48 protein-coding genes (2 of these 48 only partly in view) are annotated in these 57,671 nt (G+C 56.5%); 20 read left to right on the forward strand and 28 right to left on the reverse strand.

Annotated features, from left to right (window positions below; all coding sequences use genetic code 11):
- The 3 genes from ACR8BF_RS17070 to ACR8BF_RS17080 all read right to left on the reverse strand — a co-directional run.
- Nucleotides 1-639, reverse strand: partial view of a Gfo/Idh/MocA family protein gene (locus tag ACR8BF_RS17070; RefSeq protein ID WP_434745317.1) — the 5' portion only. Its footprint begins 531 nt before the window's first position; only the first 639 of its 1,170 coding nucleotides appear in the window; it begins with the start codon at nucleotides 637-639; its stop codon lies off the left edge, out of view.
- Nucleotides 640-649: 10 nt separating this feature from the next.
- Nucleotides 650-1,567, reverse strand: a complete 918-nt coding sequence (locus ACR8BF_RS17075) for a TIM barrel protein (RefSeq protein WP_434745318.1) — start codon at nucleotides 1,565-1,567, stop codon at nucleotides 650-652.
- 150 nt (nucleotides 1,568-1,717) lie between these two features.
- Nucleotides 1,718-2,743: a LacI family DNA-binding transcriptional regulator gene (locus ACR8BF_RS17080; protein WP_434745953.1), complete on the reverse strand. Its 1,026-nt coding sequence runs from the start codon at nucleotides 2,741-2,743 to the stop codon at nucleotides 1,718-1,720.
- A 328-nt stretch (nucleotides 2,744-3,071) separates the two neighbouring features.
- Here ACR8BF_RS17080 and ACR8BF_RS17085 point away from each other — a divergent pair, with 328 nt between their 5' ends.
- From ACR8BF_RS17085 to ACR8BF_RS17100, 4 genes are all read left to right on the forward strand, one after another.
- Nucleotides 3,072-4,115 (forward strand): Gfo/Idh/MocA family protein, encoded by a 1,044-nt coding sequence (locus tag ACR8BF_RS17085; protein ID WP_434745319.1) that lies wholly within the window; start codon nucleotides 3,072-3,074, stop codon nucleotides 4,113-4,115.
- An 18-nt stretch (nucleotides 4,116-4,133) separates the two neighbouring features.
- On the forward strand, nucleotides 4,134-5,012 hold the full coding sequence (locus ACR8BF_RS17090) for a sugar phosphate isomerase/epimerase family protein (RefSeq protein WP_003855643.1): 879 nt from the start codon (nucleotides 4,134-4,136) through the stop codon (nucleotides 5,010-5,012).
- A 218-nt stretch (nucleotides 5,013-5,230) separates the two neighbouring features.
- A complete protein-coding gene (gene yghU / locus ACR8BF_RS17095; protein WP_136196127.1) occupies nucleotides 5,231-6,094 on the forward strand; it encodes a glutathione-dependent disulfide-bond oxidoreductase in 864 nt (287 codons plus the stop codon).
- A gap of 10 nt (nucleotides 6,095-6,104) precedes the next feature.
- A complete protein-coding gene (locus ACR8BF_RS17100) occupies nucleotides 6,105-6,398 on the forward strand; it encodes a DUF1330 domain-containing protein (RefSeq protein ID WP_033734972.1) in 294 nt (97 codons plus the stop codon).
- A 30-nt stretch (nucleotides 6,399-6,428) separates the two neighbouring features.
- On the opposite strand, the gene ACR8BF_RS17105 is transcribed toward ACR8BF_RS17100, so the two are convergent.
- Nucleotides 6,429-7,523, reverse strand: coding sequence for a cytochrome D1 domain-containing protein (locus ACR8BF_RS17105; RefSeq protein ID WP_434745320.1), 1,095 nt, complete (start codon nucleotides 7,521-7,523; stop codon nucleotides 6,429-6,431).
- A 199-nt stretch (nucleotides 7,524-7,722) separates the two neighbouring features.
- Entirely contained in the window at nucleotides 7,723-8,661 is a 939-nt protein-coding gene (locus tag ACR8BF_RS17110) for a LysR family transcriptional regulator (RefSeq protein WP_179897308.1), read from the reverse strand.
- Nucleotides 8,662-8,725: 64 nt separating this feature from the next.
- On the opposite strand from ACR8BF_RS17110, the gene ACR8BF_RS17115 reads away from it, so the two are divergent.
- Complete coding sequence (locus tag ACR8BF_RS17115) at nucleotides 8,726-9,796, forward strand: tartrate dehydrogenase (protein ID WP_434745321.1); 1,071 nt, start codon at nucleotides 8,726-8,728, stop codon at nucleotides 9,794-9,796.
- 1 nt (nucleotide 9,797) lies between these two features.
- Here the strand turns inward: ACR8BF_RS17115 and ACR8BF_RS17120 are convergent, their stop codons facing one another.
- The 4 genes from ACR8BF_RS17120 to ACR8BF_RS17135 all read right to left on the reverse strand — a co-directional run bounded on the left by ACR8BF_RS17120 (nucleotide 9,798) and on the right by ACR8BF_RS17135 (nucleotide 14,309).
- Nucleotides 9,798-11,129 (reverse strand): glycoside hydrolase family 28 protein, encoded by a 1,332-nt coding sequence (locus ACR8BF_RS17120; protein WP_434745954.1) that lies wholly within the window; start codon nucleotides 11,127-11,129, stop codon nucleotides 9,798-9,800.
- A gap of 103 nt (nucleotides 11,130-11,232) precedes the next feature.
- On the reverse strand, nucleotides 11,233-12,048 hold the full coding sequence (locus ACR8BF_RS17125) for a carbohydrate ABC transporter permease (RefSeq protein WP_136196132.1): 816 nt from the start codon (nucleotides 12,046-12,048) through the stop codon (nucleotides 11,233-11,235).
- Complete coding sequence (locus tag ACR8BF_RS17130) at nucleotides 12,048-12,920, reverse strand: carbohydrate ABC transporter permease (RefSeq protein ID WP_003855659.1); 873 nt, start codon at nucleotides 12,918-12,920, stop codon at nucleotides 12,048-12,050. Before ACR8BF_RS17130 ends, ACR8BF_RS17125 begins: the two co-directional genes overlap by 1 nt.
- A 57-nt stretch (nucleotides 12,921-12,977) precedes the next feature.
- Nucleotides 12,978-14,309, reverse strand: coding sequence for an extracellular solute-binding protein (locus tag ACR8BF_RS17135; protein ID WP_136196133.1), 1,332 nt, complete (start codon nucleotides 14,307-14,309; stop codon nucleotides 12,978-12,980).
- Nucleotides 14,310-14,859: 550 nt separating this feature from the next.
- On the opposite strand from ACR8BF_RS17135, the gene ACR8BF_RS17140 reads away from it, so the two are divergent.
- Both ACR8BF_RS17140 and ACR8BF_RS17145 read left to right on the forward strand, forming a co-directional pair.
- Complete coding sequence (locus ACR8BF_RS17140; protein ID WP_179897304.1) at nucleotides 14,860-15,459, forward strand: GNAT family N-acetyltransferase; 600 nt, start codon at nucleotides 14,860-14,862, stop codon at nucleotides 15,457-15,459.
- 12 nt (nucleotides 15,460-15,471) lie between these two features.
- A complete protein-coding gene (locus tag ACR8BF_RS17145) occupies nucleotides 15,472-16,563 on the forward strand; it encodes an ABC transporter ATP-binding protein (RefSeq protein ID WP_292986538.1) in 1,092 nt (363 codons plus the stop codon).
- A gap of 58 nt (nucleotides 16,564-16,621) precedes the next feature.
- Here the strand turns inward: ACR8BF_RS17145 and ACR8BF_RS17150 are convergent, their stop codons facing one another.
- On the reverse strand, nucleotides 16,622-17,740 hold the full coding sequence (locus tag ACR8BF_RS17150) for an ROK family transcriptional regulator (protein WP_179897300.1): 1,119 nt from the start codon (nucleotides 17,738-17,740) through the stop codon (nucleotides 16,622-16,624).
- A gap of 40 nt (nucleotides 17,741-17,780) precedes the next feature.
- A complete protein-coding gene (locus ACR8BF_RS17155; protein WP_314984893.1) occupies nucleotides 17,781-18,665 on the reverse strand; it encodes a BadF/BadG/BcrA/BcrD ATPase family protein in 885 nt (294 codons plus the stop codon).
- A gap of 270 nt (nucleotides 18,666-18,935) precedes the next feature.
- Here ACR8BF_RS17155 and ACR8BF_RS17160 point away from each other — a divergent pair, with 270 nt between their 5' ends.
- Nucleotides 18,936-20,093 (forward strand): Gfo/Idh/MocA family protein, encoded by a 1,158-nt coding sequence (locus ACR8BF_RS17160; protein ID WP_105099493.1) that lies wholly within the window; start codon nucleotides 18,936-18,938, stop codon nucleotides 20,091-20,093.
- A gap of 126 nt (nucleotides 20,094-20,219) precedes the next feature.
- On the opposite strand, the gene ACR8BF_RS17165 is transcribed toward ACR8BF_RS17160, so the two are convergent.
- Nucleotides 20,220-21,461 carry an MFS transporter gene (locus ACR8BF_RS17165; protein WP_313697781.1) on the reverse strand — a complete coding sequence of 414 codons (1,242 nt, stop codon included), beginning with the start codon at nucleotides 21,459-21,461 and terminating at the stop codon, nucleotides 20,220-20,222.
- 399 nt (nucleotides 21,462-21,860) lie between these two features.
- Between ACR8BF_RS17165 and ACR8BF_RS17170 the strand changes: the two genes are divergently transcribed.
- Together ACR8BF_RS17170 and ACR8BF_RS17175 are read left to right on the forward strand one after the other, a co-directional pair.
- On the forward strand, nucleotides 21,861-22,460 hold the full coding sequence (locus ACR8BF_RS17170) for a hypothetical protein (RefSeq protein WP_255434204.1): 600 nt from the start codon (nucleotides 21,861-21,863) through the stop codon (nucleotides 22,458-22,460).
- A 275-nt stretch (nucleotides 22,461-22,735) separates the two neighbouring features.
- On the forward strand, nucleotides 22,736-25,126 hold the full coding sequence (locus tag ACR8BF_RS17175) for a glucose/quinate/shikimate family membrane-bound PQQ-dependent dehydrogenase (RefSeq protein ID WP_179897287.1): 2,391 nt from the start codon (nucleotides 22,736-22,738) through the stop codon (nucleotides 25,124-25,126).
- Nucleotides 25,127-25,181: 55 nt separating this feature from the next.
- On the opposite strand, the gene ACR8BF_RS17180 is transcribed toward ACR8BF_RS17175, so the two are convergent.
- From ACR8BF_RS17180 to ACR8BF_RS17190, 3 genes are all read right to left on the reverse strand, one after another.
- The gene (locus ACR8BF_RS17180; protein ID WP_434745322.1) at nucleotides 25,182-26,387 is read right to left on the reverse strand and encodes an MFS transporter; all 1,206 of its coding nucleotides are present in this window, start codon (nucleotides 26,385-26,387) and stop codon (nucleotides 25,182-25,184) included.
- Between the two features lie 110 nt (nucleotides 26,388-26,497).
- The gene (locus ACR8BF_RS17185) at nucleotides 26,498-27,394 is read right to left on the reverse strand and encodes a LysR family transcriptional regulator (protein WP_434745323.1); all 897 of its coding nucleotides are present in this window, start codon (nucleotides 27,392-27,394) and stop codon (nucleotides 26,498-26,500) included.
- 128 nt (nucleotides 27,395-27,522) lie between these two features.
- Nucleotides 27,523-27,891: a helix-turn-helix domain-containing protein gene (locus ACR8BF_RS17190; RefSeq protein ID WP_009092546.1), complete on the reverse strand. Its 369-nt coding sequence runs from the start codon at nucleotides 27,889-27,891 to the stop codon at nucleotides 27,523-27,525.
- A gap of 343 nt (nucleotides 27,892-28,234) precedes the next feature.
- Between ACR8BF_RS17190 and ACR8BF_RS17195 the strand changes: the two genes are divergently transcribed.
- From ACR8BF_RS17195 to ACR8BF_RS17205, 3 genes are all read left to right on the forward strand, one after another.
- Entirely contained in the window at nucleotides 28,235-28,894 is a 660-nt protein-coding gene (locus ACR8BF_RS17195; RefSeq protein ID WP_003855687.1) for a response regulator, read from the forward strand.
- Complete coding sequence (locus tag ACR8BF_RS17200) at nucleotides 28,891-30,246, forward strand: sensor histidine kinase (RefSeq protein ID WP_179897279.1); 1,356 nt, start codon at nucleotides 28,891-28,893, stop codon at nucleotides 30,244-30,246. The genes ACR8BF_RS17195 and ACR8BF_RS17200 overlap by 4 nt, the downstream gene beginning before the upstream one ends.
- A 279-nt stretch (nucleotides 30,247-30,525) precedes the next feature.
- Nucleotides 30,526-31,392 (forward strand): nucleoside-specific channel-forming protein Tsx, encoded by an 867-nt coding sequence (locus ACR8BF_RS17205; RefSeq protein ID WP_179897277.1) that lies wholly within the window; start codon nucleotides 30,526-30,528, stop codon nucleotides 31,390-31,392.
- 84 nt (nucleotides 31,393-31,476) lie between these two features.
- On the opposite strand, the gene yjdN is transcribed toward ACR8BF_RS17205, so the two are convergent.
- Together yjdN and ACR8BF_RS17215 are read right to left on the reverse strand one after the other, a co-directional pair.
- Nucleotides 31,477-31,914 (reverse strand): VOC family metalloprotein YjdN, encoded by a 438-nt coding sequence (gene yjdN, locus ACR8BF_RS17210; RefSeq protein ID WP_179897275.1) that lies wholly within the window; start codon nucleotides 31,912-31,914, stop codon nucleotides 31,477-31,479.
- Between the two features lie 73 nt (nucleotides 31,915-31,987).
- Nucleotides 31,988-32,884 carry a LysR family transcriptional regulator gene (locus ACR8BF_RS17215; protein WP_434745324.1) on the reverse strand — a complete coding sequence of 299 codons (897 nt, stop codon included), beginning with the start codon at nucleotides 32,882-32,884 and terminating at the stop codon, nucleotides 31,988-31,990.
- Nucleotides 32,885-32,998: 114 nt separating this feature from the next.
- Here ACR8BF_RS17215 and ACR8BF_RS17220 point away from each other — a divergent pair, with 114 nt between their 5' ends.
- From ACR8BF_RS17220 to abgT, 3 genes are all read left to right on the forward strand, one after another.
- On the forward strand, nucleotides 32,999-34,312 hold the full coding sequence (locus ACR8BF_RS17220; RefSeq protein ID WP_179897272.1) for an amidohydrolase: 1,314 nt from the start codon (nucleotides 32,999-33,001) through the stop codon (nucleotides 34,310-34,312).
- The gene (locus ACR8BF_RS17225) at nucleotides 34,309-35,751 is read left to right on the forward strand and encodes a M20 family metallopeptidase (protein ID WP_434745325.1); all 1,443 of its coding nucleotides are present in this window, start codon (nucleotides 34,309-34,311) and stop codon (nucleotides 35,749-35,751) included. The genes ACR8BF_RS17220 and ACR8BF_RS17225 overlap by 4 nt, the downstream gene beginning before the upstream one ends.
- 162 nt (nucleotides 35,752-35,913) lie before the next feature.
- Nucleotides 35,914-37,431 carry a p-aminobenzoyl-glutamate transporter gene (gene abgT, locus ACR8BF_RS17230; RefSeq protein ID WP_434745326.1) on the forward strand — a complete coding sequence of 506 codons (1,518 nt, stop codon included), beginning with the start codon at nucleotides 35,914-35,916 and terminating at the stop codon, nucleotides 37,429-37,431.
- Nucleotides 37,432-37,606: 175 nt separating this feature from the next.
- Here the strand turns inward: abgT and ACR8BF_RS17235 are convergent, their stop codons facing one another.
- Nucleotides 37,607-38,275: a hypothetical protein gene (locus ACR8BF_RS17235; RefSeq protein ID WP_314984906.1), complete on the reverse strand. Its 669-nt coding sequence runs from the start codon at nucleotides 38,273-38,275 to the stop codon at nucleotides 37,607-37,609.
- Nucleotides 38,272-40,530: a M23 family peptidase gene (locus tag ACR8BF_RS17240; RefSeq protein WP_434745327.1), complete on the reverse strand. Its 2,259-nt coding sequence runs from the start codon at nucleotides 40,528-40,530 to the stop codon at nucleotides 38,272-38,274. Before ACR8BF_RS17240 ends, ACR8BF_RS17235 begins: the two co-directional genes overlap by 4 nt.
- Nucleotides 40,531-41,222: 692 nt before the next feature.
- Here ACR8BF_RS17240 and ACR8BF_RS17245 point away from each other — a divergent pair.
- On the forward strand, nucleotides 41,223-42,632 hold the full coding sequence (locus ACR8BF_RS17245; RefSeq protein ID WP_313697798.1) for an MFS transporter: 1,410 nt from the start codon (nucleotides 41,223-41,225) through the stop codon (nucleotides 42,630-42,632).
- 48 nt (nucleotides 42,633-42,680) lie between these two features.
- Here ACR8BF_RS17245 and ACR8BF_RS17250 read toward each other — a convergent pair whose 3' ends face one another.
- From ACR8BF_RS17250 to ACR8BF_RS17260, 3 genes are read right to left on the reverse strand one after another with little or no spacing between them, the layout of a single operon-like run.
- Nucleotides 42,681-43,991, reverse strand: coding sequence for a cytochrome c (locus tag ACR8BF_RS17250; RefSeq protein ID WP_314984908.1), 1,311 nt, complete (start codon nucleotides 43,989-43,991; stop codon nucleotides 42,681-42,683).
- Between the two features lie 10 nt (nucleotides 43,992-44,001).
- Nucleotides 44,002-45,786: a GMC family oxidoreductase gene (locus tag ACR8BF_RS17255; protein ID WP_136198245.1), complete on the reverse strand. Its 1,785-nt coding sequence runs from the start codon at nucleotides 45,784-45,786 to the stop codon at nucleotides 44,002-44,004.
- Nucleotides 45,787-45,788: 2 nt separating this feature from the next.
- On the reverse strand, nucleotides 45,789-46,523 hold the full coding sequence (locus ACR8BF_RS17260; protein ID WP_179897260.1) for a gluconate 2-dehydrogenase subunit 3 family protein: 735 nt from the start codon (nucleotides 46,521-46,523) through the stop codon (nucleotides 45,789-45,791).
- A 275-nt stretch (nucleotides 46,524-46,798) separates the two neighbouring features.
- Here ACR8BF_RS17260 and sbmA point away from each other — a divergent pair, with 275 nt between their 5' ends.
- Nucleotides 46,799-48,040 carry a peptide antibiotic transporter SbmA gene (gene sbmA / locus ACR8BF_RS17265; protein ID WP_179897258.1) on the forward strand — a complete coding sequence of 414 codons (1,242 nt, stop codon included), beginning with the start codon at nucleotides 46,799-46,801 and terminating at the stop codon, nucleotides 48,038-48,040.
- Between the two features lie 153 nt (nucleotides 48,041-48,193).
- Here sbmA and ACR8BF_RS17270 read toward each other — a convergent pair whose 3' ends face one another.
- Together ACR8BF_RS17270 and ACR8BF_RS17275 are read right to left on the reverse strand one after the other, a co-directional pair.
- Entirely contained in the window at nucleotides 48,194-48,403 is a 210-nt protein-coding gene (locus ACR8BF_RS17270) for a DUF1471 domain-containing protein (RefSeq protein WP_434149934.1), read from the reverse strand.
- 212 nt (nucleotides 48,404-48,615) lie between these two features.
- Nucleotides 48,616-49,803: an MFS transporter gene (locus ACR8BF_RS17275; protein WP_434745328.1), complete on the reverse strand. Its 1,188-nt coding sequence runs from the start codon at nucleotides 49,801-49,803 to the stop codon at nucleotides 48,616-48,618.
- A gap of 104 nt (nucleotides 49,804-49,907) precedes the next feature.
- Here ACR8BF_RS17275 and ACR8BF_RS17280 point away from each other — a divergent pair, with 104 nt between their 5' ends.
- Nucleotides 49,908-50,873: an AraC family transcriptional regulator gene (locus tag ACR8BF_RS17280; RefSeq protein ID WP_179897255.1), complete on the forward strand. Its 966-nt coding sequence runs from the start codon at nucleotides 49,908-49,910 to the stop codon at nucleotides 50,871-50,873.
- Here ACR8BF_RS17280 and ACR8BF_RS17285 read toward each other — a convergent pair.
- The 4 genes from ACR8BF_RS17285 to gltP form a co-directional block, all read right to left on the reverse strand.
- Nucleotides 50,870-52,414: a methyl-accepting chemotaxis protein gene (locus ACR8BF_RS17285; protein WP_434745329.1), complete on the reverse strand. Its 1,545-nt coding sequence runs from the start codon at nucleotides 52,412-52,414 to the stop codon at nucleotides 50,870-50,872. The two genes, ACR8BF_RS17280 and ACR8BF_RS17285, sit on opposite strands and share 4 nt — an antisense overlap.
- 228 nt (nucleotides 52,415-52,642) lie before the next feature.
- Nucleotides 52,643-54,097, reverse strand: coding sequence for a PTS N-acetylmuramic acid transporter subunit IIBC (gene murP, locus ACR8BF_RS17290; RefSeq protein ID WP_434745330.1), 1,455 nt, complete (start codon nucleotides 54,095-54,097; stop codon nucleotides 52,643-52,645).
- Nucleotides 54,097-55,008 carry an N-acetylmuramic acid 6-phosphate etherase gene (gene murQ / locus ACR8BF_RS17295; RefSeq protein ID WP_434745331.1) on the reverse strand — a complete coding sequence of 304 codons (912 nt, stop codon included), beginning with the start codon at nucleotides 55,006-55,008 and terminating at the stop codon, nucleotides 54,097-54,099. Before murQ ends, murP begins: the two co-directional genes overlap by 1 nt.
- 419 nt (nucleotides 55,009-55,427) lie before the next feature.
- Nucleotides 55,428-56,729, reverse strand: coding sequence for a glutamate/aspartate:proton symporter GltP (gltP, locus tag ACR8BF_RS17300; RefSeq protein WP_179897247.1), 1,302 nt, complete (start codon nucleotides 56,727-56,729; stop codon nucleotides 55,428-55,430).
- Nucleotides 56,730-57,314: 585 nt separating this feature from the next.
- Here gltP and acs point away from each other — a divergent pair.
- Nucleotides 57,315-57,671: the 5' end (the start) of an acetate--CoA ligase gene (acs, locus tag ACR8BF_RS17305; RefSeq protein WP_313697811.1), read on the forward strand. 1,599 nt of this gene lie beyond the right edge of the window; the window shows 357 of its 1,956 coding nt (coding positions 1-357); the start codon lies at nucleotides 57,315-57,317; its stop codon lies beyond the right edge, outside the window.

The following is a 57,671-nucleotide window of genomic DNA, read 5'->3' on the forward strand; positions in this document are numbered from 1 at the left end:
AATAAACAGTGGATGCGTCGCCAGATCGCCTAACACGTAACTCGGGCCGACAAAGCGCGGATCGACCCGCCAGCGGGTGCTCTCACTCTGCAACTCTACCGCCTCATTATGGAAGCCGTGGGCAAACTGCATATTCACGATGCGGATCTCACCCAGGGCCCCTTCAGCAATCATCTCTCTGGCCTGATGAACCAGCTGATGCCCGGCATAGCCATACGTGACGCCAACAATCTTCTGCTTCTCCCGGCTCAGCTGCTCCAGCTCATCGGCCTCTTCGACCGTAAAACAGAGCGGCTTCTCGCACACCACATGCAGCCCGGCACTCAGGGCCGCCCGACAAATAGAGAAATGCGTATTATTAGGCGTCGCGATCGACACCGCTTCAATGCCATCTTCACGCGCGGCTTCTCCGGCGAACAGGCTGGCATAATCGGTGTAACAGCGCTCAGGAGCCACACCCAGCGCCTGACCAAACTCGCGCCCGCGTGCGGCATCAAGATCAAACGCGCCCGCCAGCAGCACAAAGTTGCCGTCACGCTGTGCCGCCGAGCGATGGATATATCCAATCTGGCTGGTGCCGCCGCCGCCGATCATGCCCCAGCGCAGTGAGCGATTAGCCGCTTTTTTACCGTTAATCATGCTGTTGTCCTCAGAATCCTGTTGATCGGAGATAGTCCAGGCTGGCTTTTACGTCCCGCAGACTGGTGTCGGCATGGCGCGGATCACGCTCCTGTTCGATGGTGATCCAGCCCTGATAATTACGCTCAGTCAGAAGCGTGCGCACCGCCGGATAGTCGATTGCGCCCTGCCCGAGCGGACACATTAAGCCCTGCGCGCAGGCGGTGAAAAAGTCGAGTCCATGAGAGAGTGCGTCACGCCAGACCGGCTGGTTAACGTCTTTGAAATGGAGGTAATCAATGCGCGACCAGTACTGTTCCAGCGACGCCACCGGATCCATGCCGGCGTAATAGAGATGGCCCGTATCCAGGCATAAACCGGCGACCTCATGCGGAATGTCAGAGACCAGCTGCGCCAGCTCATCGGCAAACTCTATGCAGCCCCCCGCATGCGGATGGATCACCGGCCGCACGCCGTACTTCTGCCAGGCGATCTCACTCAGAATGGTGATGTGCTGCATCATGCGCTGCCAGTCATCCGCAGAAAGCCGTGGTGCCTGTTTTGACTGACCCGCATATTTCGCCCGCTCCGGATTGCCGAAGTCGATGATCACCAGATAAGGCGCGCTGGCTCCAGGTGTTCTGGCGGCGGTCGGCACGCTGGCCAGTGTGCGACACAGATTGTGGGTCAGCGTCACCAGCGCCGGAAAATGCGCCTCACTGACTAAATCATCAAAAATCGTCCCCGCCACCAGCGAAAGCTGGTGGGCATTAAGCTGCCGGGTCAGTTCATCGGCATCCGTTGGCAGATAATTCCAGGGGCCGAGTTCGATGCTGGGATAGCCAGCCTGTGCGGCCTCGGTCAGAACTTTGTGAAACGGCGGCAGCCAGGGATTCGCGGGATCATCCACGCCCCAGCTACAGGGCGCATTAGCAATATGAAAGGTCATGATATCTGCCTGTGCAGTAAGAACTGCTGGCAGTATCAAATAAAAATTTCACCTCAGACAACAATGAAAGTTTCATTTTTTGATAGAGATCGCGTTTAAAAATTGCGATAAATGATAGTTTTTTATCAAATAAAGGCTAACCTGCTCTTTTTATAGGTTTTCACGTGTCACGATTTCAAAGGGTACCGTTACCTGCGCAAAATGGTCAGGCTGTTCCGAACGGGTGTTAAGACAGGTATTGATAACCGCCTTAGCCATAGCATCAAGGCGATGGCGCAGCATCAGCGTAATAGTGCCGTCAATCAGCGCCAGTTCATCACCCGGCAGCGGACCGTGGCACAGCAGATCGATTTGCCTGCGTCCGCTCTCACGCAGCGCCTGAACCACACCCTCTATGCCGCCGCAGGGCGCATAAATCATCACCAGATCGTTATGGGCCTCCAGCAATTGCCGGGTCGCCTGATAGCCCCCTTCGCCCGACTCGTAAGTCTTTAACGGTTCAAGTACCCGCTGGCTGATGCCCGACTCGCGCAGGTAAGAACGAAAACTGATCTCGCTGCTCTCCTGACAGGTGAAACGATGGTCGCCCAGCAGCACTCCGACGCATCCCGGCTCACGCAGCAAATGCTGTGCCATCCAGGCGGCAGTGCGCCCCGCTTTCTGATTATCAATGCCGATAAAACCCGCATGTTCACAGGGCGAGAAATCCGAGAACAGCGCGAAAACCCGTACGCCCAGTCGTGACACATCCTGAATGGCGTGACGGATCAGCGGGTGATCCAGCGCCACCAGCGCAATCACATCACTGCGTTGTGCCAGCTGACGCAGCGAGTGCGCCACCGCCTCAACCTCATGAATATCATGCCAGCAGAATTCCGGTTCACGGCCCTGTGGCTGCTGCACCTTAAGCTGCTGTTTCAGCGCCTCGCCCAGTTGGTGATAAAACGAATAGCGGGCAGGCAGCAGGATAAAGCTCACACGCAGGGTTGCCGCAGCGAGGGTCGGTGTGGTCTGGCTGTGTGCCTGCGTCAGTCGATAGCCAAGCTCACGGGCCGCCGCCAGCACCTTCTGCTCGGTTATACTGCGAACCGGCGCACGGCGGTTCAGCACCCTATCCACCGTCGCTACACCCACACCCGCCGCCTGCGCGATGGCGGTCATCGTCACTTTAGACATCATTCTTCTCCCTGCTTCGGCTTTCTCTGGTGCCAGCTGAAGGCTGACCTCTGGATTCTGTTTCTATAACATCAGCACTCTATCGCGACGAAGAAATTTCCTCTCATTTTTTTGATAGAAAATCAGTGCTAACCTTGATCGTCCTCGCAAAATGAAACATTCATTTCTTTCTGCATTCTCTTCAAAACATCTATTTGCTAAAACGGGTAAAAATCCCACACCGATTCGGTTGATGGGATCACATCATTAAAAGGTTAGAGCGACGACGGCGGGCTTTCTATAGTGGAGTCCTGAGCACCACCTGCCCGTACGTAAAAAAGGAAAAGCCATGTTCCCTTCAACGCTTCCGGCTCCACGCATAACGGATGCCAGCCAGGTTCCGCGACTGCGCTGGGGCATTATCGGGCCGGGCTGGATCGCTGACCATTTTGCCCATGCGCTGCACCAGCACACACGACAACAGATCACCGCTGTTGCCGCCCGCGATCCGGCAAAAGCGCAGACCTTTGCTGACAAATGGGCAATCGGCCATGCCACAGGCAGTCTCGATGAATTGCTGGCGCGGGAGGATGTTGATGCGGTCTATATCGCTACGCCTCACAACCACCATTTTCCCGACGGTTTGCGTGCGATTGCCGCCGGAAAGCATCTGCTGATTGAAAAGCCGCTGGCGCTGAATGCGCCGCAGGCAACGCAACTTAAACAGGCCGCCGCTGCCGCAAACCTGCTCTGTATGGAGGCGATGTGGTGTAACTTTGCGCCGAAGTATGACGTCATCCGTCAGTTGCTGGAGGATGGCGTACCCGGTGAGGTCCATACCCTGATTGCCGATCATGGTGAGTTTTTCACGCCGGATCATCGCATTTTCAATGCCGATCTGGCGGGCGGCCCAATGCTTGATCTCGGCAGTTATCTGGTCGCGCTGAGTGTGTTTGTGGGCGGCGGTGCGCCTGAAACGATCGTCGCCCGTGGTCAGCCCGTCCTGAATGGCCGCGTTAATGGTCAGACGTCGATGCTGTTTACCCATCGGCACGGCATGCAGTCGGTACTGAATACCACCCTGTTCAGCAACACGCCAGGCGGTGCGGTGATCGCCGGTCGCGACGCGACGCTGGAGCTGACGGGCCAGTTCTATGCGCCTGGTAACTTCACCCTGACCTCCAGCGACCGGCGTCACCGCCTGCAATGGCAGGAACCTACTAACCGCTATGAACAGCTCAGCCATGAAATTAACCACTTCGCCTGGTGTATCGGCCAGAGTCTGATCGATTCGCCTGTCCATCCACTTGACCAGGCGATTATCACCCTGGCTGCGATGGACAACGTCAGGCAGCAGATTGGCGTGACCTTCAATGAAGAACAGCAACCTTAATGTGCCCGGAGCAGAAAGATGAAAATCGCTTTTGATGTGGATGTGATTAAAGATTTAGGCATCACCCGTATGGTTCATCAGGTGGCTGACTGGGGATACAAATATATCGAACAGTCGCCGCATCCGCAGATCAACCCATTTTATAAACATCCTAAAGCCAGCCGTGAAATTATCACCGAGTACAAAAATGCGTTAAGCGCCACCGGGCTGGAGATCTCCTCGTTTATTGTGGTTTATCGCTGGTCCGGTCCGGATGAGTTGCGCCGTCAGGCAGCGGTGAAGAACTGGAAGCGGATGATTGAGATTGCGGTTGAGATGGGTGTGCAGGTGATTAACACCGAACTCTCCGGCACACCTAATGAACCGGAAATCTGTGAAGAGATGTTCTATCGCTCAATGGAAGAGTTGTTGCCGATCATCGAACGTGAAGGCATCCGCGTCGAAATTCAGGCGCATCCGTGGGATTTCTGCGAAGAGAACAACGAAACCGTGGATATCGTGAAGTCGTTCCGCAGCGATAACGTAAAGTATATCTACAGCGCGCCACACACCTTCTTCTATGACAAAGGCAAAGGGGATGTGAAACCGATGCTGGAATATGCCGGTGACGATCTGTCGCACATGCTGATCGCCGACACCATGAACCATACAAAACATTGTCGCTACATCGTTAACCCGCCAGGCGTGGATGCCACCATCCACCAGCATGTTGGCGTGGGCGAAGGCGAAGTGGACTTCGATACCCTGTTCAAAACGCTACGCGACACCGGTTTTGCTACCCGCACCCATAAAGTTGGTGGTGAGCCGATTATTGCAGCATCCCTGTTTGGCTATCCGGAAAAAATGAAGGTTCAGGCAATTGAAACCCGCGAACTGATTGAGCGCGAACTGCTGTAAACCGACCTGCCGTGCAGTCATGGCTGGCTGCACGGGAATTTCTGCTCAGGACAACAAACACGCCGCCTGACACACTTTTATTCACTTTTCTCCGATGCCGCAGCCCGCCTGACATTAGCGCGCTACAGCACGCCCCTGCGCAGCCAGCAGAGTTAAACCGCCTTCGCAGCACCTGCTACACTCCAGACCAATATCACACCATAAGGCGAACTTTCATTATGTCGGAAAATGCATATCAGCCCGCAAAAGTCTGGACCTGGGACCCTGAAGCCAAAGGTAACGGCGCTAAAACTAATCGTCCGTTCGCTGGTCCCACCCATGAAAAAGCGTTGCCGGTCGGCAAACACCCTTTACAGCTCTATTCACTCGGCACGCCTAACGGCCAGAAAGTCACTATCCTGCTGGAAGAGCTGCTGGCGCTTAACGTCAACGATGCTGAATATGATGCCTGGCTGATACGCATCGGCGAAGGCGATCAGTTCTCCAGCGGTTTTGTGGATGTGAACCCGAATTCAAAAATTCCGGCGCTGAGTGACCACTCCGCAACGCCACCTATTCGGGTATTCGAATCGGGCAATATTCTGCTCTATCTGGCGGAAAAGTATGGCTACTTCCTGCCGAAAGATATCGCTGGCCGCACTGAAACGCTGAACTGGCTGTTCTGGCTGCAGGGTTCTGCGCCATACCTCGGCGGCGGCTTTGGTCATTTCTATCACTATGCGCCAGAAAAAATTGAGTACGCCATCAACCGCTTCACGCTGGAAGCGAAGCGTCAGCTCGACGTGCTGGATCGTCGGCTGGCCGATAACCGCTATCTGGCCGGCGATGACTACACCATCGCTGACATCGCCACCTGGCCGTGGTACGGCAACATGGTGCTGAATGATCAGTATGGCAGTGCCGAATTCCTGGATGTGCAGTCCTATAAAAATGTAGTGCGCTGGGCGAAAGAGATCGCACAGCGTCCTGCCGTTATTCGTGGCCGCAAGGTCAACCGCGTCATGGGCGACCCGGCCGATCAGCTGCATGAGCGTCATGATGCTGCTGACTTCGATACCGAAACCCAGGATAAAAAAGCGTAAGGAGAGTGCTGTGAGTGCATACGTTGTATTTATTCGTGATAACACCCTGAACCAGGACGAAATGGCGATCTACGCCGAGAAAGCGGGCCAGGCACGTGGCGATCATCAGATCAATCCTCTCGCCTTTTATGGTGAACTGGAAACACTGGAAGGTCAGGAAGCGGAAGGTGTGGTGATTCTGGAATTCGCGAGTCGCGAAGCCGCACACGCCTGGTATGACAGCCCGGAATATCAGGCTGCCAAAGCGCACCGCCTGAAAGGTGCGAACTATCGCGTGGTGCTGGTAGAGGGCGTGGCTAAGTAAGCATTCAGGCGGCAGCGATGCCGCCTGTTTTTATTGCAGCGTGATACGCGCCACGCCATCCAGAAGCTGATGGCTGTGGTCATCATTGAAGCCCTGCTTCAGCGTAACGTACAGTGTCTGCCCGTCCGGTGCGACCAGCAGGCTCTCTGGACGCCCCTCAAATGACCAGCTGTTTTTCACTTCATAAGTGGTGCCATCCAGCTGCAGCACCTTCTTTGCCTCACGCTGGCTGATATAAATCTCATTACGCTTGCCGTTAAACTTAATCCCCATCGAATCAGCCGGATCCAGACGCTGAATTACCTTGCCGCTGCGCTCATCAAATACCAGGGTGTTTTTCGTTCTGGCGTTATCCGTGACAAACAGGCGTCCCGTCGCGGGATCTTCAGCCATGTTCAGGAACTTAGCGTCCTGCCCGTCGCCTGACGTCAGTCGCTGTTCGATTTTGTGATTACGCGGATTGATCACCAGGATTTCACCGCTGCCGTTCGCCGCATAAATCCGGTCACTGACCGGCGAGAAGATAATGCCTGTGACATCCTTCCCGGCATTTTTAATCCGGGCTTTCAGCGTCAGGGTTTTCGCATCAACCACCCAGATCATACCCGGATCGCCCGCGCCGCCGACATAAAGCAGCCCGTCATGCAAAAAGATCTCTCGCGTGCTCACCGGTAAGCCGTTCTCATTTTTATCGTCGAATATCAGACGTTTCAGCACCTTACCGTTCTCTGGATCGATCATAGAGATACCACCATCCAGCGAGTTGGTGGCGTAGAGCGCGCTGCCAGCCGGGTCGCTAATCAGCCCGACGTTTTTCAGGTCGAAATGCCCGGTCCCGGTGCTCTGCAGCGTGGTGCCATCAAGACGGTAGATCATCCCACCACTGATATCCTTACCCTCCGGCGCACTGGCAACATAGAGCGCATTTTTGGCGGGCAGATATGCCATCTCATACAACCCGTCACCCAGCTCGCGCTGAATCAGATTATCGGGACTGGAGGGCTGCATCACCACTGGCGCATTGCCATCCACTTTGGTGGCAGGTGTGTGGCATGCCGTCAGGCTAAAGGTGGTGATCATCGCCAGTGCGAGCGCCGCTTTACGCGGGCAGAACAACGCTTTCATACTTAACTCCCCTATCGACCTGCTCTCCCGGCTGGCCACAACGCAGAGGGCAGGCAGGAAAGAAATGAATGAGAATCATACGCATCAGAAAAAAGGCTGTAAACGCAGCGGCATCCTGAACCGACCGAATCAGCTTAATGCGGTATGTTAACTGTCCACAGACGCTTTTTCACGCCCGCCAGTCAATATAAAATAATGATTAATCAACAGATTGCAGATTCGCCTGCAGAAACGCCACAAACGCATTGATGCGAGCCGGAAGCTGGCGCTGCGCTTGCCAGACCGCAAAAATATCCCCATCGGGAGCCTGCCAGTCGGGTAGCACCGGCAACAGTTCGCCCGTCACCAGGCTGTGCTGCGCGTCCCACCACGAGCGCAGCAGAATGCCATGTCCATCCATTGCCAGCCGCATCGCCACCTCACCATCGTTGGTGATCAGGCTGCCGCGCACTTTCTGGCTGATGCTCTGCTCGCCGCTGGTCAGTCGCCACAGCGTAAAATCACTGTCGTGCTGACGCAGTAAAATGCAGTTGTGCTGCGCCAGATCGCGCACCGTAGCGGGCAAACCGTGGCGCGCAGCATAGGCGGGTGAGCAGCAGAGGATGCGCGGATTAGTTCGCAATTTACGCGCCACCAGCCGCGAGTCGGGCGGTTCGCCGACGCGGATATCGATATCCATGTGCGCATCAAGAAAATTAAGTGGCTGGCTACTGAGTTGCAGCGACAGCGAGAGCTGCGGATGCAGTGCGGCAAAGGCCGAAACACAGGGCGCGATATGCCGACGGCCGAAACCAAATGAGGCGTTGATATTCAGCGTGCCGCGTAACTGCGCGGTTTCACCGCTTACCGCCTCTTCCAGCGCCGCCAGTTGATCCAGCAACGGACGCGCGCCCGCCAGATAACGGCGGCCTTCCGGGGTCAGCTCCAGCCGCCGCGTGGTGCGGCGCAGCAGTTGCACGCCAAGACGCTGTTCCAGCTGGCTCAGACGTTTGCTAACCGCCGCCAGCGACAGGCCCAGTTCGCGCGCCGCCGCGGTCAGACTGTCCAGCGCGGCCAGGCGAACAAAGAAGGCCAGATCATCGGTGGAAGTGCGGGATTCTCTACTTTGATTCAACAATGGATTGCCTTTCAGCCTCATTATTTCCCCGGAATCGACAGTTATACTGCGTACACAATTCGAACATCAACCGGAAAGGTGCCCTGTGACTGATAAAATCCACCGTGTTGCCGTCATCCCTGGCGACGGCATTGGCAAAGAAGTGATGCCGGAAGGCGTCCGCGTGATGAATGCGGCCGCAGAGAAATTTAACATTCCGCTGCGCTGGGAGTGGTTCGATTACGCCAGCGCCGACTACTGGCAGCAGCATGGCAAAATGTTGCCTGATGACTGGTTTCCGCAGCTGAAAGCCTTCGATGCGATCTACTTTGGCGCGGTCGGCTGGCCCGATGTGGTGCCCGACCACGTTTCACTGTGGGGCTCACTGCTGCAGTTCCGCCGGGAGTTCGACCAGTATGTTAATCTGCGTCCGGTGCGACTGATGCCAGGCGTGAAAGGCCCGCTGGCGAACCGTCAGCCCGGCGATATCGACTTCTATGTGGTGCGCGAAAACACCGAGGGTGAATACTCCAGCGTCGGCGGCACCATGTTCCCCGGTACCGAACGTGAAGTGGTGATTCAGGAGACGGTGATGACGCGAACCGGCGTCGATCGCATCCTGAAGTTTGCTTATCAGCTGGCGCAGAGTCGGCCGAAGAAGCACCTGACCTCCGCCACCAAATCCAACGGTATCGCCATCACCATGCCTTACTGGGACAGCCGCGTCGAAGCGATGTCCAGCCAGTTCCCCGAGGTTCGCGTCGATAAGTATCATATCGATATTCTCACCGCCAACTTCGTGCTGCATCCGGACTGGTTTGATGTTGTGGTGGCCAGTAACCTGTTTGGCGATATCCTCTCCGATCTCGGCCCGGCCTGTACCGGCACTATCGGCATTGCACCTTCCGCCAATATCAACCCGGAAGGCCTGTTCCCCAGCCTGTTTGAGCCGGTTCACGGTTCTGCGCCTGATATCGCGGGCAAAGGCGTCGCCAATCCCATCGGGCAGATCTGGTGCGGGGCGATGATGCTGGAGCACCTCGGCTACAAAGCGGCGGGTGATGCGGTGTTAGAGGCGATTGAACGCACGCTGGCGGCAGGAGAGCATCTGACGCGCGATCTCGGCGGCAGCGCCAGCACCGAACAGCTCGGCGCAGCCATCGCTGCCGCATTGTGATTTAGTCAGGCAACTGCACCACGCACTCCGGGTGCCAGCCTGGTGGTAACGGCTCCGGCCGTGTGATCACCAGGTTGTGCAGTTGCAGGTTTTCTACCCCACGCGCAAACAGGCCCGGCAGCCCGCCGGGATAGCGCTCTACGCCAAAGGCTTCGCCGGTTTTCGGATCAAGCTTGTAGGCATTATCCAGTCCCATGCCGGTCGGGGAGTCCGGGTTACAGGGCGGCCGCACGTCGTAATGGCCCTGTGTCATCGGCGATACAGTCTGCCGCATCTGAAGCTGGCTGATGACCACATCGCGTATCCAGCCCGATTCTGCCGCATGCAGGTTAACCGCCCCTTCTGCTACACCTGTCATGTTACTGAACTGCACCTGCTCAACGATGCCAGGCGTGATGGCAGGATCGCGGCGGCGCACCGAAATATGCAGCGGATCGGCTTTGCCCCAGTGACAGGGCGGCGCGTGGTGACAGGCAAAAGTCAGGTTACTGAACAGCAGACGGCGTATCGCACCGCCGTCACGCGACAGAATGCCGATGCCCCGGTTGGAATCAAAAATAGTGCAGCCGGTTACCGTGACATCCTCCACATCATCCCAGGTTTCGGTGCCGATTTTAAAGGCGCAGCTGTAACTGCGCAGCAGACAGTTGGTGATCATAATCTGCCGCGCCGGACGCCGCAGCGCGGCCGGTTTGTGGGTGGTTTTAATGCAGATAGCGTCATCGGCGGCACTGAGGTAACTGTTGCTGACAAACACCGCCTCGCATCCGTCAATATCCAGCGCATCGGTATTCGGCATGGTCATGGCGTTGTCGATAGTGAGATGGTCGATATGCACATGGCGACAGCTCACCAGATGCACCGTCCACATCGGCGCCTGCACGATGGTAAAGGCGGTCAGCGTCACCTGCTCGCAATCTTCGAACACAATAATGCGCGGCCGGTCAGGGCGCGGCAGGCGATAACCCTGTTCATCCCGCTCAGCGGCAAACCAGGCTTCGCCCTCACCATCGATGCGGCCAGTGCCGCTGAGGGTGATATTGCGCTGACCCAACGCATAGAGCAGCACGTTGTGGGATTTCTCTGCACAGCTAAGTGCCTGCACCGCCTGGTAGTCAGCCAGTCGCGGACTGGCGATCAGCACCGCACCCGCTTCAAGGTGCAGTTCAAAATCAGACGGCAGATTCAGGCAACCGCTGCGATAACGCCCGGCAGGCAGGGTCAGACGACCTCCGCCGGCCGCCGCAATCTGATCCATGGCGCGTTGCAGCACGGCCGTGTCCGGGGTTTCGCCATCGGCGACAGGATGAAAATCAGCAAGGGAAAGGTGCATCATGCGTCTCCCGCAGGATTGAGGAGGAGGAATTGCAGCACGATACGGCGCGGGAAACCTTTGTCTGGTCGCCAGTACGCCGTTTCGTGCGGGATATCACAGATTACTTCACGGCCCCTTCGGTGACGCCGCTGATAAACTTGCGCTGGAAAATCAGGAACACCACGATCAGCGGCATAATCACAATCATCGCCCCCGCCATCAGCACCGGAATGTCGATGGTGTTTTTGTTCTGGAAAAACATCATGCCAATCGGCAGCGTGCGCAGCTCATCCTTGTTGACCAGAATCAGCGGGATCAGGAATTCGTTCCAGGTCCAGATAAACAGCAGCAGCCCCAGCGTCGACAGGGTCGGCCAGATCGCGGGCACCAGAATGCCCCACAGAATTTTGACCCGTGACGCGCCATCCATCACCGCCGCTTCTACCAGCTCTTTCGGCACCTGCTGAAACGCGCTGGCAATCATCAGCGTGGTAAAGGGCAGCGACAGGGCGATTTGCGGCAGAATCAGAGCCAGATAGGTGTTGGTCAGCCCCATCCAGCGCAGCTCGTGATAGAGCGGAATGATAAAGGCTTCACTCGGCAGCACCATCCCCAGCGCCAGCATCGCCCCAATGACTTTTTTACCGGGGATCTTCAGCCAGGCGAAACCAAACCCGGCCAGAATGCCGAGCAGCACGCTGAACAGCACGACCGGGATCACCACCAGCACCGAGTTGAGGAAGTAAACGTTGAAGTGTCCCTGCTGCCATGCGGTCACGTAATTTTTGACATTCAGCGAGGCGGGCAGCGTGAAGATGCCCTGAAACAGCTCCATCTGCGTTTTAAACGAGGTCATCAGCGCCATCAGAAACGGCAGAATCGTCATCAACGCCACGATCCAGATCAGCGCGCGTGAAATCACCGGCGTGCTTCGCATCAGTAACGCTCCTTTAAGGCCAGATGGATCAGATAGTTAATCCCTAAAACAATGATCATGCTGAACACCGCCACCGATGAGGCGTAGCCAAAGTAGTGCAGGTCAAAGCCCTGCTTATACATAAAGATGTTAGTGACCATGGTTGACGTGCCCGGCCCGCCCTGCGTCATCACATAGACCAGGTCAAAGGCTTTCAGGCTGGCGATCACCGTCAACAGCAGGGCAATCCGCAGCTCGGGCCGCAGGCCAGGCAGCGTAATGCGCATAAACTTCTGGCGACGCGACGAGCCATCCAGATCGGCAGCTTCCAGCAATGAAGGATCCATGCGCTGCAGGCCCGCCATAAACAGCACCAGACAGAAGCCGAAGAAGTACCAGGTGGCGACCAGACCGACAGCGGGCAGCGCCCAGGTGAAATCACCCAGCCAGGAGAGCGCCAGCTGGGGCAATCCGATCGCGCGTAATATCTGATCGATGGGGCCAAACGCCGGGTTATAGAGCCAGCGCCACACCACGCCCAGCACTGCCATTGGCATGATGTAGGGCAGGAAGAAGAGAATGCGCAGCACGCTGCGTTCGTTATTGTTGCGCGTGTCATACAGAAAGCTGCAGAGCAGCAGGCCGACGCCAATCGGCAACAGGGTATAGAACAGCATCAGGATGGCGTTATTGCCCAGCGCAATCCAGAACACCGGATCGCTGAACATGCGCATGTAGTTGCTGATGCCACTAAACACCGGCAGCGAGGTGCCGTCCCATTCGGTAAAACTGATGCCCAGCGAGGCCAGCAGCGGGAACAGCAGAAACACCGCATAGACCAGCACCGCAGGCAGAACATAGAGAAAATTACGCCAGCTGCTTAAATTCAACATAACCCTACTCGTGGTTCAGAACGGTGCTCAGGCCCGGCTGTTCGCCGGGCCTCCGGCTTAATGCTTCAGAGTCTTCAGGTAACGCTGATAGTTGTTATCAAAATTCACCACCATCTGATCGGCGGTCTGACGACCCGCCAGCAGCAGCTGGACGTTCTGATTCAGCTCGGCATTCATGGTGGGTGTTGCCCAGTCCACGTAGTGGCCTAAACCGTCATAGTCATTGAGCGTCAGCCAGACCTGATACGCCTCCGCCAGCAACGGATTATCCGCTGGCATTTTGGCCGCTTTGTTGGTGCTGGCCGGCAGGAAGCCCACTTTCAGCCAGCGGTTCGCCATGGCATCAGAGACCATATAGTTGATGAACTTCGCTGCACCCTCCTGCTGATCTTTGCCTTTGGCAGTGCTGGTAATCGAGAACGCCAGATCGGTGCCGCCGACCATCAGCGGCTGCTTTACGCCTTCACCAGCAGGCATCGCGGCGAAGTGAATATCTTTGTTGTCTTTAAACTGGCCGAGATACCAGGTGCCGCTGACCAGGAACGCAGCCTGGCCATTCTGGAACAGCGTCGCCGCATCATCGTGACCAATGCCCTGGAAGCCAGGGAAGAAGTACCCTTTGTCGGTCCAGCTCTTCATCATCGTGGCGGCATTGACCAGCTTGCTGTCTTTGAAGGTGCCGCCCACATCGTAAATCAGATTATCCAGCGTCTTGCGGTCGTGGCTTTCAATCTGCGCCTGCCACAGGGTGCTGAGCAGCTGCTGGCCCATGTTGCCATCCAGCAGGCCGAGCATCATCGGCGCGGTGCCCTGCTGTTTCAGCTTTGCCATGGCGCTTTCCAGCTCAGCCAGGGTTTTCGGCACTGCAATGCCCGCTTTATCCAGCACCGCTTTGTTGTAATAGAGCCCGACCATTTCACCCAAGCTGGCGATGCCGTAAAGTTTGCCGCTGCCAAACTCGCCGCTGTCTGACCAGCGGTTACGTTTCAGAATTGAGTCGGGGAAGCGGGTCGTCCAGCCGTCGCTGGCGGCGTAGCTGTCGAGCGGCAGCAGCAGCTTATCTTTAACCAGCGAACCCATATCGCCGCCGCCCTGGTTGACCTGCGCGATCTGCGGGCCATCACCGGCAGTCAGTGCCAGTTTCAGCGGAATACGGGTATCTTCAAAGGAGTGAACCGAGCGGTTAATCACGATGCCGGGATTCTGCTGTGAGAACTCTTTAATCCCTTCATCCACCGCGGCAGTCTGCTCCGGGTAGTTGTAAATATCCCACTCATTCAGAGTGACGGCGGCGTGGGCGGCATGAGAGACGCTGCCCGCCAGCAGGCCTGCTGCCAGCAGCCGACCCACATTGCGAATTCGGAAAGAACGAACGGAAGAAACAGACATTATGCTTACCTTCTTCAGACCAGGGTCGGCATCCTTTCATCTCACCGCCTGACATCCTGCAGGCTGCAGCCGCACACAAACGCACTCACTCATACTTACTTTAATAAAAAAATAAAGTCAAACAGCCTGCAGACCGAATTGCAACGCTGTGAGCACGCGCAAATAAACAGCGGCATGGCGCGAAATTCAGCACGGCACGCTGGCTTTTACACCATTAACCGTGGCGGTGCGTCGCCAGCCGCTTTTTCTGCAGCAGGAGATGCCAGCCTGATAATCGCAAAATAACATCCTGATAAAACATATGAAAATCCTATCACGCTCACACTTTTCTCTTTTGATCGGCCGTGAATCTGCCGCCAGCTGCCCTATTCCGGGCGTGTTGGCGATCACAGTTGTGCATCCCGATACCGGTAAACATTGCCGAACCGCCTGCGTTAGTGCGATAAGGTAATTATTCTATCTTGAAAACTAAGTCCACTTTCATTAACGTAACTTTCACCTGCGGATCTGTTCACTCCCTGACCGGTTCCCTCACTCACGAGAACTCACCATGGCGAATCAAGGTGTCATTCGTCCGGCCACACCGGCGGACTACCCGGCGCTCTACCGCATCTGTCTGGAAACAGCCGATGCGGGCGGCGATGCCCGTGCGCTTTACTCCGATCCTGACTATCCCGGCCAGCGTTTTGCCGTGCCTTATGCGCGCTTTGCGCCTGACTTTGCTTTTGTACTGGAGCGGGACGGTGAAGTGCAGGGTTACGTCGTCGCGGCACCCGATACCCGCGCGTTTGAAGCGCAGCTTCAGGCCGAATGGTGGCCGCAACTGCAGGAAAAATATCGTGATCGCAGCGCCAGCGCCCCGCTCGACAGCAAAGTGCTCGATTCAATCCGCCATCCTGACCAGGCCGCTGACACCCTGGTGACGCAGTGGCCCGCTCATCTGCATATCAACCTGCTGCCAGCGGCACAGAAAGGCGGCTGGGGTCGCCGGATGATTGAGCATGAACTGGCGGCGCTGCGAGCTGCGGGTATCAGCGGTGTCCATCTTGGCGTCAGCCTGCAGAACGAGCAGGTCTGTGCTTTCTATGAGCGCATGGGGTTTACCCCAATCGTGCGCAGCAATGCCATCTACATGGGCCAGTTACTCTGAGTGAGGTAGCCGATGACCAGCCTGCGCTTGCAGAATGTGAAGAAGTCGTATGAACACGTTAATGTCATTCATGGCATCGATCTGACAATCAACAGTGGCGAATTTGTGGTGTTTGTCGGGCCATCCGGCTGCGGCAAATCGACGTTATTGCGAATGATCGCCGGGCTGGAGGAGATCAGCAGCGGTCAGTTGTTGATTGAGGAGCAGGACATGACGCAGCAGCCCGCCACCGAGCGCGGCATTGCTATGGTGTTTCAGTCTTATGCGCTCTACCCCAACATGACGGTGCGCGGTAACCTGGCTTATCCGCTGGAAGTCATGAAAAAGTCCAAAGCAGAGATCAACGAGGCGATTGCCCAGACGGCTGCTCGTCTGCACCTCACCGAACTGCTCGATCGCCTGCCGCGCGCGCTCTCTGGCGGACAGCGACAGCGCGTGGCAATTGGCCGGGCGATTATCCGTCATCCGCGCATTTTCCTGTTTGATGAGCCACTCTCTAACCTTGATGCCGAGCTACGTTTACAGATGCGCATTGAGATTGCCCGGCTGCACGCCTCGCTCGGCAACACCATGATTTATGTCACCCATGATCAGCTGGAGGCGATGACCCTGGCTGACCGCATTGTGGTGCTGCGTCAGGGCCGCATTGAGCAGGTCGGCGCGCCGCTGACGCTCTATCACGATCCGGATAACCTGTTTGTCGCCGGCTTTATCGGCTCGCCAAAAATGAACTTTCTGCAGGCGAAAATCAGCGCCACGGGCAGGGGTGAAGTGCAATTGCGGGTGCCGGAACTGAAGATTGAGGGGCTGGTGCTGAAAATCGCCGCCGACTGTCGCGAGGGGCAAACCGTGACGCTCGGCATTCGTCCTGAGCATTTCCAGCCCGCCGCGCAGACGCCGGATGCACAGCGCTTTCACGGCGAGCTGGCTTATGGCGAGATGCTGGGCCACACCAACTACCTCTACCTGGATATCGGGCGTGAACAGATGCTGGTCGTGGAAGAGCGCGAGGCGATTACGCGCGATCTGGGAACCCAGGTTGAACTGGGCTTTTCTGCCGCGCACTGCCTGCTGTTTGATGAGCAGGGAATGCGCCTGCGCTAACGAAGCGTGGAAACAAAAACGGGCGCCGCAGCGCCCGTTTTTTTATTTGAGAGGTCACTCAGGTAACCGGCTCTTCATCGGCCTGTGCCGCGAGCAGATCAAGCAGTCGATTGACGGCAAAACCCGCCGCGCCCAGCGCCCACATGCGGTTCGATTCTGTCAGGAACTGCAGCGGCGTCATGTGTGGCGTCAGTTTAAGCCGGTAGGCCTGGAAGCTCTGGGTGATGTGATCGAGCAGAATGCGCGATGCCATGTGCGGCTCCATCGCCAGATAGACTACATCCGGATCGTAAGCCACCGACAGGTTCGCCAGCGAAATCCCCAGCTCACGCCCGGCTTCCTGCAGGACCGCCAGCACGTCGGGTGTTGGCCGCTGATCCAGCGCCTGCAACGTAAGGCCTTCCACCGACTCCTGGTCAGCCAGCCGCTGCAGAATGGCGCGCGATGAGGCGACATCCTCCAGCAGACGCAGCGAGCCGTCGCCCACCAGCCCGTTGCCGATCTCCCCCGCCTTGCCGTGACGACCACGATAAAGCTGACGATTCAGAATGATGCCCGCACCAATCCCTTTACCGTAGGTGGCGATCACCGCCGACTGGGCATTGCCGAGCTGACCAAACACCAGCGCCGCCATCGCCATGGCGTTGGCGTCGTTCTCAATAAACACCGGTAGCGAGAAGCGCTCTTCCAGCAGACGCGCAATCGGGACGTTGTCCCAGTCGAGCACTTTGGAGCGGATGCAGTAGCCGTTTTCGGCATCAACCAGACCCGACAGCGCCAGCCCAATTGCCCCGACCCGCTTCTCCTCCACGCCGCGCAGGAACTTCGCCAGCGCATCGCCGAGCTGGCGCGGTGTCAGCGTGCCTTTGGGCATCTGCTGTTCGCCCAGCAGGTTGCCGCTGAGATCGGTCATGACGATCAGATTACGTTCCGCATTGAGCTGAATGCCAATCACGCTGGCGCGATCGGGATTGAGTCCCAGCAGGGTTTTAGGCCGGCCCATTGACACGCGACGCAGCCCCAGTTCCTGCACAATCTCCTGCGCCAGCAGGCGATTAGTGGCCTGCGACACGGTCGACATGCTCAGTCCGCTGCGGACTTTCAGGTCTGACTGGCTGATCGGCGCATGTTCAACAATCAACCGCAGAATACGTGCGGTTACGTTGGGAGCGGTCATAAGTTCCTCGGATTATCTGGCGGAAGAGACTCAGCCAGCGTCAGATCGGTAATCGGACAGGCGTCAACTGCTGCGCCAGTGTCAGCGCCCCGCTCAGGGCATCGCCCTGCGGCGTCACCAGCCGGGCCTGAATATCGTCGTCCAGCCAGCGCTGAATCGGCGTGGACAGGCCACCCATCAGTGCTACCCGTCCACTGCTCAGCGCAATCAGACGGCGCACCATCAGGCCGATATCGGTGGCGGTCTGATGCAACAGATCCTGAGCATGACGATCGCCCGCGTCGGCGGCCGCAAAAATCTGTGGCACCACGCGCGCCCAGTCGGCAGGCGTCGCTGATCGCGTCCAGAGCAGCATCGTTTCGGGGCTGTCACCGAACGGCACCATCAGCTGCCGCGTAAAAGCGCTGGGTGGGATAATCGACTCCTGGGCCAGCAGCGCCAGCCGCAGCGCCCGACGGCCCAGTTCCGCGCCGGATCCCTGATCAGAAAGGGCGAAGCCCCAGCCGCCAAGCAGCGTAAAGCGTTCGCCATCCCAGGCGGCGCCCTGACTACCGGTGCCGATGATAAAGACGGCGCCCGGTGAGCCACCGTGGGCGCCCGCACAGGCGATCTCCACGTCACTGACCACCTGTAACGCCGCGCAGGCAGGCTGCCAGCTGGCGAGTCGCGCCTGCACTGAGGCGACATTGGCACCGGCTAATCCGGCAACCAGCGCGGTCTGCGCCAGCGCCTCCTGCGGTAATCCCGCCTGTGACAACACCCGGTCAATCAGCTGCCCGACGCAGGTCAGCGCCGCATCATAGTCTGACCAGACGTTGGCAGGCCCGCCAGTGGTTTGCGCCAGCACGCGACCCTGCAGATCAGTTAACCGCGCGCGACACTGTGTACCGCCGCCATCAATGCCAAGGAGATAGTGTGGTTGCACGCGCTTCCTTCCCTGATTAAGGGTTATAGCCATAATGAGCGAACGATAGGATAAAAAAACTTAAATCGCAATAACAAATAAATATGGCAAAAACATATCGACACTTTTTATTTAATTTACATATAGATAATAAAAAACACTCCGCAAAACGCGCAGCGCGTTATTGACATTAGTTTTTCTGTCGTAATAAGTTGATGGTCAGATTATCAACAGGCGCGCCCGATCACAGGTGAGCCAGGCATCATCCGATTTCAGGAGCAGGGGTTTAACATGAAAGTAGGCATTATCGGTCTCGGCTTTCGTCTGTCCCACGTGATCAAAGAGTTCAGCAAAGCCGACGACGCCTTCTCGGTAGTGGGTTATTACGATCCGGCTCCAGCCGGACTGCCTAATCTGCACAGCTTTGGCATTGCGCCCGGCCAGTCCTTTGCGTCCATTGATGCGCTGCTGGAGCACGGCGGAATGGATGTGGTACTGGTTGGCTCACCCAACTTCCTGCATCTGGAGCATGTGGGTCAGGCACTGGCGGCGGGTTATACCGTGTTTACCGAAAAGCCGGTGGTGATCAATGAAGAGCAGACCATGGAGATGGCGAAGCTGGTCCGTCAATATGGCGAAGCGCGCATTCTGGTCGGCCTGGTGCTGCGCTACTCCCCGCTCTATCACGATCTGCTGGCGGCACGCGATGCCGGTCAGTTGGGCGAAATTACCTCGATTGAGGCGACAGAACATATCAAGCCTTACCATGGCGCATTCTTCCAGCGCGACTGGCGACGTCTGGAGAAGTATGCCGGTCCTTACATTCTGGAAAAGTGCTGCCACGACATCGATCTCTACCAGGGCCTGTTGCAGGAGCGCCCAATCCGCGTCGCCAGCTTTGGCGGCCGTAAATCTTTTACCCCGGCTCATGCGCCGCAGGGTGCCATCACCGCTGAGTCAGAGCTTTACCACGTAAAACCCAGCGGCTGGTCGAGTACCGATGCCGTCTTCGACAGCGACGCCGATATTGTCGACTACCAGACAGCCCTGATTGAGTACGAAGGCGGCGCGACACTCGCCTTCCATGCCAACCTGAACGTGCCGGATGAGTTTCGCCGTTTCTGCGTCATGGGCACCGACGGCATGGCCGAAGGCGACTTTGTACGAAACTACTTCCGCGTGCACAACGCGCGTAGTGGTGAGAAAGAGGTGGATACCGCCTACAGCGGCAATGCTTATGATGGCCACTACGGCGCAGATGCGCTGATGGCAGAAGAGATTGTTAAACATATTAAACAGGGAACACCGCTGAAAGTTTCAGTCGTGGACGCGCTGGAAGCGGGCCTCACCGCCATAAAAATCGATGAGGCGCGCAAAACCCGCAGCGTAGTGGACATGCGTGAAAGCTGGCTAACATTTGACGCCAACCTGGGAAAAACCGGGGCCTGATAGCCCCAGCCTGCGGGTCGACCTCCCCCGCCGACCCCGGGATTGAAATGGCAGTACGACTGGTAACTTCCTGTACTGGCCTTCGGGCCAGTTTCTCTATTGATGCTGGCTCGCTCAGCCAGCGCCTCAACTCCCATTAACCTCATTCTCCAGCTTCTGACGCCGCCGCAGATGCGGAAACAATTTCATCCACAACGCCACCACAACCAGTGTACCGATGCCGCCAATCGCCGCCGCCGGGGCGGCACCGAACCAGGCCGCCAGCAACCCGGACTCAAACTCGCCCAGCTGATTTGATGTATTAATAAATATCGCGTTAACCGCATTCACTCGCCCGCGCATGGTATCTGGCGTATCCAGCTGCACCAGCGCGCCCCGGATCACCATACTGACCATATCAAAACCACCCAGCGCACAGAGAGCAATCAGCGACAGCCACAATTGCGTGGAAAGCGCGAACACCAATGTGGCAGCGCCAAATCCTGCCACCGAGCCAAACATAATCATCCCGACATGCTTTTCCAGTTTGTGACGGCTCAGCCAGATACCCACCAGCAACGCCCCGACCGACGGCGCGCCACGTAACATCCCCAATCCCCACGGCCCGGTATGCAGAATATCTTTGGCAAAAATCGGCAGCAGCGCCGTCGCCCCGCCCAGCAATACTGCAAACAGATCGAGCGAAATCACCCCAAGCACATCTTTGCGTTCACGAATGAAGTGAATCCCGGCAAAAAGATTCTTCATATTCATCGGCAGGCGGCTCTGAACCGGATGCTCATAACGCAGCAGACTCACCAGCGTCAGTGAAATCAGATAAAACACCCCGGAAACGCCATACACCACATGCGGTCCGGCGACATAAAGTAAACCGCCAATCGTCGGCCCGACAATCACCGCCGCCTGTCCACCCACGGAGTTCATTGCCATGGCGCGCGCCAGGATCGAAGGCGGCACCAGCGACGGCAACATCGAGGACATTGCAGGCCACTCCAGCGCCTTCGCCACCGCAATCATAAATACCAGCCCCCAAAGCGCAGTTTTATCAACGGTCTGGAATAAGGTAAGCACCACTAATGCTACCAGTGCCGCAAATTCCACCAGCTGACCCAACAGCACAATGCGCCGCCGGTCATATTGATCCGCCAGATGACCGGCGGGTAACGCCAGCAACACCGACGGCAGAAATTGCATCAGGCCAATCATCCCTAACGCCATTGCGCTGTTGGTCAGCGCATAGATCTGCCAGCTGATCGCCACCGAGAACATCTGAAAACCAAACGATGAACAGGTACGCGCCAGCCAGAAGGCGACAAATGTCCGATGTCGCCACAGCGACTCTTCAGCCGCGGATGCCATAAATCCCATGTCTTATCCCAAATCAGGTGAGGAAACCCGCGTCGTTGCGCGGTGTTATTGGTGTGGTTTTGACGACGCCGGGTTAACAGACTGGCTGAGACCAGGAAGCGTGCGGCTCCAGCCCTGCCTCCCTGCGCAATGCACTGCGTCCCGCTCCGGCAAAGGCATATCAGCCCTCTCCTGATTATTACCCGCCTATTTGTCCCTGCTATTGAATATATTGCAGCACATCATCAGACGCCAAAGGAATTATCATCTGTTTGCTACCAGGTTTATTTACTTTCTCAGGTAACAAAAGGATGATTTGGATTAAGCATGTGATCTATATTTATTCACGCGTTTAAAAAAATGCGACTTTTTATATGCTTAATTATCAAAATATCCTTTTTATTGCATTTCATAGAGATAATGAAAAACAGTTTATATAACCCCTATGTTACTGAACCTATCCATCACGTTAAGCGTAATGTCACTGGCATTTGCTATAGCGTGCCTTATCTTCCGCAAAACCAGGACAGCGGCAATATACTTAATACAAACAACATTATTTCATTACACAATCAAATTGCTAATGAAGCAGCATTAATGATTGTTCCGGTTGAAGATATTCGATTACGGGGAATGATCGCGGTTCCTGATGCCTATAAGCATTTACAGAATGACCGCATCCGGATTGGGATTAACTATTCAAGCTTAGCTGCACATAGTGCGTCACTGCTTGAATTAACAAAGAAATTTGATTTCTGGCTTTATGATTTTGCGCCGCCAGGTGCGGACTGGCGACTGCTGGAGTCCTTTCCTTTTTCAGGGATAGTTTTAACCGAATCGTTCTTTAATGATAATTATGAAAAATTTACTTTTCCCTTTTTTATGGCGACATTTCGTGAAAAAGGTGCAGAGGTCATTGTGCGAAGTCATACGCCGCCTTTAACCACTGAGCAGTTTGCTGAGATAAATATCAGCGGCTGGCAACAGCAACGCTCGGACGGCGATCTTATTAGCTGCTGATTCACAAATCCTGCCTTCCGGCGTTAAGGGCACACGGCGGTGCGCTTAACGTCCTTTAATCCCCCATAAAATGTCGTATTACTACAGTTGTTAAGCGGTTTAAGCCAAAAAAATCAAACCTCGATCTAATTTTGCTATAACATTTAACACAAAGGGATCGTCTGTCTTAACGGAAGAGATATTGAAGAACACCCTAATCATTTGTACTTGATAACTGGAAACAGCCTATCTGGTTGTTTTCGTGTGTTTTATGGCAACGAAACGAGGTCGATATTATGGGGAAAAACTCCTCATCTTTTGGCGTAATTCGTTTCCTGACAGTGCTGTTCGCAGTGCTGACGGGCGCGTTTATGCTCATTGGCGGTGGCTGGTTAGCCGCCATTGGTGGTTCCTGGTATTACGTCTTTGGCGGTGTGGTGATGCTGATCACCGCTTATCTGCTTTCCCGTCGTAAAAGCACCGCACTGGTTCTCTATGCGCTGCTGCTGATCGGCACCCTGATCTGGGGTGTGTGGGAAGTCGGTACCGACTTCTGGGCACTGGCACCGCGCACCGATGTGCTGGTGATCTTCGGTGTCTGGCTGATCCTGCCGTTTGTTTATCGCAGCTTCAACGCGGGCAGCAAAGCCGCGCTGGGTACCCTGGCTGTGGCGCTGATTGCCAGTGCCATCGTGCTGGCCTATGCGGTATTCAACGATCCGCAGGTCATTAACGGCTCTGTACCAGAAACCGCTGACAACGCCCCGCAGGCTGCACCGCTGAGCAACATCCCGGATGCTGACTGGCCCGCTTATGCGCGCGATCAGCAGGGAACCCGTTTCTCGCCGCTGAAGCAGATTAACCACCAGAACGTGAAAGAGTTGCAGGTTGCCTGGCAGTTCCAGACTGGCGACATGAAAACCCCTAACGATCCAGGTGAAATCACCGACGAAGTTACCCCAATTAAAATCCGCGACACGCTTTACCTCTGTTCGCCACATCAGATTCTGTTTGCGCTGGATGCGGCTACCGGTAAGCAGAAGTGGAAATTTGATCCGGGCATGAAGGTTAACCCGACCTTCCAGCACGTGACCTGTCGCGGTGTTTCTTACCACGAAGTGCCGGCAGCAGCCGATGCAGCGAACACTCAGCCAGCTCTCTGCTCACGCCGTATCTATCTGCCTGTCAACGATGGCCGTCTGTTTGCGCTGGACGCAGAGACCGGCGAACGCTGCCCGTCATTTGGCGTCAACGGCGAGCTGGATCTGCAACACAAACAGCCTGTTACGACTGCAGGTATGTATGAGCCGACCTCTCCGCCAATCATTACCAACACCACCATCGTGATGGCGGGAGCGGTAACCGATAACTTCTCAACCCGCGAGCCATCAGGCGTCATTCGTGGTTTTGATGTGAATACCGGCAAACTGCTGTGGGTGTTTGATCCCGGCGCGAAAGACCCGAATGCCATTCCGGCTGATGAACACACCTTCACCATGAACTCACCGAATTCATGGGCACCGGCAGTTTACGATCCGAAACTGGATACCGTTTATCTGCCAATGGGCGTGACCACACCGGATATCTGGGGCGGTAACCGCACACCAGAGCAGGAACGCTATGCGAGCAGCGTACTGGCCCTGAACGCCACCACCGGTAAGCTGGTCTGGTCTTATCAGACGGTGCATCACGACCTGTGGGATATGGATCTGCCGTCGCAGCCGACGCTGGCTGACATCACCGATAAAGATGGCAACACCGTACCGGTTGTTTACGCGCCAGCGAAAACCGGCAACATCTTTGTCCTGGATCGCCGCACCGGCAAGCCAGTCGTCCCCGCGCCAGAAACACCGGTGCCACAGGGCGCCGCTAAAGGCGACCACGTTGCCGCCACTCAGCCCTACTCTGAGCTGACCTTCCGTCCGAAACAGAACCTGACGGACAAGGATATGTGGGGCGCGACGATGTTCGACCAGCTGGTGTGCCGCGTGATCTTCAAGCGTCTGCGCTATGAAGGTCCGTTCACCCCGCCATCTGAGCAGGGTACGCTGGTGTTCCCGGGTAACCTCGGTATGTTCGAATGGGGCGGCATCGCAGTCGATCCACATCGTCAGATCGCGATTGCTAACCCAATGGCGCTGCCGTTTGTCTCTAAGCTGGTTCCACGCGGCCCGGGCAATCCGATTGAGCCGCCGAAGGGCGCTGAGGGAGGTTCAGGTACGGAAACCGGTATTCAGCCACAGTATGGCGTGCCGTATGGCGTTGAGCTGAATCCGTTCCTGTCACCGTTTGGTCTGCCATGTAAACAGCCTGCCTGGGGTTATATCTCCGCGGTGGATCTGAAGACCAACGATGTGGTGTGGAAACAGCGTATCGGTACCGTTCGCGATAGCGCACCGGTTCCACTGCCGTTCAAAATGGGTATGCCGATGCTGGGTGGTCCTATCACCACCGCGGGCAAGGTATTCTTCATTGGAGCGACCGCAGATAACTACCTGCGTGCTTTCAGCACCGATACCGGCGAGCTGTTGTGGCAGGCACGTCTGCCAGCGGGCGGCCAGGCGACGCCAATGACCTATGAAGTAGATGGCAAGCAGTACGTTGTCATTGCGGCAGGTGGTCACGGCTCGTTTGGCACTAAGCTGGGCGATTATGTCATTGCCTACGCGCTGCCAGACCAGAAGTAATTCACGCAGTTGTGAATAAACTAAGGCGGACTCCGGTCCGCCTTTTTTGATCGCGCTATTTTTTCATTTCGCGCCAGTTCAGCCAGGCGCAAAATAGCATCACCGCGCACGTTGCCAGAAACACCGGTCGCATCCCGAACGCACCGCCCACCAGTCCACCGAACAGCGGGCCGCTGACCTGACCGATATATTGTGCTGAGGTCGAATATCCCAGCATCCGCCCTACCTGTGAGGTTGGCACATTATGACGAATAATCGCCGTGATACAGGGCATCAATCCGCCCAGCGCCATCCCCATCAGAAAGCGCAGCAGCACCAGTTGCCAGGCCGCCGTGATAAACGCCTGCGGAATCAGCAGCAGTCCGCTCATCAGTAATCCGCCGGTCAGCACACGCCAGTGCCCCACCCGATCGGCCAGACGACCCAGTCGTGGCCCGGCAAGCACAGTGCCCAGCGCTGCTGCGGACATCACCAGCCCGGATATCAGGGTGATCTGATGGTTACCCTGCACAAACTCGCTCACGTAAAGCGTGATAATCGGCTCAATCGACATGCTGGCGAAGATCAGTAACATGCCCGAGAGCCACATCAGCCGCACCAGTCTGTGATTAACAGGCGGGTCTGCAGGCTGCTGTTGCTGGCTTGTGCGTGACATCGCGGCAGCACGGGGTTGTTCTTTAAGTAAAAAGGTCGTGGCGAGGAAGGCGAGAAAAATCACTGCACCGGTCAGCCAGAACGTCTGGCGAATACCGATCAGCGGCGGTAACACTCCTCCCAGCAGCGGCCCGACCACGTTGCCTGCCATAATGCCGGAGGACAATACGCCCAGCGCCCAGCCGGTCTGCGCTTTTGGCGTCTGCGCCGCCACCAGAATGGTCGATCCCGACGCGTAGCCGCCCAGCAGCCCCGCCAGCAGGCGCAGCGCCACCAGCTGCCAGGGCGCGGTCGCCATGCCAATCAGCGACATCGCAATCGCCATCCCGAGACTGGCCCGGATCAGCATCAGCTTACGACCATAGCGATCAGCCAGCCTGCCCCACAGCGGCGCAGTCAGCGCGGCGCTGAAAAAGGTCGCGCCGTAGGCCAGACCTGACCAGCGCGCGATGGCGGCAGGCTGCTCAACACCGAGTTGCTGAACATAGAGCGGCAGAAACGGCAGCAGCAATGTCATCGCTACGATAGTGGTAAAAGAGCCGACGACGCAGACCGCTAAGTTACGTCGCCAGTGCTGAAACGCTGCCGTTTCGGGTGATGGTTGCATGAGGGTATCCATTGAATGATCAGGGATACAGGCTAACCGGAGCAGCGGAGTAACAACAGTCGCGGTGGAATAGTTACTCTGTGGCACTGATTGTTGTCAGCACGCAACAATCAGCCCGTATTCAGCGCCGCAACCAAGGCATCGCACAACAGCGTCACCGGCGACGCCGGTTCAGGCGTGTCGTGCAGCAGCAGATAGCTTTGCAGTCGATCCATCTGCCACTCCGGCAGCAGTTGCTGAATATCTCCACGCGCCACTGCCTCCTGCGCCATGTAGGAGGGCAGATAGGCGATGCCACTTCCCGCCAGTGCCGCATTAAGCAGCGCCATGCTGTTGTTAGCCCGGAAACGACTGCGCACGTCCAGCGCCAGACGCTGTTTATCACGGCGGAACGGCAGCGCGGCGGTGTGTGCCGGACCATGAAACATCAGCAGGTCGTGGCGCGGTAGCATCTCAGGATGGGTGATGGCAGCTCGCTGCGTCAGGTAGGCGGGCGCGGCATAGAGCCTCCACTCGATATCACTCAGTACCCGAAAATTGCCCTGCTGCGGCGAGCGGGATCGGATCACAATCGCCAGATCCACCTGATCGTCCAGCCGATCGTGATTGCGATCGGTCAGATCGAGATCGACGTTGATATGCAGGTGGCGGTGCAGAAAACGATTCAGAACGGGAACCACACACTGGCAGCCGAACGTGACGGGCGCCTGTAGCCGGATTTGGCCTGTGGGCTGCTGATGCAGCTGCTGCACGAACGCTTCTGCGCGCTGGACTTCAGCCAGCATCCGCACACAGTAGGGATAGTACGCCTGCCCCTGCTCAGTCAGTGCCAGCCGCCGGGTGGTACGCTGCAGCAGCCGGATACCGAGCCGCAACTCCAGACGAGCGATCTCCCGGCTGACATGGGATTTGGACCAGCCGAGTGCGCGAGCGGCCTCACTGAAACTCTGTAATTCCACAACCCGGGCAAACACCAGCATGGCGGTTAAATTCGCGCCGTTTTCCATGTTTCCCGACTCCGACAGTAAAGAGATGCTGGCAACAAACTATCACGTTCGGGCGGGGCGAAGTAAAGGAGGATCGTACGGGCCGACCTTCCCCTCTGTATGCTGTGACGGGAAGGTCTTATCAGGCATCAGCTGGCCATCGCCAGCGGGAACAGCAGCCGATCCGGCTCAACGCGACGCTGACGCCGCAACTGGCCAGGCGTCACCATAAAGTAGTTTTTAAAGGTACGGGTGTAGGCCTGCTGAGTATCGAAACCGTAGTTCATCGCCACCTGCAGTATCGCTTCGTTGCTGCTCAGCAACGTGAGCGCAGACTCGGTTAAGCGACGCTGACGGATATATTCTGCCAGTGAAAAGCCGGTGTGCTGGCGGAACAGGCGTTGAAGATGCCAGCGCGAATAGCCCGAGCGGCGCGCCACCTCATCCAGATGCAGATCGTGTCCTAAGTTGTTCTCAATCCAGTCCAGCAAACTCCGAATAAACTCGCGCTGATTCATGGTTTCTCCTGTTGATGCTGATGTGCAGTGGAGTCACTCTACCCGCTAAAATTTATCCCTTAATTAGCAGAAAATTAGCGCAGAATTAGCAAGGGCTGAAACGGGCGCGGCAGACGCCGCTTCAGCAAAACGTTGAGGACGGCAGACTGCCAAAATAATGCGTGCTGTGGTGCTGTAGCAAGGCGGCCAGACGCAGCCGTCCCTGAGAGCTGACATTAGTCAGTGACCTGGGCGGTAAGTCGCAGCCAACGCCGCTACAGTGCGAAGTATGAAGGCGGAAGGATAATTCTGGCCTAACAATTGGTGAGTAAACTCTCCCCCATCTTTATGAAGGAGATCAGCCATGCGCGTGTTACTGGTTGAAGATGATGAAATGATCGGCGCGAACCTGCAGCAGGCACTGCAGGGCGCGGGCTGGTCTGTGGATTGGGTACGTGATGGCGTCTATGCCCAGAATGCATGGAGCGAAGGCGGCTACAGTTGCGTGCTGCTCGATCTCGGCTTACCGCGCGATGATGGCCTGCAGGTTCTCCGCCGGGCGCGCGGGCGCGGCGACGCCACCCCGGTGCTGATTCTGACCGCACGCGACACGGTGGCACAGCGTATTCAGGGACTCGACAGCGGCGCAGACGATTACCTGCTTAAACCGTTCGATTTACAGGAAGTCATGGCCCGGATGCGCGCCATCACCCGACGCAGCCACGGCGCGGCAGATTCCGTGCTGGGCAGCGGTGATGTGCAGCTGGATATGATGACCCGTGAAGTGCTCTACAAAGGCCAGCGCGAGCAGCTTACGGCGCGCGAATATGCCCTGCTCTACGCCCTGCTGGAGCGGCCGGGCGCGATTCTGTCACGCGAGCAGCTGGAAAACCGCATCTATGGCTGGGGCGATGAAGTCAGCAGCAACGCGGTGGATGTGCTGATCCACGGCATGCGCCGCAAGCTGGATAACGACGTGATCCGCAACGTACGCGGGCTGGGCTGGCGGGTGCCGGCAATATGAAACCTTTTCGCTTTATGCGCTCACTGCGCAACAAATTACTCTCTACGCTGCTGATTATTCATCTGCTGATGATCGGCGGCGTCACCTGGTATTTCTTCAGCTGCTACGGCGATATGGTCGGCACCATGAAGGACGATCAGCTGGCGAAAATCGCGGATGCCTGGTCCACCAATAAACAGATGCCCGCCCTGATGCCCATGCTCATTGCACCTGACAAGGCGAAAAGCGCTTTTGTGGTTCAGCTTTGGGACGATCGGGGTCAGTTGCGGGCCAGCTCATGGCCGGAGCTTCAGGCCCCGCTGCAAAACCAGCGTGGCTATCGCGACGTGCATATCGGTCAGTGCGACGACTGTGAATGGCGCATTTACACCCGGCCCGGCTTGCCTGGCAGTGAGATTAAAACCATTCAGGTGATGCACAACCTCAGCTATATGAAGGCGTTGATGGTCAAGCGGGCACTGTCGGCGATCATTCCATTGATCCTGATGATGCCGCTGTCGCTACTGGTGATCTGGCTGGTGGTGCGCAAGATCACCCGGGATCTGCAGGTCGCTTCGCGCCAGATCGCGGCGCAGGAAACACATCATCCACACAATGTCTCACCGGAGGGTTTGCCGGATGAGATCCTGCCGCTGGTGGCCGCCTACAACTCGCTGCTGAGTAAGCTGCGGGAAGCCTGGTCGTCACAGCGTCAGTTCCTGGAAGATGCCGCGCATGAGTTGCGCACGCCGGTAACGGCGGTGACGTTGCAGCTGGAAAACCTGCGTCAGCATATTCAGCCGGGTGAAGCGAGCCGGCAGTTCAGCCAGCTGGAAGCGGGCGTCACCCGTACCCGGCATCTGGTCACGCAGTTACTCAATGTTTCACGCCAGGATGACCAGAGCGTAGTCGCCAGCGTTGAGCATATTGACCTGGAAGATCTGCTGAAAGAGAGCATTGAGCAGCTGATGGTGGTGGCAGATAAACGCGGCATCGATATCGGTTTTAATGGCTCTACACAGTATCGTCTGCAGGCCAGCCGTTCCGAGCTGCGAAGTCTGTTCGACAACCTGATTGGTAACGCCATGTTGCACACGCCGGAAGGCAGCCTGGTCGATGTGCTATTGCATCGGGTAGCCGATAAAACAGTGGTTGATATCGTTGATAACGGGCCAGGCATGCCGGAATCCTTTATCGAACGCGCCTTTGATCGTTTTACCCGTTCGCCTGACGTTAAGGCCCAGGGCAGTGGGCTGGGATTATCTATTGTGCGTAACGTCGCACAGAAACATCAGATTCACGTCGCCCTTTCCAATTGCCTGACGCCACAGGGTGCCATTTGTGGTTTGCAGGTTCGCGTCACACTTCCCTGATCCCGCCCGTTTGATCACGAACCAGACAACGTAAACGGTTGCCTGGTTCCGTTCGATCCACGCCCTTATTGTGAAGCTCATCACATTTTAGCTGAATTGTAATGCAACACTTTTTGACAAACGTGAGCAAAATCTATTTTCTATCGATCTGTTACAGGCACGCTACGCGGGCTGAAGAACGGGCTGTTATTTGCTGTGAAACCCTCATTCCCATCAAGGGACCGATTTCTCTCTGACTGCGTCTGCTGTGCGGCGGTCAAAAGCATGTGGCTGATAATAATGAAATTTAAAACGTTGATAGCAGGTGCCGTGCTGGCATGTTCATTGAGTGGTGCTGCGCAGGCCGCTGAAAGCGATCCGCAGTATGTCTCCGACTGGTGGCATCAGAGCGTTAACGTGGTAGGCAGCTATCACACGCGTTTCGGACCGCAGTTTAACAACGACGTTTATCTGGAATATGAAGCATTTGCGAAGAAGGACTGGTTCGATTTTTATGGCTACCTCGACCTGACCAACTTCTTCGGCGCAGGCAACAGCAACGCCAACGGTATTTTTGATCACGGTTCACCGATGTTTATGGAAATTGAACCGCGCTTCTCTATCGACAAACTGACCGGCACCAGCCTGGCCTTCGGCCCATTCAAAGAGTGGTATTTCGCCAACAACTACATCTACGACATGGGCCGCAACAGCGACAACCGCCAGAACACCTGGTACATGGGTCTGGGCACCGATATCGATACGCACAGTGATGTCGGCCTGTCGCTTAACGTCTACGCAAAATATCAGTGGGAAAACTACGGTGCGGCGAACGAAAACAGCTGGGACGGCTATCGCTTCAAGGTGAAATACTTCGTGCCAATTACCACGCTGTGGGGCGGTAATCTGGGCTATGTGGGCTTCACTAACTTTGACTGGGGTTCTGATCTCCGCGATAAAGGCGGTTCATCACGTACCAGCAACTCTATTGCCTCCAGCCATATTCTGTCACTGGGTTACGATCACTGGCACTTCTCTGCGGTAGCGCGTTACTTCCACAATGGCGGACAGTGGGCGGACGGTCAGGAGCTGAACTTCGGCAGAGGGCCGTTTGAAGTGAAATCAACTGGGTGGGGTTACTACCTGGTGGCGGGTTATAATTTCTGATCACGCGCGGCGGCCTGAATAGCCGCCGCTGATTAAAACGGGTCGTTGAAATGGCGCCGCACAGTGCGACGCCGACTGACCCGATTATTCCTGCGGCTTCTCTACATTGATGCGCCATGGAATGTTGAATTTATCAATGAACATCGCGAATCCGTTCGACCAGAACGTCTCCTGCCACTCCGTTGTCACCTTGCCGCCTGCCGACAATTTCTCAAACCAGGCTTTACCCTTTTCAACATCATTGGTGGAAAGGCTGACCGCGTAACCCGCATGTTCAGACGCGGGTGGCTTCTCGGTATTGCCATCACTGAGCATCAGCTCACCGTCACCAATACGCAGTTGCGCATGCATGATCTTTTCTGGTGGTTGCGGCGCGGCAGACTGATCGCCGACCTGCTCACCCTGATCCGGCATATCACCGAATTTCATTTTAGAGAGCAACTCTCCCCCAGTCGCCTGCAGGTAAAAGTCGATAGCCTCTTCGCAACGGCCATAGAGAAACAGATAAGGACTGACTTGCATCGTAACCTCTATTTGTCGGGTGGATTTATTACAGCACCTTAAGAGTGTAGACGATCGACTTTACTCACTGATTTTACTGGCAATAACGCCGAAAAAGTTGTGCCATATAACTGCTCATTGGGGTCAGCGTCGTGTCTTTGCGCTGAATCAGATAGAAGATTGCTTTCGGCAAGGGGTCGTCGAGTGCCAGCGCCACCAGCGATCGGCCCAGAATCGGATCGTCAATCACGTCAACCGACAGAATGCTGATGAAATCGCTTTGCGCCACCAGGCTGGTGCAGGCCATAAAGGTTTCACAGGTCACCACGATTTTGGGTGCCATGCCACGCTCGCCAAACAGATCATGCAGCAAACGGTAATAACTGCCTTTCGGGGTTGGCATTGTCCAGTCCGCCTGCTGTAAGGCTGCCAGAGTACGGGCCTTTTCCAGCGGATGGCCTTTGCGCACCACTACTTTGTACTCGCGCTCCATCATCCGCTCATACATCAGCTCCTGATCGAGATGGCTCTGATCGTAGGTATTGATGGTGAAATCGAGCGCCCCCTGACGCAGTTCATGCACCATTGACACCAGCTGGCCTTCAACGATACGCACCTTCACCAGCGGGTATTCCCGATGAAACTGGTTTATCACCTGAGGCATGATAGTGCGCGCCACGCTGCCCCCCACTCCGATGTTCACCTGACCGCCACCCAGCCCCAGCCGCTGCTGGATATCCTCCTCTGCGACCCGCAGCTCCGCCAGCACCAGACTGGCATGACGAAAAAAGTTATCACCGATATCAGTCAGTACTACGCCCTGCTGACGGCGGATAAACAGCTTTGCCCCCAGCTCGCGCTCCAGTTCCTGTATCGCTTTGGTTAACGCCGGTTGCGACAGCCCGGAAAGACGGCTTGCCGCCCGGATACTGCCTTGCCGTGCCACGTCAACGAAGGCGCGCAGCTGATGAAGTTTGAAATTGGCAGACATAATTTTGCGATAACCGTTGTTTATCAGTCACAAGATATTCGCATCTTATGCCGCCCAACACCATTGTGTAGATTCGACGCAGTGCATAAAAAATCAACAACGAGGAGAAAGCCGATGAAACCCCTTTCAGACCACGTCAGCGCCCTGCTGCCACAGCTGCAACAGTGGCGTCGTGACTTCCATCACTACGCCGAATCGGGCTGGCTGGAGTTCCGCACCGCAACATTAGTTGCTGAAGAACTGAATAAGCTCGGTTATCAACTGAAACTGGGCCGTGAGGTGATCGATGCCGACGCGCGGATGGGCTTACCCGACGAAGCCGTACTGAAGCAGCAGGAGGCGCGCGCATTGCAACAGGGCGCACTACCGCAGTGGATCAGCCACTTCTCCGGCGGATTCTGCGGCATCGTGGCAACGCTTGAGACCGGCCGTCCGGGTCCCGTGATGGGCTTCCGCGTCGATATGGATGCACTGGATCTCAATGAAAGCCAGGCCGACGATCACCTGCCGCAGCGTGAAGGGTTCACCTCCTGCAACGCCGGCATGATGCACGCCTGCGGACATGATGGTCACACCACCATCGGGCTGGGCCTCGCCACGGTGCTGATGGCGATGCAGGATCAGCTCAGCGGCACAATTAAACTGATCTTCCAGCCTGCCGAAGAAGGGGTGCGCGGCGCAAAAGCGATGGTCGCAGCGGGCGTGGTCGATGACGTTGAGCGTTTCACCGCGATTCACATCGGCACCGGCGTGCCCGCCGGCGAAGTGGTATGCGGCAGCGACAGCTTCCTCGCGACCACCAAGCTGGATGTCCACTTCACCGGCGTCGGTGCCCATGCGGGCGGGCGCCCTGAAGAGGGCCGCAACGCCCTGCTGGCCGCCGCGCAGGCGACACTGGCGCTGCATGGTTTAACCCAGCACAGCGGCGGCGTAGCGCGGGTCAACGTGGGCGTGCTGCAGGCGGGAACCGGCCGCAACGTGGTGGCTGACTGCGCCCTGCTGAAAGTCGAAACCCGGGGCGTGACCAATCAGGTTAACGACGATATTTATCAGCAGGCGCTGCGGGTCATTGCCGGTGCAGCCGCGATGTATGGCGTTGAGCAGCAGGTTTCACTGATGGGGGCTGCACGCAGCTGTACGCCGACGCAGCCGTGGGTCGACTTCATCCACCAGCAGGCGGACGCACTGGGCATTTTCGATTCTGTAGTCGACCGAAAAACGCAGGCGGCAGGTTCGGAAGATGCGACCTACATGATGGAGCGGGTAAAGCAGCGCGGCGGTCAGGCATCTTATGTCATTTTTGGCTGTGAACTGGCAGCGGGTCACCACAATGCGAAATTCGACTTTGATGAGCGGGTCATGCCGGACGCCATCACGCTGCTGGCAACGCTGGCGCTGAATCAGGCGCAGTTCGGGGGATCACGATGATGGAAGCGTTTATTGCCGATTATATTGATCGCCATCAGCTCCGCTTCAGCACGCTCAGCGACGCCATCTGGGACACGCCTGAAACCCGCTTCGCCGAGATCCGTTCCTCTGCTCTGCTGGCCGATGCGCTGGAAAGAGACGGATTCACAGTGGAACGTGGTGTGGGTGGCATCGACACCGCCTTTATCGCCAGCGCGGGCAGCGGCAAACCCGTCATTGCCCTCCTTGGCGAGTTCGATGCGCTGGCCGGTCTGAGCCAGCAGCCGGGTTGCGCCCGGCCTCAGCCGCTGGAGGCTAACGGCAACGGACATGGCTGCGGCCACAACCTGCTCGGGACAGCAGGTGTTGCCGCGGCCTGCGCCGTGAAAGCCTGGATGGAACAGCATCACACGGGCGGCACGGTTCGCTTTTACGGCTGCCCCGGTGAAGAAGGCGGCTCGGGCAAAACCTTTATGGTGCGCGAAGGGCTGTTTGACGACGTCGATGCCGCCGTGACCTGGCATCCGGAAGGTTTCAGCGGCATGTTTAACCTGCGCACGCTTGCCAATATTCAGGCAGCCTTCAGCTTTAAAGGCGTCGCCGCTCATGCCGCCAACTCACCCCATCTGGGCCGCAGCGCGCTGGATGCCGTCACACTGATGAATACAGGGGCTAATTTTCTACGCGAGCATATCGTGCAGGAAGCGCGTCTGCACTACGCCATCACCAACAGCGGCGGCGTATCACCCAATGTGGTGCAGGCCGATGCGGAAGTGCTCTACCTGATCCGCGCACCGGAACTGCCCCAGGCGCAGGCGATCTACGAACGGGTGATCAATATTGCCAGAGGCGCTGCACTGATGACCGACACCACGCTGACCGTGCGTTTTGACAAAGCCTGTTCAGACTACGTGCCTAATCGCGCACTTGAAGCGGTCATGGAGCGCTATTTGCATCAGTTTGGTTTGCCCGACTACAGCGACGAAGAGCGCGCGTTTGCGGCTGAACTGCGTGCCACCCTGACCGATGACGATCTGCGCAACGCCCGGCTCAATGCCGCCCGTACGGGTGGCGAAGCCGGTCACGCCTGGGCTGAGCAACTGGGCGATAAGCTCTTTATGGATGAGGTCGCGCCCTATGCGGTCACGCGTGAGCTGCTTTATGGCTCCACCGATGTCGGCGATGTCAGCTGGGTGACGCCGACGGCACAGTGCTTTGCGCCCTGCTTTACCTTCGGTACGCCGCTGCACACCTGGCAACTGGTGGCGCAGGGCCGCACCACTATCGGGCATAAAGGGATGTTTCTGGCGGGCAAAGTGATGGCGGCCACGGTGTTAACACTGTTAACGGATCCGCAGGCGCTGGCTGGCTGCCGGGCTGAGTTTGAACGGGTACGCGCGACGCAGCCTTATATCTGCCCGATCCCGGCGGGGATCACACCCACAAAACTGGCCGGATGAGCCAATGGCCGTGTTTCTGATGCGGACCACTATAAAAAATATTGCAAACACACTTCCCTGACTCAGCGGAACCGATGCTGAACTCACCGCCTGTCGCATACCACGACCGGCGTCAGATCGAAGCTTCGCCGATTAAGGGAACACAAGACGAGAATCAATACCATGGAAGCAACATCCGAGAACCGTAGCCCTGGCCGGCTCTTCAGCTGGATTGAGCGCGTAGGCAATAAAGTGCCTAACCCGTTTTTACTTTTTGTCTATTTGATCGTGGTGCTGATGGTGGCGACGGCCATTATCAGCGCGCTGGACCTGGCGGTAAAGAATCCCGGTAACGGTGAAATCGTGCGGGTGAACAACCTGCTGAGCGTCGCTGGCATTCAGTGGATCCTGCCCAATATCATCAAAAATTTCAGCAGCTTTACCCCGCTGGGATCGATTCTGGCACTGGTGATTGGTGCCGGGCTGGCAGAAAAGGTCGGTCTGCTGCAATCGCTGATGGTGAAGATGGCGTCACGCGTCAGCCGTCGTTACGCCAGCTATATGGTGCTGTTTATCGCCTTCTTCAGCCATATCTCGTCGGATGCTGCGCTGGTGGTGATGCCGCCGCTGGGCGCATTGATCTTCCTGGCAGTAGGTCGCCATCCGGTAGCGGGTTTGCTGGCCGCGATTGCCGGTGTGGCCTCTGGCTTTACCGCCAACCTGCTGATTGTCACCACGGATGTGCTGCTCTCGGGTATCAGCACCGAAGCAGCAAAAGCGGTCAGCGACACAGTGCATGTCAGCGTCATTGATAACTGGTTCTTTATGGCCACCTCGGTGATTGTGCTGACGATAGTGGGCGCGCTGCTGACTGATAAATTCGTCGAGCCGCGCCTGCCGCAGTGGCAGGGCAATGGTGAGAAGCTGGCGGCACTGACGCCACTGGAGAACCGGGGTCTGCGGGCTGCCGGGATTGCCGCGCTGCTGTTTATCGCTCTGATGGCGCTGCTGGTTGTGCCGGAACATGCACCGCTGCGCAATCCCACCACCGGCGCCATTATCCCCTCGCCTTTTATTCAGGGCATTGTGCCGATCATCATTCTGTTCTTCTTTGTGGTGGCGATTGCTTACGGCGTGGTGACCCGGCAGATCCGCCGTCCGGACGATATCCCGCAGCTGCTGGTCGATCCGATGAAGGGGATGGCGGGCTTTATTGTGATGGTGTTTCCGTTGTCGCAGTTTGTGGCGTTCTTTAACTGGAGCAACATGGGCAAATTCATGGCGATCGGGCTGACCGACGTGCTGGAGAGCGCAGGCGTCAGTGGCGCGCCCGCGTTTCTTGGCCTGATGTTCCTGTCGGCATTTCTCTGTATGTTTATCGCCAGCGGCTCGGCGATCTGGTCGATTCTGGCGCCAGTCTTTGTGCCGATGTTTATGCTGCTCGGCTTCCATCCCGCCTTCGCCCAGATGATTTTTCGCATCGCTGACTCCGCCGTACTGCCGCTGGCACCGATGTCGCCCTTTCTGCCACTGTTCCTGGCCTTTTTACAGCGTTACCAGAAGGATGCGCAGCTCGGCACCTATTACGTGCTGATCTTCCCCTATCCGCTGGTGTTCTTTATCAGCTGGATAGCGCTGCTGATGGTGTGGTATCTGCTGGGTCTGCCGATTGGGCCGGGTGTCTGGCCGAAACTGGCGTAAAGTAGAGGGCCAGGGATGGTACATCTACAGAGCATGTTAGATTCAAATTGCTATAAATTAAAAAAGTGCGCTAACAAGCTAATAACCTGGTTAATTCACATTTGAATTTTTAGTTTCAGAAACAGCCGAGCAGTAAAACCGCCAGTAGCTTACTGGTGTTTTAGACAAAATGTCATCACCTCTGCTTTTCAGGCAAACCCATTTCGACGGTCTCAAGAGATTTGAGCATATAGGGGGTGAAATCGACTTCCTTACCGTTGACGAGGTTGATCATTGAGCCTGAACCACAAAATGCAGCTTCGTCACGTATCAGGCAGAATGACAGACTTTTCTTCAGCCCTTTCTTTTTTTCCTGCAGGGGAATGTTACGGTCTATTACCGCATAGCCACGGGCATTGACGGACCGGATATTATAAAGATCCAGAGGCTGCAGCTCGCTCAGGCTTTTTATGCCATAAACGTCCAGAGAACGCCGGATTTCTTCTCTGTTTCGGTTATATTTTTTCTTTTTCCACTGTTCCGTTTTTTTATCAAAATAGACATTTTCAGCAAGCGATCTGTTTGGGCCATATCCGTCATGTATTACATCGACAGAAAACCAGCAAAACCAAGTGTCAAACGGAGGGTATTTTATTTTTGATGATATGTATTCAGGCGGGTAAAAGTTTTTAAATAAAATGTTATCGCATGAATTATTTCCGCTATTACTGGATATTGCGTCGTAATAATTAACAAACCTGTCTTTATTGAAATAAGATGGCATCTGTATTTCAGGGGTAATGGAACTTACGGCTTTTTGTGATAATAATGCCAAAGTTAATAAAATTAAAATTTTCCTCATCATCCTCTCCTTAGCTGGTCTGATTCGGGTTTTTCGTTGACCGGGCTGTTATGACCATCCGGGAATTTCTGCTCGGTGAGGACGGCTATCGCGCTGCCGTAGACACAGCAGCGGGTATCAAAACCATTCAGTCCCTGATAGTGTTCGTTATTGACCTGGTTCGGCAGATTAACGGCTGCGCTGGCCTGCCAGAATGCCAGGCTCCGATAGTAAATTTTTATCCCGCACCTCCGGGGGGTAACGCTGCACCGCTCAAGTACATGTTCCTTATCCGCGTAAGGCGCCACTCCCCTTGCCACCCAATAAAACCCTGCGCTGCTGGCTGCTTCATACAGGTCGCTGCTGACGTTATTCCTCCACCGGATAATGTTCTCCGGGACATGGTTTTCGGTATCAGACAGGTGATTGTCGGTGTAGCGAAGGGGCCGGTGTGCATACAGGCGGTTATATTCATTTGTCAGGATGTTCCTGATATTTTCCGGGCAGGTCCGCCCCCTGAAGCTGAAGTAATCAAAGTAATTCACCGGGCTGGTAAGCTGTAACAGGCCGCGACCGTACCACGGGTAGTACCAGATGTTGTAGCGCCGGATGACCTGACGCGTGCGTGGGTCTGTTTCCGTGTAGCGGTACCCTTCCTCCATCGACCCCAGCCAGCCCGTTTCCTGAATGCCGTTCCCCAGGAAGCAGGCGATGCGCAGCGGGGTGGTAATCAGGTATTTCTGCATTGCCCTGTTCATATGCGTGCGGATAGTGTCCGCGACGCTGCCGGTGTCATCCCGGTAGGTGATGACTTCCCAGCGATAATCGTTCCGCCCGGCCGTTCTTAACGCGTGCCGGGGAACAAGCTGCTTCAGTTCAGATTTGCTCAGCCAGCAGCACTTGCGAAAATGCGTGATGAAGGCCACCGGGTGAAAATGCCACAGCCTGCCTGTACCGAGTTCGCCCGTGTCAAAGCACAGTGCTGAGGCATGACTTTTCAGCCGGCTATAGCCTTCTTCTGACATGGCAGGAACATCGTCAGAGCCTGCTTTAAGCCAGGCATAACGCTGGTCAAAGGTGGCAGCATTCCACTCCAGCGGAAAATGGCAGACCAGACGGCTGCTCAGGTCGCTGAAATGCCCACCGTCCTGCAATCCGGCGATAAGGGGGGAATTACACTGACTGTTATTGTCCGTGTCATCGTCCACCATCCGCCACCCCGTCCAGTGCGGAAAGTCGGCATCGCTGAATTTTTTGATGTCAGGGGAAGCCAGATTGACCATGCCCGTTCCGCCGGGGAAGCTGACTGTACGCCACAACGGGGCATCAGCAGGCGTCAGGGTTTCATGTTCAGTGCTGATGACCCGCCCGAAACGGAGCAGCTCGAACCCGGCACAGGGATTCTGCGGGTACAGACGGCAGGCTGTCCGGTACAGATTGTATTCATACCTCAGACCCAACCTTCTTATGTCGTCAGTCTGGCTGGCATCAGTATTCACCAGCGGCTCCCCTACGGGGTCGAAACATGCCGGCGTGATGGCGTTCTGCCTGCGCGTGAGCATCGTGCAGTCGCCTTTTTCAAACGTCATGCTGACGAAGAGTGGTTCCGTGGAGGTATGAACGGTATTCAGGCGGTCAGTGTCCGGTGAGGCAGCGTCAGACACCGATTCATAAAAGTGTGTACCGGGCGGCAGATAAAAATGGATATCGCCGTAAACCGTGTCCGTTCTGCCGTCACGGGTGATATCGAGTTCAGTCGTGGTGCGTCCGGTCAGTTTCAGCATGTTTTCGTTGTCACAGAACACCGCAAAGTGAAAGGCGTTCACGTTATCCACCGTACCGCTCTGCCCGATGCGGTCCTTGCGCCAGACTCTGGCGCCGTCCCTGACGGCGGGCGCCAGCCGCTCCCGGAGATGCATGTACAGGGAGTAGTACACGACGCTGCAGTTCTCTCCAATATCGGTTTCATGCTTTAGCAGGATATACCCGTCATCCGTTCTGCCATTGTAATTCAGCGGAAAGGCATCGCGGCGGTCAGTGGAGGACGGTGCGCGACAAGAGACCACCACTCCGTCCGCAATGGCGCGGACAAACTCAATGCGATCGTAGCCTTCCTCACCATGGCGGTCAGTATGGAGAACGTGCACGCCCCCATGCCATGACGTGTGCCGGTTGAGCGGGAAATCCCGGTTTATATCCACAGGCATCATTCTGCTGACCCATGACGGGTCATTTTCTCCGGTGTTCCGGGGGCGGACAAACGGCGGGCTTATTATCATGCCGACTTCCTGTCGTGTCTGAATTCTGAGAGCTGCAGGGTAACGTACCCTTTTTTACAAAAACGTTGATTTCGAACAGGAAAAGAGCGAAGTCATTATGTTGACTTAAAATTTTTAAGCCGTGCAACAGGCTGTGGGCGATCTTCCCTATCCACTAGTGTTCTTTATCAGCTGGATAGCACTGCTGATGGTGTGGTATCTGCCGGGTCTGCCAATTGGCAGGGCGTCTGGCCAAAACTGGCGTAAGCCTTAGAGCCACCGATGCGGCCATTATCGGTCGCGCTTTATCTCTTTTTCTGCCGAGGATATGGCTTCAGTGCCCGGATAGCCTTCACATCGGCTACCGCGTAGTGGGTAACACGGCCAGGCTCCATGACGCCACTTTTGATCTCAACAGCTTCTTCAGCTCCGCTTTTACGCGTCCGTGATAAGTTGTCACAAAGCGGGACTATGCTGGCGCAAGGATGCCATTTGCATTCATGCAGACCTGCCCTGGTCGCCGCTGCCGGAGAACGCCTGCCACGGATGGCAAAACCTGCAACGTATATTGCTAAATCGTCAGCAACGTCCCTCTCGGCAACGGCGGATGAATTGACTATTCTGCTATTTCTTCGCTTGCTAACGGTTAACTATTTTAATAAGCCTCTGACCGGCTGCGAGTCGTCTCCACACTGCCTGAGGTTCACGCTGATATGAACACCACCTCCACCAGCCTGCCGCCGATGCATGCTTCATCGGCGGCCCGCAACAGCTTAGCTGCCCGGGTTGATGCACTGCCCTCCTCCGCAGGATTATGGCGCTTTATTACGCTGCTGGCGCTGGGCGGTTTTTTTGAGCTTTATGACCTGTTTGAAACCGGCTATATCAGTACCGGCCTGCTGTCGGCGGGCGTATTTCACACCGGCGCGGCAGGCGTGCTGGGCTTCTCCGATCAGGCGGCCTTCGCCTCGGCCACTTTTCTCGGTCTGTTTTTCGGTGCCAGCCTGCTGGCGCCCTACGCTGACCGGTTTGGTCGCCGTCTGACTTTTATGTGTGCGCTGCTGTGGTATGGGCTATTTTCGCTGCTGATGGCGTTCCAGCAGAGCGCGGAGATGATTATTCTGTTCCGCTTTCTGGTGGGGATTGGGCTGGGCGTCGAGCTGGTGACCATCGACACCTATCTGTCGGAATGGGTGCCGACCTCTCTGCGCAGCCGCGCCTTTGCTTTCTCCTTTTTCGTACAGTTTTTATCGGTGCCCGCTGTGGCGCTGATGTCCTGGTGGCTGATCCCGCAAACGCTGCTCAGCCTCGAAGGCTGGCGCTGGGTGGTAATCGCAGGCGCGGTCTGCTCGCTGGTGATCTGGCTGGTACGCAGAAACCTGCCGGAGTCGGCACGCTGGCTGGCGCAGCAGGGACGTCATCAGGAGGCGCATCAGGTGTTGTCCACGATGGAGCAACGCTGTGGCATCCCGGTCGGACCCGCTTTTTCAGCCGATGACGCCGCGGCGCAGCTGCCCAAAAGGGGCCGTTTCAGCGAAATCTGGTCACCCGCTTACCGCAAGCGCACCCTGATGCTGGTGGTGATGAATTTTTTCCAGGCGATCGGCTTTTTCGGCTTTGGTAACTGGCTGCCTGCGCTGCTGTCAGGCAACGGTGCCACGGTGACACACAGTTTGCTTTATGCCTTCTTCATCACACTGGCCTATCCGCTGGGATCGCTGATTTGCAGCCGCTACGCCGACAGACTGGAGAATAAGTGGCAGATCGTCCTGTCGTCGCTGATGACGGTGGTATTCGGCACGCTGTTCGCCTTCCAGACGCAGCCAGTATTGCTGATTCTCTGCGGCTTCATGATCACCTGGTCCAACGCCTGGCTGACCTTCAGCTTCCACGCCTATCAGACCGAAATTTTCCCGACCCATATCCGGGCGCGGGCGGTCGGCTTCTGCTACTCCTTCAGCCGCCTTTCTACAGTCTTCAGCAGTATTCTGATCGGGGTGATATTGCAGTACGCCGGCACGCCAGGTGTGATTACCTTTATCGTGCTGAGCATGGTGATGGTGATGTTGTCGGTGGGAATTTACGGGCCGAAAACGCGCGGTATCGATCTGGAGAATATTTAAAAAAGAAAAGGCCGTCATCCTGATGATGACGGCCTCTTTTATTGCCGGTTATTTGCCTTCCAGTACTTTGATATCCGCACTGCCCAGCCGATCTTTCTCATCTTTACGCAGCTCAGCGACCTGTTTCGCGCTGACCGGTTTCGACGCCTTGTTGCCCCAGCTGTTGCGTACGAAGTTCACCACGTCCGCCACCTGCTGATCGTCGAGACGCCAGCCAAATGCCGGCATGGTTATGGTCGACGGCGCGCCATTCACGCCAGGCAACTGCCCGCCCGCCAGCACGATATGAATCAGTGAGGTGGGATCCTCCGCCAGCACCACCGGATTGCCGCGCAGCGCCGGATAGAAGCGTTTATAGCCGCTGCCATCGGTTTTATGGCACGCCGCACAGCTGTCGACGTAGGTCGCAGCACCGGCCTGGCTGTCATCGCCACGCCACAGCGCTTTTGCGGTGGCATCATCCACGCTGAACGCCGCCTGATGAGGATCTTTCGCGCCCAGCGACTTCAGATAGCGCGCAATGGCGGTGATATCGGACTCGCTCAGGTGCTGCAGACTGTGTTCCACCACGTCAGTCATGCCACCAAAAGCGGCGGTCTGATCGTTGCGGCCATAACGCAGGAACTGACGCAGGTCCTCTTCGCTCCAGCGACCCAGTCCATCGCGGTTATCGCCACGCAGGTTGCTGGCGGTCCAGCCATCAATCGGCGCGCTGCTGCCCGCGAGATAGTCACTGCCCTCACCATTGGTCAGCGCCTTCTCCTGCATCGTGATGCTGCGCGGCGTATGACAGGCACCGCAGTGACCCAGTCCTTCAACCAGATAGCGACCCCGCGCCAGCACCGGATCTTCCTGAGCGGCAGGCTGGAACGCTTTCACGTCGGGCGCAAAAATCCCACGCCAGATAGCCAGCGGCCAGCGCATCGACAGCGGCCAGGGAATGTCGCTTTCCCGGTTTGGCTGCCCGACCGGCGCAACGCCATGCATGAAGTAGGCATAAAGCGCCTTCATGTCTTCATCGCTGACCACCGCGTAAGAGGGATAGGGCATCGCCGGATAGAGCGTATCGCCATTTTTCGCCACGCCCTGACGCACCGCTTTCTGGAAGTCGTCATAGCTGTATTCGCCAATGCCAGTGTCGCGATCAGGCGTGATGTTGGTGGAGTAGATGGTGCCAATCGGTGTCGCCATCGGCAGACCACCGGCAAACGCTGCACCGCCTTTGCTGGTGTGGCAGGCCACACAGTCACCGGCGCGCGCCAGATACTCTCCCCGTTTAACCAGATCGTCCTGGCTGCTGTCCGCCAGAGCGACGAACGACAGGGAGCCAAGAATCAGAGCCAGAATGCCATTTTTCATCGCCATTTCCTTATGCCTGCACCAGTGGACCGGGGTTTTTCAGGTAGTGTTCGCGAATCGCTTTGGCTGACCAGTAGGTCAGCGCCGCCACCATGCCGGTCGGGTTGTAGCCCAGTCCCTGCGGGAAGGCTGACGCACCAGGTACGAATACATTCGGCACGTCCCAGCTTTGCAGATAACGGTTAACCGCACTGGTTTTCGGATCGTCGCCCATAATCGCCCCACCACTGATGTGGGTGGTCTGATACACCGTGGAATCAAAATGGGTACCCGGCTTTTTCGCGCCGCCAATGATCATCTTCGGATTCATCGCTTCAGCAATATTGCGCATCTTACCGACCATAAACTGCGCCATTTTGATGTCGTTCTCCTGCCAGTCAAAGGTCATGCGCAGCAACGGCTGTCCATAGGCATCTTTGTAGTTAGGATCGAGATCAAGGTAGTTGGCGCGATAGGACTGGTGCGCGCCGTGCGCATCCATCGACAGGTGATGAGTGTAGGTATCCGCCACTGCGGCTTTCCATTTGCTGCCCCAGTTGGGCGTACCCGCTGGCACCGGCAGGCCGGAAATCGGTTTGGTACCCGCCTGGTTAACCCAGAATGGCGAACCGCCGACAAAACCCAGCGGCCCGTGATCGAAGTTATCCGCGTTGAAATCATCCACCGCAACACCCGCGCCACCCGCACCGATAAACGGATTAGTGGTGGTATTTTTATCAAACAGCGCCTTGAGCGTGGAGAGGTTCTGATAGGCAAAGTTGCGGCCTACGGTGCCTTCATTGGTCATCGGGTTATACGGTTTGCCGATTCCCGACAGCAGCATCAGATGCACATTGTGGAACTGGAAGGCGGAGAGGATCACCAGGTCAGCGGGCTGAACCTGCTCGCGACCCTGACCATCCACATAGGTCACGCCGGTTGCACGCGTTTTGTCATCGCTGAGATTGACCCGCAGCACATAAGAGTTGTTACGCAGCTCAAACTTCGGCTCCTGACGCAGCGCGGGCAGGATGTTGACGTTTGGCGAGGCTTTGGAATACATGTAGCAGGCGTAGCCGCTGCAGTAACCGCAGAAGTTGCACGGCCCCATCTGCGCGCCATAGGTGTTGGTGTAAGGGCCCGAGGTATTGGCAGACGGCAGATCGTAGGGATGATAACCGACAGACTCGGCCGCCTGTGCAAACAGCTGCGCCGAGTAAGTGCGCTTCTGGGCGGGCAGCGGGAAATTATCTGAGCGATCGGGCGCAAACGGGTTGCCGCCTTTATCTTTGCCGACCACTTTGCCCTTGATGCTCCAGGCGTTGCCTGAGGTGCCAAAGACTTTTTCCGCCTTGTCAAAGAACGGCTCCAGCTCATCGTAGCTGACGCCAAAATCCTGAATCGTCATGCCTTCCGGGATGAAATTCTTGCCATAGCGCTCTTCGTAATGGCTGCGCATCCGCAGCTCAACCGGGTCAACGCGGAAATGAACGCCCGACCAGTGCAGGCCTGCGCCACCGGTGCCGGTGCCGGGCAAAAATGCCGCCAGCTGACGATAGGGCACTGCGGTCTGCGACGCATCATGACGAATGGTCACGGTGCTTTTGGAGAGATCCTGGAACAGCTTTTTGCGGACGTTATAGGTCAGCTCATCAATGGACTGCGGATAGGAACCATCGGGATAGGTATCACGATGCGGTCCCCGCTCCAGCGCCAGCACGTTCAGGCCTGCTTCGGTCAGCTCTTTCGCCATAATCGCGCCTGCCCAGCCGAAGCCGACAATCACCGCATCCACTTTTTTCATTTCGTTTGCCATGCTTAGCTTCTCTCTCCGCGAATCGACACTGACGGGAACGGATACCGTTCGCCGCGCTCTACCCAGTCCATAAAGTCGGCGCGTGCGCCAGGGAAGTTGATCAGCTTCCAGCCGACCATGCCCTGATTCCCGCCGTGGATAGGATCGCTGAAGAAGCCTTCACGGGTGTTCTGCAACAGGAAGCTAAAGAAAACTTTTGCCGGCAACTGGCTGAACTCCGCGCTGCCACTCTCCATCGCCTGCAGTAAGGCATCCTGCTGCTCACCGCTGAGCTGGGCGAACACCTTGCCGTGCTGCTTTTTACTGTAGTTGTCGGCATCGGCCAGACCAAGGCGATAGATCTGCTGAGGCACCAGCGGCAGCTGATAGCCCAGCTCTTTTGGCAGATCGGGATTAAACGGCCCCTGCATATACCAGTTTGAACCCGTGGCATACGGTGTGTTCATCTGACGATCGATAAACTCCGGTACACCCGCTTCCAGCGCACCTGGCCCGCGTTCGTCGCTGGGGATCAGACGCGCTACGGCTGCAGTGATAAAGGCAAACTCTTCGGCGGTGAACCAGTTCGGCTGATAGTCACGCGCCTTCTGCGGCGCGGCCGGGGTTTCAGCCGCCTGCGCGGCCAGCGGCAGGGAGAGCGCGCCCATCGCGGTGGAACCTACCGCCATTGCAGGCGCCAGGGTAATGGTCTTCAGCAAAAAATCCCTGCGTGAATGACCCTTTTTTTGTTCTGACATGACATTGCCTCATTACCGCGCTGACTGGCGGTATGAAAAAAGTGGTGATTGCGTTGTAATGGTTTTTATCAGCAGATACAGGCGTGGAGCCTGGTTGTTACCGGTAACAACCGACATATTGTAACACTGCCATTCACAAAGATTTAGTTCAACGAAACAAAACCGCACAATTTCATTAACATCTATCTCCTTCCTGTCATGAGCAGAAACAACAGACTACAGACAGCGACCTGCCAAAAACGTTATAACAGGCAACACACAACAGCGGAGTGCCTATGTTTAAGTCTTTTTTTCCGCGGCCAGCACTGTTTTTCAGCTCTGCGGCTGTCTGGAGCTTGTTAGCGATTTTTGCCTGGTTCGGCTTTGCCGCGCATCTGCCCGGCATCTGGCCCACTTTTGAAACAGCAATGAAGCAGCCTCTGCCGACCACAGCAGCGCGATTTATCGCCGTGAGTCAGCTCTGGTTCTATCTCTATTACTGGATAATGGTAGCCATTTTTGCCGTAGCCTGGCGGCTTATCGATCCGCATCCATGGCGACGCTGGTCAGTGTGGGGCTCCGCGCTGATCATCTTTGTGACCTGGTTTGGCGTGCAGGTCGGCGTAGCGATTAATGCCTGGTATGGACCGTTCTATGATCTGATTCAGAAAGCGCTGACCAAAGCGGGATCGGTGCAGATTGCGGCGTTTTACCATGAGGTTTTATCCTTCCTCGGTATCGCATTAATCGCAGTAGTGATTGGCGTCCTCAACTCCTTCTTTATCAGCCACTGGGTTTTCCGCTGGCGTACTGCCATGAATAACTACTACATGCATAACTGGCAGCGTCTGCGTCATGTTGAAGGTGCCGCACAGCGTGTGCAGGAAGACACCATGCGGTTTGCGACGACGCTGGAAAACTGGGGGGTGAGTTTTATTCAGGCGATTATGACGCTTGTGGCATTTTTGCCGGTGCTGGTCGCACTCTCCCATCACGTGAAAGATATTCCAATCCTTGGCAATATTCCTTATGCGCTGGTGATTGCCGCTGTGCTCTGGTCGGTGTTTGGCACCGGGTTGCTGGCGCTGGTCGGGATTAAGCTTCCGGGGCTGGAGTTCCGCAATCAGCGGGTTGAAGCCGCCTACCGTAAAGAACTGGTCTACGGCGAAGACAATGCCGATCGCGCCGGGCCACAGACGGTGCAGGAGCTGTTCAGTCGGGTACGGGTTAACTATTTCCGTCTCTACTTTCACTATCTCTACTTCAACATCACCCGCATTCTCTATCTGCAGGTCGATAACGTGTTTGGTCTGTTCCTGCTGTTCCCGTCAATTGTCGCGGGCACCATTACGCTGGGCTTACTCAACCAGATCACCAACGTGTTTGATCAGGTCCGCGGCTCGTTCCAGTATCTGATCGCCTCCTGGTCAACGCTGATCGAACTGATGTCGATCTATAAGCGTCTGCGCAGCTTTGAGCAGATTCTGGATGATGTGCCGCATGATGAGATGATGCGCGAGGCATCGGAAGAGGTGTAACGGGTAAGGATGACCGTTTTTTGACATAAAAAAGCCACTCGTCAGAGTGGCTTTTTCGTTTACAAAATCTGGACGTAACCTCGTTCACCTCATCAGAAACGCCGCCAGGACGCCCGGAGGCGTCCTGTCAGCACAAGAGGGGTAAAACTCAGCTTATTTCAGCAGCTCAGCGGTCATGTGAACGCCGTTGTTGGTGTAAGCTTCAGTGATTTTATATGAAGCACCAGCATCCTGAGCCTGCGCAGCGATTTTCGCTTCAGCACCATCCAGTGTAGAGTCGACAGCGGTCACAGATTGGGCGAAGCTGGCGAATGGCAGAACGGAAAGCGCGATAACAGCTGCAAAATTTTTGATAGATTTCATGGTCAATTCCTCGGTTAATTTTTATCAGGTAAGGCGTGCTGCCTTGTTGATAGATATATTAGTCCGGAAGTTGATCAGTAAAAAGCGGAGAGTTTTGCTTAACTCATTCAGAAAAACTGATGATTAAAAGCACATTTCGCACAGTTATTGCTCAAAAGGTTAATAATCCACTCTATTGAAAAAAGGCAGCATAACCCGCTACCTCCATGAAATTATCCGTGATGCCTTACCCGGCTGAAGATAGTCAGCGCAGCCAGCAGCATCAGCACGCCGCTGGCAACGAACACCCCACCAGCCCCGCGCAGATCAAACATCCAGCCACCTGCCGCCGCACCAACAGTAATCGCCAGCTGGATAGTGGCCACCAGCAGACCACCGCCCGATTCCGCATCATCCGGCACCGCGCGTGAAATCCACGTAGACCAGCCGGTTGGCATCGAACCAAATGCCATTCCCCAGATTGCCACGCCCGCGCCGACCAGCCAGCTGACATCACCAAAACTCACCAGCATCAGCGCAGTGACACTCATTAATAGCGCCATACCACTCAGCGTCAGTGACACACTGCGGGTGACCAGAAAACCGGCCAGCGAGGTGCCAAAGAAATTCGCTACGCCAAACGCCAGTAACACCAGCGACAGTTGATTAAGATTGAGCTGCGCGACACCTTCCAGATACGGACGCAGATAGGTAAAGAAGGCGAAGTGGCCAGTGAACATCATGATCACGGCCAGCATTCCCCAGCGCATCACACCGATGCGCAGCAGTGCCAGCACCCCGCCGTTGCGGGCTTTGTTCTCTGCTGGCATCGCGGGCAGCGTAAAGAACTGCCACAGCAGCGCCACCGCCCCCAGTCCGGCGGTCAGCATAAAGATGTTACGCCAGCCTATCAGTCCGCCGAGATAGCTGCCGAGTGGGGTAGCGATAATCGTCGCCAGCGAGATACCGCTGAAGACAATAGAGAGCGCGCGCGGCACCTGATCGCTGGGCACCAGACGCATGGTGATGGCGGTAGAGAGCGTCCAGAAGCCGCCAATGGCCATGCCCAGCAGCACCCGCGCCAGCAGAATCACCGTCAGGTCAGCCGCAAAGGCCACCATCAGCGCCGAGGCGATCAGCAGCAGCGAAAACACCAGCATCACAATGCGGCGATCGATGCGCCGCGTGACGCTACCGGTGACCAGACTGGTAAACAGCGCCACCAGTGCGGTGATAGTGACGGTCTGTCCCGCCTGCCCTTCAGACACACCAAGGCTGTGGGCCATCGGCGTCAGCAGACTCACGGGTAAAAATTCGGCGGTGATGAGGCTGAATACCCCAAACGCCATTGCAAATACCGCGCCCCAGGCGGGGCGGGTCGGCGAGGAAACCTCATCAGCCACTTCGGTTGTCAGACTCATGCTGCTTCTCCGGAAGATAAAAAAGTGAGTGTGAGCATAGAGCGCCGCGTCAGGACGATCTATGATGCTTACACCTTCATTCTTGATAATTCGTCTGGAATCACATGAGTCACTATGGAGATCTGACCAGTGAACTGCTGATGGGGATGCGCCTGTATGGCGTGAACTATCAGCGCATCGCGGTAAGCGCGCCGTTCGGGCTGCATTATGAACACGCACCGGGTCGGGCACAGTTCCACTTTGTCGGGCGTGGCGCACTGCTGGTGCGCAGCGCCTCCGGCGAGGTGTTTCAGCTCAACAGCGGCGATGCGCTGCTGGTGCCGCACGGTAAACCGCACAGCCTGATCTCCAGTGAGGAGGCGGACTGCCAGTGCATTAAAAACATGGCGAGCAAACCGCTCTGCGACAGCGTCTGCGCCATCGCCGCCCCGGAAGATGCCTGTGAAGACGAGCACAGCGTGCTGCTGTTCAGCGCCTGCATGGCGTTTGAGCTTGGCGGTATGCAGCCACTGATCAACACCATGCCGGATGTGATGCTGGTGAGTACCCTGCTGTCACAATATCCGGAAATCCAGCCGATTCTGGCGGCGATGGAGCGGGAGTCACGGACCCGCCAGGCGGGATTCGCCGGGATTCTGTCACGTCTGGCAGATGTGGTTGCTGCGTTGATAGTACGCGGCTGGGTAGAGAACGGTTGCGGCCAGAGTAGTGGGCTGGTGCAGGCAATGCGCGATCCCCGCCTGAGCCAGGCGATTGCCGCAATGCATCGCGAGCCGGGCGAAAACTGGACGGTAGCGCGACTGGCCAGCGTGGCAGGCTGTTCGCGCTCAGTATTTGCCGGACGTTTTCTCACTGCCACGGGCATGACGCCGCTGCGTTATCTCACGGAGTTGCGGATGCGGCTGGCAGTGCAGCGGATTGTGAACAACGGTGAAGCGGTGGAAGCCGTCGCTTATCACCTTGGCTACGGCTCGATTGCGGCATTCAGTCGCGCCTTTAAACGGATTGTCGGGCAGTCACCAGGGGCGCTGCGTGCCGGACGCGACGGCACGCAGGCGCTGGCCTCTTAGCGAAAGACGCTGATCGCTTCCACCAGACGGTTAGCCTGATGGGTCATGCGACCAGAAGCCTCGGCGCTTTCTGTCACGCGGGCGGCATTCTGATGGGTGATGTCATCCAGATCTTCCACTGCTGAACTGACTTCGCTGAGCGCGGTCGCCTGTTCCGCCGTGGCGGCGCTGATCTGGGCAATCAGTGCGGTGACATTCTGCACCTGCGATACGATATCCTGCATCGTGCGCCCTGCCGCGCTGGCGTGCTCATTGCCCGAGTTAACCCGGCTGGCGCTGGTTTCAACCAGCATTTTGATTTCGCTCGCGGCTTTGGCGCTACGCTGCGCCAGGCTGCGCACTTCGCCCGCCACCACGGCAAAGCCCTTGCCCTGCTCACCGGCCCGCGCTGCTTCCACAGCGGCGTTCAGTGCCAGGATATTGGTCTGGAAGGCTATCCCGTCAATGACGCTGGTAATATTGGCAATCCGCTTTGAACTGTCGGCAATTTCGCCCATCATGCCCATCATTTCGGTCATCACTTCGCCGCCTTTGCTGGCCGCGTGGCTGGTGCCAGCTGAAAGGGTATTCGCCTCATGTGCAGTTTCAGTGTTGCTCTTCACCGTGGCGGTCATTTCGTTCATGGTGGCCGCAGTCTGCTGCACGTTGGCAGCCGCCTGCTCGGTACGGCGGCTGAGTTCGTTATTACTGCGTGCGATGGCGTCGCTGGCACTTAACACATTGATCGCCTGACCGCTGACATCATCCACCAGCCAGCGGAACATCAATCCGAGCTGACCGATAGCGCGCAGCGTGATGCCGACCTCATCAACGCGGTCCATCTGCTCGACCTTGTGACTCGCACCGGTTGCCACACTCAGCGCCTGTTTGCACATCCGCTCGATAGGACGTGAAATCTGCTGCTCCAGCCACAAACTGCACATCAGAAGCAGTCCGGCCATGCCTGCGGTAAAACCTGCCAGGGCAGCGTGTGTCATGCCCAGTGCCCAGACGCCCGCCACCGAGAGGGGCAGTAACGCCATCAGCGTGCTGCGAATCCGCCAGCGCAGGGGCAGCGTCTTCAGGATTGAGGCGGGGCGACGCCAGCCACTGCGCAACAGCAGGCCCTTGTGAAAACGTCGCCCTCTGGCACGGCCTTCACGAAAATCCTGATAGAGCGCTTCGGTCTGACGCACTTCTTCTGCCGTGGGTTTAGTGCGCACCGACATGTAACCCTGCACTTTACCGTCGCGCACCACCGGAATGGCGTTCGCCCGTACCCAGTAATGATCGCCATTTTTACGGCGGTTCTTGACCAGTGCGGTCCAGGGTTCACCCTGTTTCAGCGTCGCCCACATATCGGCAAACGCTTCTGACGGCATATCGGGGTGACGCACCATGTTATGCGGCTGGCCGTTGATCTCATCGGCGGTGAATCCGCTCGCTTCGATAAACGCATCATTGGCATAGGTGATGTGGCTGTTGAGATCGGTGGTCGACATCAGTGTCGCATGATCGTCGAACAGATATTCGCGCTGAGAGACTGGCTGGTTGTTACGCATCAAAAGTCCTTGAAGAACCGACGTCCAGCACGCGGCAGTCTGAGTGGCAGCGTGAAAACGGTGGGCTGAGAGATAACGATTACCTTTTTTTATATATTCGGCATGCTTCAGCCCACTCTTTAGCGATTAAGTTAAATTAATGGCAATAAAAAAGCCGCTTTGTAGCGGCTTTCACATTTTTGGCTGATTATTCATCTGTTAGCCGGACTGGAGGATTCCGGCAGCCGGCTAGCTGAGGTCGACATTACGGGTGCCAAACCACCAGGTGAGCAGGAATCCGCCCGTCCAGGCCACCACCAGCCCGGCCAGGTAAACCGCCATACCGGCGAAGATCCCCTGACTGGAGGTCATCAGTGGCAGCGTGACCAGCCCGGAGGGACCAAATACCGTGTTCATCCCCACCGGCAAACCCAGCCACGCCACCAGCCCGATAAAGAAACCGCCCAGCGCCCCGCCACCGCAGGCGGTGATAAAGGGTTTAAGGCGCGGCAGTGTCACGCCGTAGATCAGCGGCTCTCCGACACCAAGCAGGCCCGGCACGATAGCCCCTTTGATCTGCGCCCGCAGCAGCGCCCCTTTTTCGGCTTTGCACCACAACGCCAGTGATGCGCCGACCTGTCCTGCGCCCGCCATCGCCAGAATCGGGAACAGCGAGTTAAAACCCTGGGTTTCCATCAGCGCAAAATAGACCGGAATAAAGCCCTGATGGATGCCGAACATCACCGCGATCAGGAACAGCCCGGCCAGCAGCGCACAGCCAAAGGGATTGTTATTGAGGTGGATAAACAGCCACGACATCCCCTTAAACAGTTCGCCGCCCAGCGGCATGATCAGCAGATAGGTGATAGCCCCGGTGATCACCAGCGTGAACAGCGAGGTGAGGATCATATCGAGGTTGTCAGGAATGATTTTGCGCAGCTGTTTCTCGATCCACGCCCCGCTAATCGCCGCCATCAGCACGCCGATAATGTTGCCACGCGGGTCGATCGTCAGGCCAAAGAAACTCTCCATGCCGCTGTAGTAACCGGTGGTGGCCGTGGGCACATAGCCGAGCACAAACAGTGAAGCGATGATGGCGCCATTAACGCCACTGCCACCAAACGCTTTCTGCGCGTTGTAACCGATCAGGATGCTGAGGAAGGTGAACAGCCCTTTGCCGAACACCTTCATGTATGCCACGGTGTGCAGCAGCCAGGGCGCATGGTCGCCGGGGGCATTAAGGTGGAGGCTCTGCTCAATCAGCGTCGCGAATCCCAGCAGCAGTCCTGCGCCGATAAAACCCGGGATCAGCGGGGTGAAGATAGTGGCGAAGCGTGACAGAAACTGATGCACGCCACTAGTCTGTTTTGCTTTTAGCTGCTGTTTCTGCTGCGCCGCCAGCTGGCTGAGTCCGGGTGTTTCGCCCTGCGGAGCCAGGGTGGTATGCCCCTGCGCCAGCAGGCTTTGCATTCCTTCGGCGGCGGTTTGCGCTTTGCCCGGCCCCAGGACAACCTGCAACTGCGCCTCGCTGTCAATAACGCCTAAGACGCCCGGCAGGCTTTTTAACCGGGCCAGATCAACCTGTTCCGGCTGGTTCAGCGTCAGGCGGAGCCGTGTCATACAGTGACCGCAGGCCGCGATATTTTGCGCGCCACCGACCGCCTGCAGGATGTCACGCAACAGTGCCTCGGTGATTTTCGCCATTAGCGTGCTCCCGCAGCCTGCAGAGCCTGACGGATAAAGCCTTCATGCTGACTGAGCAGAGCTTTGGCCTCATCAGCAGTCAGGCCAGCCAGCACCATCAGGATGGCAGTTTTGCAGTGTCCGCCACAGGCGGTGAGCGCGGCGCTGGCCGTCGCGTCGTCACAGTCCGTGGCCTGTCTGACGATGTTGACCTGCCGCTGCACCAGTTTCAGGTTGGTGGCTTCCACATCGACCATCAGGTTGCCGTACACTTTTCCGCTGCGGATCATCGATCCGGTGGTGAGCATGTTGAGCACCAGTTTCTGGGCGGTGCCCGCTTTCATACGGGAAGAGCCAGTGACCACTTCCGGGCCAACCACCGGCGTGAGCGCAATCGCGGCGACCTGCGACATGGCACTGCCAGGATTACAGGTCAGCGCCACGGTGGTCGCGCCAAGCGCGTTCGCGTAAGCCAGCGCACCGAGCACATAAGGTGTGCGGCCACTGGCGGCGATACCGACCAGCACATCGTGGCGGCTGAAGTGGATTTCTTTCAGGTCCTGCGCGCCCTGCTCCCGGTTGTCTTCGGCGTTTTCTACCGCCTGGAGTATGGCGGTATGGCCGCCGGCAATCAGACCGATGACCTGTTCACGTGGCGTACCAAAGGTAGGTGGGCATTCGCTGGCATCCAGGATGCCCAGCCGCCCGGAGGTGCCCGCGCCGCTATAGATCAGTCGTCCACCTACCCGGAATGCGGCGCAGATGGCGTCAACGGCGGCAGCGATTTCCGGCACGATAGCCTCCACCGCCAGCGCCACCTTTTTATCTTCATCATTAATGACGCGCAGCATCGCTTCTGTGGAGAGTTCATCAATGTTCTGGCTGGCCGGGTTGCGGCCTTCAGTGATCATCTGGCTGAGGTCGAGTTTCATGACGGGCTCCGCTAAGGAATAAATTATTCAAATTACCCATTATCATAACGAATGATTAATTCATTGAGTGAGATCTTTTTTCAATGGATGCGGGGTGAATCATGCTGCGGGAGATTGACTGGCCAGCGCTGAGCGTAAACAGGGCACCTGGCATTCTGAGCTTAATGGCTTTTTGATCGCAGCCGGTCAGAAAAGGTTCAGCTGATCGCAAAGACGCAGTCGTCATCCATGAGGCGAGTAAACCGGCGGCCGAGGCCCCAGAGATGGGTTGACGCTGGCTTTACGCAGCCCCTTTATATCCCACTGAACGGCACACATGCTGGTCTTTGATTTCTGCATTATCGACCATGCAAGAACTCAGCGTCACAAACAAAAAGGGCCCAACTTTCGTTGAGCCCTTTTTGATGTTAACGCCGTATTCAGCTTGCGGTCTGTGTCCGCAGCTGCAGCTCATACTCTTTAGCCTGTTCAGCGTCGAACTGGTTTTCCCAGCGGGCAATCACCAGCACCGCCAGCGCGTTACCGACCACGTTCAGCGCGGTGCGCGCCATATCCATGATGCGGTCAACACCGGCGATAAACGCCAGGCCTTCCAGAGGAATACCGACGCTGCCCAGCGTGGCCAGCAGCACCACGAACGATACGCCCGGCACGCCAGCGATCCCTTTCGAGGTCACCATCAGGGTCAGCACCAGCACAATCTCGTCGGTCAGCGACAGATCAATGCCGTACAACTGCGCAATAAAGATCGCGGCGATACTCTGATAAAGCGTTGAACCATCCAGATTAAACGAATAACCGGTCGGCACCACGAAGCTGGTGATCGCTTTCGGGGCGCCGTAGGCTTCCATCTTCTCCATGATGCGTGGCAACACGGTTTCTGAGCTGGACGTGGAGTAAGAGAGAATCAGCTCATCCTTCAGGATACGCATCAGCGTGGTAATCCGCAGCTTACAGAAGCGCGCCACCCCGCCCAGCACCACAAAGGCGAAGAACAGAATCGCCGCGTACACCAGCAACACCAGCTTAGCCAGCGGCCACAGCGAGGCAAAACCGAAGTTAGCAATGGTCACCGCGATCAGCGCAAACACACCTACCGGCGCATAACGCATGATCATGTGCGTCACTTTAAACATCGCTTCAGAAATGCCACGGAACAGGTTCACCAGCGGATCGCGCTGTTCTGACGGCAGTGACGACAGACCTAAGCCAAACAGCACCGAGAAAAAGATAATCGGCAGCATGTCGCCCTTCGCCATTGAGGCGAAAATATTCTGCGGGATCAGCGACAAAATGGTGGTCACCAGGCTGTGCGGACCGCCCTGTACCTCTGCCGTTGTCGCTTCATATTTAGAGATGTCCACCGTTGCCAGCGTTGACATATCAATGCCGGTGCCGGGTTGAAATACGTTAGCCAGCGTAATACCGACCACAATGGCAATGGTGGTGATCACTTCAAAGTAAAGAATCGTTTTGACGCCGATGCGTCCCAGCTTCTTTGCATCACCCACGCCAGCGATGCCGACAATCAGGGATGAAATCACAATCGGTACCACAATCATCTTGATGAGATGAATAAAGATATCGCCTGCCGGACTGAGCACGTTGGTGACTAACCATTCACGATTGTCTGGCTGATTATGCAACACAGCACCCACAACGATGCCAAGCACCAGGGCTGTCAGAATCTGCCAGGCCAGGCTGATTTTAAAACCTTTCATAACGCGTAATTTCCTCAGTCAAAACCCGTTTCTCTCTACTGCGAAGGTGCAGAAGACAATACACACAGGGAGTGAGCAAAAAGCCCGGTAAATTAGAGGGTGTTTAGAAACAGCGCCTCGTATGAAAATCTGATGATTCCCATACCCATTTTCAGACGCGGTCTGAGTTGATACCTGCAGAACAGGGGCGAGATAAGTACCATTTTCACTGCAGTAAATGCAACCCCCGGAAGATCCGATTAAAAGTTAGCCACCTAAGTAGCATAAAGTGCTGCCAGAAGTAAAAATCCCTAACCTGCTGTTATGAAAAGTAATACTTCGATGACTTTACGCATAGCTATTCAGAGTTGGTTAAAAAGGCTGCCGGCGCGTTTGCTTGCTTTTTATCCAGCCTTTACCAGGATGACACCCTTTTTTAATTCCCCCTCGCCAGCAGGGAGTTAACAGGAAATATCAATCCGGCTGTACGCTTCGTGGCGAGAGGTTTATGACGTGATCTGTGGCGCAAAAAAGAAACAAAGACTCAGGGCAGGCTTTAATTAACCATTGATTGACATATCATTAACATCTTCAAGGAGATCCGTCATGAGCCAAAATCACATTCATCCCGTTCCGGATAATATTGCAGCAAACACCCTGATTACAGCTGAACAGTATCAGGCGATGTATCAGCAATCTGTCGACGATCCAGACAGCTTCTGGGGCGAACAGGGCAAAATCCTTGACTGGATCAAGCCTTACAGCAAAGTGAAAAACTGCTCGTTTGCGCCAGGTAACATTAACATTCGCTGGTACGAAGATGGCACGCTCAACCTGGCGGCAAACTGCCTTGACCGTCATCTCGCCACGCGCGGCGATCACCCGGCGATTATCTGGGAAGGCGACGACGCCAGCGAAAGCAAAACCCTGACCTTCCGCCAGCTGCATGCCGAAGTCTGTCGC

This window comes from Candidatus Pantoea rara, assembly GCF_051136265.1.
Lineage (GTDB): Bacteria > Pseudomonadota > Gammaproteobacteria > Enterobacterales > Enterobacteriaceae > Pantoea > Pantoea rara.

Excerpts from the sequence above, each read along its gene's own strand:
- ACR8BF_RS17195 (WP_003855687.1), top strand. The coding sequence starts at position 28,235 with ATGCGCGTGTTACTGGTTGAAGATGATGAAATGATCGGCGCGAACCTG.
- ACR8BF_RS17180 (WP_434745322.1), bottom strand. The coding sequence starts at position 26,387 with ATGCAACCATCACCCGAAACGGCAGCGTTTCAGCACTGGCGACGTAAC.
- ACR8BF_RS17160 (WP_105099493.1), top strand. The coding sequence starts at position 18,936 with ATGAAAGTAGGCATTATCGGTCTCGGCTTTCGTCTGTCCCACGTGATC.
- ACR8BF_RS17270 (WP_434149934.1), bottom strand. The coding sequence starts at position 48,403 with ATGAAATCTATCAAAAATTTTGCAGCTGTTATCGCGCTTTCCGTTCTG.
- ACR8BF_RS17080 (WP_434745953.1), bottom strand. The coding sequence starts at position 2,743 with ATGTCTAAAGTGACGATGACCGCCATCGCGCAGGCGGCGGGTGTGGGT.
- ACR8BF_RS17200 (WP_179897279.1), top strand. The coding sequence starts at position 28,891 with ATGAAACCTTTTCGCTTTATGCGCTCACTGCGCAACAAATTACTCTCT.
- sbmA (WP_179897258.1), top strand. The coding sequence starts at position 46,799 with ATGTTTAAGTCTTTTTTTCCGCGGCCAGCACTGTTTTTCAGCTCTGCG.
- ACR8BF_RS17235 (WP_314984906.1), bottom strand. The coding sequence starts at position 38,275 with ATGATGAGGAAAATTTTAATTTTATTAACTTTGGCATTATTATCACAA.
- yghU (WP_136196127.1), top strand. The coding sequence starts at position 5,231 with ATGTCGGAAAATGCATATCAGCCCGCAAAAGTCTGGACCTGGGACCCT.
- abgT (WP_434745326.1), top strand. The coding sequence starts at position 35,914 with ATGGAAGCAACATCCGAGAACCGTAGCCCTGGCCGGCTCTTCAGCTGG.
- ACR8BF_RS17145 (WP_292986538.1), top strand. The coding sequence starts at position 15,472 with ATGACCAGCCTGCGCTTGCAGAATGTGAAGAAGTCGTATGAACACGTT.
- ACR8BF_RS17175 (WP_179897287.1), top strand. The coding sequence starts at position 22,736 with ATGGGGAAAAACTCCTCATCTTTTGGCGTAATTCGTTTCCTGACAGTG.
- ACR8BF_RS17255 (WP_136198245.1), bottom strand. The coding sequence starts at position 45,786 with ATGGCAAACGAAATGAAAAAAGTGGATGCGGTGATTGTCGGCTTCGGC.
- ACR8BF_RS17260 (WP_179897260.1), bottom strand. The coding sequence starts at position 46,523 with ATGTCAGAACAAAAAAAGGGTCATTCACGCAGGGATTTTTTGCTGAAG.
- ACR8BF_RS17190 (WP_009092546.1), bottom strand. The coding sequence starts at position 27,891 with ATGAATCAGCGCGAGTTTATTCGGAGTTTGCTGGACTGGATTGAGAAC.
- ACR8BF_RS17285 (WP_434745329.1), bottom strand. The coding sequence starts at position 52,414 with ATGCGTAACAACCAGCCAGTCTCTCAGCGCGAATATCTGTTCGACGAT.
- ACR8BF_RS17165 (WP_313697781.1), bottom strand. The coding sequence starts at position 21,461 with ATGGGATTTATGGCATCCGCGGCTGAAGAGTCGCTGTGGCGACATCGG.
- ACR8BF_RS17205 (WP_179897277.1), top strand. The coding sequence starts at position 30,526 with ATGAAATTTAAAACGTTGATAGCAGGTGCCGTGCTGGCATGTTCATTG.
- ACR8BF_RS17225 (WP_434745325.1), top strand. The coding sequence starts at position 34,309 with ATGATGGAAGCGTTTATTGCCGATTATATTGATCGCCATCAGCTCCGC.
- ACR8BF_RS17085 (WP_434745319.1), top strand. The coding sequence starts at position 3,072 with ATGTTCCCTTCAACGCTTCCGGCTCCACGCATAACGGATGCCAGCCAG.
- ACR8BF_RS17220 (WP_179897272.1), top strand. The coding sequence starts at position 32,999 with ATGAAACCCCTTTCAGACCACGTCAGCGCCCTGCTGCCACAGCTGCAA.
- ACR8BF_RS17120 (WP_434745954.1), bottom strand. The coding sequence starts at position 11,129 with ATGCACCTTTCCCTTGCTGATTTTCATCCTGTCGCCGATGGCGAAACC.
- ACR8BF_RS17110 (WP_179897308.1), bottom strand. The coding sequence starts at position 8,661 with ATGAGGCTGAAAGGCAATCCATTGTTGAATCAAAGTAGAGAATCCCGC.
- murP (WP_434745330.1), bottom strand. The coding sequence starts at position 54,097 with ATGGCGAAAATCACCGAGGCACTGTTGCGTGACATCCTGCAGGCGGTC.
- ACR8BF_RS17150 (WP_179897300.1), bottom strand. The coding sequence starts at position 17,740 with ATGACCGCTCCCAACGTAACCGCACGTATTCTGCGGTTGATTGTTGAA.
- ACR8BF_RS17090 (WP_003855643.1), top strand. The coding sequence starts at position 4,134 with ATGAAAATCGCTTTTGATGTGGATGTGATTAAAGATTTAGGCATCACC.
- ACR8BF_RS17185 (WP_434745323.1), bottom strand. The coding sequence starts at position 27,394 with ATGGAAAACGGCGCGAATTTAACCGCCATGCTGGTGTTTGCCCGGGTT.
- ACR8BF_RS17280 (WP_179897255.1), top strand. The coding sequence starts at position 49,908 with ATGAGTCACTATGGAGATCTGACCAGTGAACTGCTGATGGGGATGCGC.
- ACR8BF_RS17140 (WP_179897304.1), top strand. The coding sequence starts at position 14,860 with ATGGCGAATCAAGGTGTCATTCGTCCGGCCACACCGGCGGACTACCCG.
- ACR8BF_RS17240 (WP_434745327.1), bottom strand. The coding sequence starts at position 40,530 with ATGATAATAAGCCCGCCGTTTGTCCGCCCCCGGAACACCGGAGAAAAT.
- murQ (WP_434745331.1), bottom strand. The coding sequence starts at position 55,008 with ATGAAACTCGACCTCAGCCAGATGATCACTGAAGGCCGCAACCCGGCC.
- yjdN (WP_179897275.1), bottom strand. The coding sequence starts at position 31,914 with ATGCAAGTCAGTCCTTATCTGTTTCTCTATGGCCGTTGCGAAGAGGCT.
- gltP (WP_179897247.1), bottom strand. The coding sequence starts at position 56,729 with ATGAAAGGTTTTAAAATCAGCCTGGCCTGGCAGATTCTGACAGCCCTG.
- ACR8BF_RS17075 (WP_434745318.1), bottom strand. The coding sequence starts at position 1,567 with ATGACCTTTCATATTGCTAATGCGCCCTGTAGCTGGGGCGTGGATGAT.
- ACR8BF_RS17275 (WP_434745328.1), bottom strand. The coding sequence starts at position 49,803 with ATGAGTCTGACAACCGAAGTGGCTGATGAGGTTTCCTCGCCGACCCGC.
- ACR8BF_RS17125 (WP_136196132.1), bottom strand. The coding sequence starts at position 12,048 with ATGCGAAGCACGCCGGTGATTTCACGCGCGCTGATCTGGATCGTGGCG.
- ACR8BF_RS17170 (WP_255434204.1), top strand. The coding sequence starts at position 21,861 with ATGAAAAACAGTTTATATAACCCCTATGTTACTGAACCTATCCATCAC.
- ACR8BF_RS17245 (WP_313697798.1), top strand. The coding sequence starts at position 41,223 with ATGAACACCACCTCCACCAGCCTGCCGCCGATGCATGCTTCATCGGCG.
- ACR8BF_RS17250 (WP_314984908.1), bottom strand. The coding sequence starts at position 43,991 with ATGAAAAATGGCATTCTGGCTCTGATTCTTGGCTCCCTGTCGTTCGTC.
- ACR8BF_RS17135 (WP_136196133.1), bottom strand. The coding sequence starts at position 14,309 with ATGTCTGTTTCTTCCGTTCGTTCTTTCCGAATTCGCAATGTGGGTCGG.
- ACR8BF_RS17105 (WP_434745320.1), bottom strand. The coding sequence starts at position 7,523 with ATGAAAGCGTTGTTCTGCCCGCGTAAAGCGGCGCTCGCACTGGCGATG.
- ACR8BF_RS17130 (WP_003855659.1), bottom strand. The coding sequence starts at position 12,920 with ATGTTGAATTTAAGCAGCTGGCGTAATTTTCTCTATGTTCTGCCTGCG.
- ACR8BF_RS17215 (WP_434745324.1), bottom strand. The coding sequence starts at position 32,884 with ATGTCTGCCAATTTCAAACTTCATCAGCTGCGCGCCTTCGTTGACGTG.